The organism is Cyclobacterium xiamenense (assembly GCF_042140265.1).
In the GTDB taxonomy this organism is placed as follows: Bacteria; Bacteroidota; Bacteroidia; order Cytophagales; family Cyclobacteriaceae; genus Cyclobacterium; species Cyclobacterium xiamenense_A.
Genome location: NZ_CP159481.1, coordinates 3208941 through 3266611, shown reverse-complemented (window position 1 = coordinate 3266611; position 57671 = coordinate 3208941). Strand labels below are relative to the sequence as shown.

Here is a 57671-nt window from a genome sequence, read left to right as displayed (position 1 = left end):
TTTTTCCCATTGATTTAACTCTGGCGGATGCCGTTGATCGATTGTTTCGATATTGTCAGGAAAAGAAGCTGACCTTCGACCTACTCATCAATAATGCCGGCTTGGGTGCAGGAGGGCTGTTTGAAAACATTCCGATCGAAAAATACCTGCAAATCATGGACCTGAATAACAAAGCCATGGTTTCTTTGTGTCATCGGTTTTTACCGCTTTTGCAAGCGCAAGAGCGGGCCTATCTACTCAACATGAGCAGCATGGAGGCGACGTTGCCCTTGCCCTACAAAGCGGTCTATACCGGTTCCAAGAATTTTGTGTATGCGTTTTCGCTTGCCTTGCGAGAGGAACAAAAAAAGGACCTGTTTCCGTCACCGTCGTCTGCCCCGGGCCGGTCCTGACCAATCCGGAAGCGCTGATGCGGGCAAATGCCCACGGAAGACGGGCAAGGTGGGTCATGTGCAGTCCGGGTGAAGTAGCAAATTTAGCGCTGAAAGGTTTGTTTAGCCGAAAAGCCGTGGTGGTTCCCGGCAGGGTAAACCAGGTACTGGTCCGGCTAATGAAGCTGGTGCCAACCTTCCTCAAGATGCAGCTATTGGAATGCCTTTTTCGCGTGTACCGCAATCATTGATTAAAATAGGAGCCAATGCCACACATTTTCTGGCTTAGTTCCCACAATTGGGAGGCGTCCTGGAGGGATTGCGCGTTTTTACCTGGATTCTTTTGCCGGCAGTTGTCCCAGTAAGCACCAGAGACTCCTTTCACCTCCGCCGAGCTGGCCAGGTAAATCGACGTTTCGGCCCCTTTCTCCGGCGATTTCCCGCCAAGGCGCCGAATTTTCCAGGCAAAGCCGTGCCAACCTAGGGTGTGTTTGAGTCCGATGTCCGTCTTTACCAAGCCGGGCTGCACGGCATAGCTGGAAAGCGTTGGAAGGTTTTTTCTTCGATCAAATTCGCGGGTAAACAATACATTGGCCAATTTGGATTGGGCATAGGCGCGCAAACCGTGGTATTTTTGACTCAAATTTACATCATCAAAATGAATTTTTCCGTGAAAATGCGAATCCGAACTAACCGTTATCACCCGGGGATCCTTTGACTGCGTAAGCAAGGGCAGCAAGCAGTGGGTCAATAGAAACGGCGCCAAATGGTTGATTGCCCATTGACGCTCAAAACCGTCCTCGGTGCGGGAGAACGTTGAGAACCAGGACCCTGCATTGTTGATCAATACATCCAGTTTGGCATACTTTTCTCTCAGACGGGCCGCCATTTCGCGAATCTCCCGCTGGGAACTCAAGTCCGCAAGCGCGTAATCCAGGTCGGCATGGGGAAATTCCCTACGAATGGCTTCAAACGTTTCCTCGGCTTTGTCCTCGGTGCGGCAGGAAACGATGACGCGTGCGCCCTTTTCTCCAAGGGCTTTGGCCGTGGCCAATCCGATTCCTGTATTCGCACCGGTTACCAGACAGACTTTATTCTTCATTCGGCGCTTTCAGTTTCTTCTTTTCTTCCAAAATGTGCGGGTACAGGTCGTAGGTCGGATAAAATTCTGTGGAAAAGGCACCCCATACACTTTTTTCCACGGAAATATTGAGATTTCGCAGTTCGCTGGCGGGTATCTTCACGGTGACTACTTGTCCAATTCCCATCATCACGTACCAGTTTATTACTTTGGCAGAAGCGGGCGGGAAATTTTCCAAAAAGCCATTGTTGTTTCGGATTTCCCGCAATTCCTCAATGTTTTTGTCCTGGTGGTGTTTCATAAAAATGGTGACCATCAGGCTATCGGAGGGTGTTTCGGGGTGCTGTGCAATTGATACGTTGGAAATACCCAGAAAAATGAGGAGTAAAAGAGCTGTTTTCATAGGTCTATTATTTTCTTTTAGCGGTCACATGCCTGCCCGGATGACACCAGCCGGATGGGGCATCGCGCATGAATTATCATCCTACCAGTGTGTGACGTTTTCGTCATGCCTGCCTGGCCCCAGGCAGGCTCGATTTCATTTGTTTATTAGTTGTGTTATGCAGTCAGAACTTACCCCGAAGGATCGAGGTGGAATCGCTGCCTACCGGCAGGTCGCATGCTTTCTAATCCTTCGTTCGTTAATTGGATCGTGCTGGGTTTCCTAATACCCGATTTAGTACTGGTTTGTCAATTTATTTCCACCTCGATAAAAAGGAAAGTAGTGAATGCTTTTGATGTCCTTTTTTTAACCAAACCTGTGTTGGATGAAGGGCTGATCCGTTTCGCTGAAAGGGCAGCCTGCATTACAATTTATTCCCAGCGATAGTGATACTCAGCCGACATCAGTTAAAGGTAACGATTTTTTTTCAGATGCCCCCTGTCAGCAAGCGCAAGCGGTAAGAAATCCATTGATGGGAATAAGCAGCGGGCGATGGAGGAGTGTTTGGACTAACTCGATGACCCTGTTACAAGGGTTTCACTCAAATAAAAACTGATTTTATGTTCGCTCAATACGTTATTTGGATTGCAGGCACTACTTTTGTTTTCTTACCCATCACACCATGTGCTGCCCAGGTTTTGCCGGTATCCGATATGGAACCACCTCAAACAAAGTCTGACGGAAACGAAGTGCTGTTTTTTGTAGCCAGCGAAAGGAAGAGCCTTTACTGCAGTGTTGAACAGACCATCCGGTTCTGTTTGCAGCATTTCCGTCAATGGTGACTGCTTGAATACCTTTGCAGAATTTGTATATAAAAATCGATTGATACATGGATAAGGAAACAGTGAATTACACAAAGAATTACTGCGAGGAGAATTGTTGGTACCTATGTCAGCATTCCGCTTTGGCAGGAAAGAAGACCCGGGTGCTGATCATTTCCAACCAGGCGGGGAATTGCTCTTTTTGGGAACAGCAATCCACGTCCGAATCTGCCCCTGTCTGTTGGGATTACCATGTGGTAGTTTTAGCGAAGGTGAACGGAGAATGGTGCGTCTATGATTTTGATTCCAAACTCGAATTCCCGGTGAGTCTGGGGAGGTACCTCGCATGTACTTTCAAACCGGAGTGGAATGCAACTGTGAATGCACCCGTATTTAAAGTGTTTACGGGCAATGAATTCACCAGGACGTTTTCTTCCGACCGCAGCCACATGAAAGATGCAGCGGGGAATTGGATTTTTCAGCCCCCTGCCTGGGATGCGATTGAAAGCGACCAATCCCAAAGGCTTTCTATGGTCGAAATTCGGGATTTCAGTTCGACGAGTCCCCATCGACTCTTCAGTCTGGAGGAGGTGAGGGACAGATTTCTACACACTTAATTACGCAAAGGCCTGCTCACATCGGGACTGAGCAGTAGGGCCGCCTCCTCAAAATCTATGTATTCACCCAAATCCTGGAGCGAGAGGACCCGATATCCCTCCCGGCTTAGGTAATCCAGGTACTTCTGAAATAGCGCTGCTGAAGTACTCACCCAGGGATGCTCCAGGTCAGGAACTCCATGAATGGTCAAAATTACCACCTTTCCATCGTTGGCTTTTTGCAGGGCATCCATGATTACTTTTTCATTGGAGTCATCTGTGGCCCAGCTAGGCAGGAGGTAAGGGTGGTCCGTAAGCGGGTCGTACACTCGGGCACCCCCTGCCCGGGCAATGCGGTATCCTTTTTCATGCAACACTTCCAATACCGTCTCGCTCAGGCTGTAACCCGGATAAGCGAAACTACTCGGTTTTTTCATCCCAAGAGAATCCATTTTACGCTCGATGTAAGCCAATTCCTTTCGAATGGCCTCTTTTGACAGCTTTCCTACCGGGGCGTGCGTATGGGTGTGGTTAGCGACCTCAAAGCCCATGCGATCCAATTCCTGCATTTGCCGCCAGTTCATGTACTTGCTGCTATCCGCATGATTCGGTGGAAATTCGCAGACAAAAAAGGTAGCGCCAAATCCTTTTTCCTTCAGTAAAGGCGCCACTTCGGAATAGTGGCTGGCTGGAGCATCGTCGAAAGTCAGCACTACGGTCTTATCTGGCAGGGGTTTCCGAAGAACCTGGGAATACAATTGTCCCTGAGCTACGATCAGGCAGGCCGCCACCAATAACGTACGAGCCTGTACCTGGCTTTTGCTGGCTTTGGGCAAAGGGATTGCACCGAACCATCCTTCTGACTGGCCTTTCACGGGGTTACCGTGCATAAAGTGTTAGATTTTTCATCGCCCATACCTGATTTCGGGGTTCTTTTAGCATCAGGCGCAAGTGGCTGACGGCCGTTGGCAGCTCCCAACGAAGAACATTGCTCCCTGCTTCGCCGGTACCGTGAGCCACTTCCGTCCAATCGGTACCGTTGGTCGAAACTTCTATGGAATAGGCACCCGGATACTGTTCCTTGCCCGCATCAAACTGGATTTCTGCCAGTTTCTTGGGTTGGGGAAGCACCAATTGAAACCACATTCCTTCCTTTTGTTCTTCTTCGGTTTTCCAGCCCTTGAAACCAAAGGCGTAGCTGGGGTCTCGTGTAGAACCTACTCCCTGCAAGGCCGTACTGCTAGCAGAAACCTGCCAGTTGTCCTTTGGAAACAGCTGCTTGGGTACTTCCGCCACCAGTGCCTCGTGGGAATAATTGCCTTCCCGCTCACGGGTAGCATCCCTGATTTGGGCCACGTAATCCGGGCTGACAAAGCTGGCCTGGTTTCCAAAGTCATTTCGGATATAGGAGACCACCGAAGCGATCCACTCGTTGGTATTTTCTCCCATGGCGATCATTACTCCTTCGTATTCTTTGCCTTCAATGGATCCCGTAAGGCCATGGAGCAGGGTCTTAACGGCATATTCGGGGTGGCCTTGTATGCGAGGCGATCCCGAAAAACCCGGCGCAATAAGTTCGCCTCCATCCGCTCCGGTGGGTGTTCCCAGTCCCTTTACACCATGGCAGGTGGCACAATAACTATCAAAGATGGATTTTCCCTGATCAAAAAGGATGCGCTCGGAAGCTGTATATTTGCTGGCTGCACGCTCCCGTGCGTCCGCTCGTCTGTCCAAAATCTGTTGGGCGACGGTTTGGATGCCTTTTGCAGGATTGGTGGACAGTGCCTGTTGCAGCAATGGCTCTACCTCCTCAAAATCCAGGACATGCGCACTGAGCAACGCTTGAACGGCGACCTGAGGATCGGGGTCGTTCAGGCTTTTTCTGTAGTCTGCTTCCAACGTTTTGTCCCCGTATTTGTATAAGGTTTCTCCGGCGCGCATGCCGTGAATCCGCAACCTGGGATTGCTATCGGCCAGCCATTCGCGCACCAGGCTGGCCTTCAGTGCACTTAGTCCTTCCAGGGTCCACAAGGCATGCAGCCGCGCCAACTCGCTTTCATGGTTGCGGGCCATTTCCTCTAATTTGGGAACGATGGAACGATCCTGTCGCAAAATCAGCAATTGCTGGGCTTTGTCCCGCCACCAGCCATTGGGATGGGACAGGTGTAGCAATAGTTCTTCGCTAGATTCCTCAAACATGCGGGGTTTTTCCGTACTTCGGGGATGCTCCTCGTGACTTACCCGCCAGATTCGCCCATTTCCGACGATGTCGTCCATTTGGTATTGTTGAATTTTTGTTCGCAGGTAGCTGCCTTCCTGTGTCCAGTTACCTTCCTGAATAATGCCCCGGTACATATCCACGATGTACATGGTACCATCGGGGGCGGTAGCCATATCGACCGGCCGAAATAGGGGATCGGTAGACTGAATAAATTCGGTTTCCTGGTCGCGATAGGCATTTTGAATATAGGTCAACCCTTCGGTCTTATCGGAGCGTACCTGACGGACGATTCTCCCGACCGGCTCCCCATAAAAATACTGGTTCACCAACTCAGGGGGAAGACGATCACCTCGAAATACATCGTTTCCAGCGGCTCCGGTAACGTTGTTCAACGAACCATCCGGTTTGGTTTCCCGCATGCCCGGCTCAAAATCCGCGAGCTTTACCAGACTGAATGGCTCGCGAAACCCGTCCTGAAACTGGCCTGGAATCCTGAAATTACCATATACGATCGGGAAGTTGAAGTTTTGAGGGACACCACCTGCGCCATCTTGAAACCAAACCTGTCCGTAATTGTCCTGGGTTACTCCCCACTGTCCGTAGGGATTTCCGGTGGGCTCCTGAAGGACGCCTTCTGGGGTCCAACGGATACGCCGGGAATTATAGGTGCTGTACATCCAGTTGTCCATGGTCCAGGTAAGGAAGCTGGTTTGGTGTTCTACGTTACCGGAGCGCCCCAAGCCTGTTGCAAAGAGCTCTTTTGTATCCGCCTTGCCATCCCCATCCGTATCTGAGTATTTGTACACATGATCCTCGTTGGATTCCATGGAGAGGATGGTATTTGGCCCAAAGGGAACCACAAAGCGGGGAAATACCAGACTATCCAAAAACACTACGCCGGTCTCGTAAATGCCGTCCTCGTCCTTGTCCTCCCAGCGGGAAATCCGTCCTGCGGGCATCAGTTCACCGGTGGCGTCGATGTCCTGCATGTAGGTCCGCAGTTCCAACACGTACATGCGTCCATTGCCATCAAATTGAATGGCAGCAGGTTCCTGAATATGGGGTTCGGCCAAAACGGGATCCATCCGGTAGCCTTCCCGCAGCCGAAAGGTCTTTTGTTCTTCCAAAGGCGACAGGGGGATTACCGGAGCCGTGGGAGTCAGGTCGATGCCCTTCCATCGGGCCGATTCCATATCTACTCCCTCGGGTATTTCGATTTGTGGATAGGGCGCTTCTTTTCTTCGGGGATCCAACCGGTCTTCCGGTGAACGGTCAAAAACAGGTTGTTGCAATTCTTGTTGCTGGCAGGCAGCTGCCAAAAAAAGCAGGCAGAAATAATTCAGGTACGTTCGAATCATGAATAAGTAATTGATTACTGGTTTTGGCTAGCACATTTTCTTGGCTAAACGCTTTTTCGGGAAAAGCACGTACCAAAGTAGGGCATTTTTACAGAAAAGTGGTAACCGAAAAAATAATTTTTTCTGGTTTTTCTATCATCCTCGCGGATTATGTGCTAATTTGATAGGCTAACATAAAACGAATACGATGAAAAATTTGCTCCAAACAAGAATCCTGTTTCCTGTTTGTTTCCTGATTGCTGCTGCAGGTTGCAGGACCGAGGGTGATTTTTACACATTGGAAGACTATACTACCGTTCCAAAGGCTGACGTGCACGTGCACCTGGAAACGGATCGCCATTTATTCGCTGAAAAGGCAAAGGCGGACGGTTTTCGGCTGATTAACGTGGCACTGGAGTATACGGATGGCTGGAACGATGTATACCGGAAATTTGCGTACGGCAAGCTGCAAGAAAAGGAGTACCCGGATAGATTGGCAAATGTAACTGCCTTTGCCGTTTCCGACTGGGACAGCCCGGATTGGGAGGAAAAGGTGATTTCCTGGCTTGAAAGCTGCTTCGAGCAAGGGGCACTGGGAGTGAAAGTCTGGAAAAATATCGGCATGGTCTCGCGAGACAGCGCAGGCAATCTGATTCAAATTGACGACGCACGCTTTTATCCAATCTTTGAGTACCTTCAAAAGCGGGGGAAGACGCTGATGGGGCATTTGGCCGAGCCCAAAAACTGCTGGCTACCACTGGAAGAAATGAGCACCAACAATGACAGAAACTATTACGGAAGGCATCCGGAATACCACATGTACCTGCAGCCGGAGATGCCCAGCCATGAAGAATTGATCCGACGACGGGACAATATGCTGGAAAAACACCCAAACCTGAGATTTGTAGGTGCGCATATGGGTAGTTTGGAATACGATGTGGACGGATTGGCCCGTACGCTGGATCGCTTTCCCAACATGGCGGTAGATTTGGCTGCACGGATGGGGCAGGTGTTTTACCAAACCGCTGCCGATCGCGACAAGGTGCGAAATTTCTTTATCCAATACCAGGACCGCTTGCTGTATGCCACCGACCTGTCGGACAATGGTAGCCGAACGAAAGAAGCATTGCATGCGGCGATGGACGCGGCATGGAAGCGGGATTGGGAGTTTTTTGTAACAGACAATAGAATGGAAAGCGATCTGATCAACGAACCCTTTCAAGGCTTGCACCTACCTAAAGAGGTGGTGGATAAGGTGTTTTACCACAACGCAGTGAAGTGGTTCGGGATGGAAGACTAAGTGGTTTTTTTGCTACCATTTCGCTTCCTGTGCCATTTTGCCGGCTTCACTTCTTTCAAATTTGCGAAAGCCGATACACCTGTAGATCGTGCCAAAGAATCCCCGTATCAAGGGGCGTCCGGGTATAAATGGATGGAAATCAAGTTACAAGAGCACATCGAATAGAACGGGTGCAGATGGATTCTTTGCCTGTAAAGGATATAAATTGGAAAAAACGAGTCCCATCAATCGAATTCCCTCAACGTTTTAGCTTGTCATGCCCGATATTATTATCAATGCGCGAAAAGCGGCCATCGGTCCAGGACTGATGGTCAACCGGATTTTGCCCTTTCGGATGCGCCGCATGGTGGGACCGTTTGTGTTCATGGACCATGCCGGCCCGGTTCGGCTCAGTACCGAAAAGGGTCCCGCCATGGACGTGCTTCCCCATCCGCATATCGGCTTATCCACCGTTAGCTATTTGTTTAAAGGAAACGTAACGCACCGGGACAGTTTGGGCATAAAGCAGGTTATCGAACCCGGTGAAGTCAATTGGATGACCGCTGGAAAAGGCATCGCCCATAGCGAACGCTTTGAGGATCCGGCGGTATTGGCGGGGGGGCAACTGGAAATGATTCAGACTTGGGTGGCTTTGCCCGAAAAAGACGAAGAAACCGATCCATCATTTTTCAATTACCAAAAAGATCGCTTGCCTGTATTTCGGGAAAATGGGCTTTGGATGCGGCAGATAGCTGGCACGGCCTATGGGTTGAAGAGCAATGTGCCTACGCACTCTCCCTTATTCTATTTGCATGTAGAACTAAAGGCAGGGCGCCGGATAAATCTGCCGGATGGATACGAAGAACGCGGCCTGTACATAGCCAAGGGAAGCCTGGAATTGGGCAGTCAGGTGTTCGAAACGGGGCAATTGCTGGTCTTTCGGAAGAATGAAGAACCCGTTCCAAAAGCCGTATCGGATTGCACGCTTATGTTGTTGGGGGGTGAGCCAGTAGGCGAACGCTTTATCTGGTGGAATTTCGTCAGCAGCCGAAAAGAGCGCATCGAGCAGGCCAAAGAAGATTGGAAGCAGGGGAGAATTGTGCTGCCCCCCGATGACAAAGATTCGTTTGTTCCACTTCCCGAAGAAAAATTCCGGTGGAAGGATCCGCCACCGGACGCGCTATCGTAGTAGCGGGACAAGTCCAAGCGATCCCATCCATTTCCTCGTTCAAGCAAATTGGCCCGCGTTGCCGGGGAAGCAAAGGAAGAAGTGGTTGAGGCCAACCAATTGTAGGCGAAAACCAAACAGGTTCTCCCCATAGGCCCTATCGGGGTTTCCAATAAGACAAGTGATCCACCCCCACCAAACCCGAACGCTGCATTGGAATGGCTACTGCAGTCTCTACACCCGTCAACATCAGCTGCTTCGCTCCACTTTTCAAGTGAGACGTAGAGGTGGAAACGCCTTACTTTTCAACGGGACTGATAAGCCCCGTTCGCTATCCGGAATGGGCTGTCACGAACCCTAATGCACAGGCCCTGACAAATCCCTTTGTAAGGGCCGCAAAAAAGACTTTGATGCGTTTGACTAGTCCTGCATCAACTCGAGCATGCCCAACACCAGGCTGGCTGAGTTAGCCGCGGCTGGTCCGACAAACTCAGCAAAATCGATCGATGCATCGGTGTTGGCGTTATCGCTACAGCTTCGGATCACTACAAAAGGCAGCTCCAGTAGCCGGCAGATATGGGCAACGGCAGCTCCTTCCATTTCCGTGGCGAGGCTGTTGAACTCCGTGTACAGCCAGTTCGCTTTTACCGGATCGCTCACAAACAAGTCGGAGGTGCTGATTACTCCCTGAAGTACCCGCGGTGGCCTGGTTGAGACGGGTTGGAAGTCGACCAACTCCGATGCCTGCAGGCTGAGCTGTACCAGCGAGGAGTCGGCGTATACGAAGAGTTCCGGATGGGTTTCACCGGATAGGTTTCGAAAATTCCATGGTGTAAAGCCCTCCGAATCCAATAAACCAAAATCCGCTTGCACCAAGGCTGATCCGATGACAATGTCTCCCGGCATTGCGTCCGGGTGCAAGCCCCCCGCTACGCCAGTGAAAATTAATCCATCCAACTTAAAATTTTGCGTCAGAACCGCCGTGCTGTAGGCGGCATTTACCTTGCCTATTCCGGCCTTAACCAGCACTACCTTTTTTCTATTTAGCTTTCCTGTGTAAAAATCAATGCCACCAATGGTGGTTACCTTAGGCTTTTCAAGGGCATCCATCAGGATGGAAATCTCTGGATCCATCGCTCCCATAATGGCTAGACGCTGGGCCGCTGCCGGAACCCATAAAAAAATTAGCAACAATCCGGTGAACAGTTTTTTTAAATCCATAGAAAGAAGAGGGAACATGCTGTAATAATGACTAGAATTGGATGAATCTCTTCCCGCTTCCCACTTAGTACCTTTACCAGGGTCCAACTGATAAAGCCAAAAGAGATGCCGGTAGATAGGCTGTAGGTAAAGGGGATTAAAACCAGCGTGAGAAAGCAGGGAATGGCTTCATCGGCCTCGCGCCAGCGAATTTGCACCAGAGGAATCATCATGAACGAACCCACCAGTACCAGAGCGACGGAACTTGCCATGGGAGGGATGAGCGAAAGTAGCGGCGAGAAAAACATAAATGGGAGAAACAGCAAACCAGCAGTAATGGCAGTGGTACCGGTCCGTCCGCCTGCCTCGATTCCCACAGCCGATTCGATAAAGGCTGTTCCGGAGCTGCTACCAACCAATCCGGCAAAAACCGTCGCACAGGCGTCGGTAAGCAGGGATTTGCGCATGTTTTGAGGCGTGCCATCCGCGTCTTTCAGGCCGGAAGCCTCGGCCAGTCCTACAAAGGTGGAGATACCGTCGAAAAGAATGGTAAAGGTGAAGACGAAGATGACAGGAATATAGGCATATTCCAGGGATCCCAAAATGGCAGCCTGTCCCAGTAAACTAAAATCCGGCATGGAAAATAGCCCGGTGTAGTTGACCAGGGTCGGTGAGCCAAAATTGATCAGTGAGGCATCTCCCCACCATCTTCCTATGGGCCAGGCCAGCACGGTAGTAAAAATAATCCCAATAACAATGGCACCAGTGACCTTTCTGGCGATCAATCCTCCCGTGAGTAGCAAGCCGGCCAGAAAGGTCCAGGGTAGGGGGTCCTTGAAAGTGGTCATAGCTACCAAGGTAGCGGGATTGGCAACAATAAAATGTGCATTCTGAAATCCAATAAAGCAAATAAACAAGCCTATTCCGGCAGAAACGGCGTGTCTCAACGCTTCGGGGATGGATTGAATGATCTTTTCGCGGGTTTTGAAAAAAGACAAAAGAAGGAAAATCACACCCGACCAGAACACCGTTCCCAGAGCCTCCTGATAGCTAAGGCCGTATTGGATGACCGCCGAATAGGTGAAAAAAGCATTAATACCCATTCCCGGTGCGACCACAATGGGATTTCTGGCATACAGTCCCATCATCAAGCTCCCAAAACCGGCAACCAGTACCGTGGCCGTTACCACTGCCCCAAAGGGCATCCCGGCATCTGATAGAATAGCAGGATTAACAATGACGATGTAAAATGCGGCCAGAAAGGTACTTAGACCGGCCAATAGTTCCGTACGTAGCTTGGTTGGTGTAGTGGTCATGAGTTCCAATAAAACGCCGACAAGATACCCATCGCCCGCCAATAATCAAATCCAAACGCGCGATCATAGGCAAAGAATTGGAAATGGAAAACAGGTTCGGATAAGGTGGTTCGTTTGGACACGTGTCTTTCTAAGAGATTCTTTAGTTGATCGCACCAAAATCTACTGCTGAATGACTGAGTTGAGGAAAAATTTGCTAAATTGCCTAAGTACTTTATATCCAACATCTAATCCTATACTCACCTGATAAATTAAGGGTTAAACCTGTCAGGTTTTCGGGTTTTGGGAAGAAACCAATATCCTATGCGCGTACTGGTACTTATAGTAGCTATGGTCACATGCCTGGTTTCTTGCAATAAACACCGAGAAGCGGAAGGCATCTATTCCGCTACCCTTACTTTTTCCCTGGATACGGTTTATGTAGATCCAGGGGCTGAAATTCTTTTTTTACGGGATAATTTGTCCGCCTCGAACCTTTCCCCGGACAAAAGTTACCTGATTAATTTCAATCGATCGGAGCTCGTTGCCGAACGTATCAATCTGGATCAGTTAACGCTAGAAAAAAAGATCCAATTTGAGAAGGAAGGTCCAGAGCGCATGCCGGCTTATTTTCGGGCTTTCTGATCAATTCGGAGGAGCAATTTCTGGTATGGTCCAGTCAAACGTATGCCATTTATGATCAAAACGCTAAAAAAGTAAAAGACCTGGAATTAGAAAAAATTGCTGAAGATGTCCTCGGAACTGGGCAAACCATCCCCTTGGGATTGTTCGAGGATAGGGATCGGCCCAATCGCCTACTAGCTGTTATCATGCAGTGGAAAGAAGAGGATTATTTTGTCCTGGACGTTGATTTGGCTAACCGCAGTTTTATAAAAATAGCCCTGCCTGATTTAGCAAGGCTAAAAGACTACAGCATGGAAATCCTATACAACGGTCAGTTTATGGGCAGTTTTGGGGTAGGCGTGTTCCCCATCGCTGTGGATGATAAAATTATCGTAGCTACCAACTCCATCAACGAAGCGCTAATTTTTGACACTCAGGCAGGCACCACGAGCGTACGTCGCTGGAATACACCACTTTTGGGTGAGCGCAGAAACTACCTGCCACCGGAGCAGGTGGAAGAGGGTTCCGCAGAGAAGGAGGAAATCATAAAGCGGTCCCGAGAAGATAGTTTCTACGGTAGATTGATTTGGGATGATTCGAAAAGACGGTTTTTTCGGTTTTCCGTAAAAGAACAATTCGGGCAGGAAAAAAACGAGTACGGCGGGTACAGGCCTACGGGAGCCGAAGTATATCTCAGTATTTTTGATGAAAACCTGGGTTTAGAAGCGGAGGCTCTTGTACCTGATCTAAAAGCTCCTCCTAAAAAGCATTTTGTAAAAGATGGGAAAATCTGGATTTTCGAAAATATCGCTGACGAGATGGCATTTATTCGATTGGCGGTAGAGTAGGTGCACCTGTTTTTTCGTGAAATTTTTTAAAAATAATTACCAAAATATTTTTTGAACTAATAAAAATGTATTTTATTTCATAATAATTGTTTTTCAAATATTTTACTTGAAAGTGGTGAACATTTTTAGCTCGCCAGGTTGGGATGCAGTAGTAGGTCAAGAAAAGGGAGTGTACCCGGTTCAAACAGGGGTATGGCGCTCGTTTTTTCTTGTAATTTTTAATTCAATTCATTTTATCATCTATTTTCTTACGGATTAGATTATGAAAAAGACAACACTTTTCTTTTGTCTAATGATCACCCAGTCAGATTTATTCGGTCAACATCTTCCGGACAATGCCCGGGTAAAATGGGGGAACGAAATGCATTTTACGAAAAAAATGACTCCATCGGAGGTAGTAGCTTCTGACCAAAGTGGCTATTACTTGATGAAAGAAGGGTACGCTCAGGAGTCCCGTCATTCGCAGACACTTCTCTATTTGGAAAAATTCGATCGGAATCTGCAATATGTTAAAAGTGTAGATTTGTCGCATCAGAATCTTCCAGGTAACCCCAGGTTTGTACAGTTGGTGTCATGGGGACAGCAGCTATGGCTTTTTTATACAGCAGACCCAAAAAACAATGGAGCGGTAGGGCTGTACCGGGTGGCGGTGGATTCCGAAAGTCTGCTTCCAGCAGGAATTAGTCATTTGGTAATGGAAATAAAATCACAGGCTGCGAACATCGGTTGGGGAATCACCGGAACCGCCACGCTGCCGCTTTTTCAGTTTTACCCGGTGCCAGAGAAGAATAAGCTCTTGATCATTCAAGCCGATGGCGGTCTAAAAACGAGGGAAAAACAGGTTGATCTTCTTGTAGTGGATCAGCAATTTTGCACGATTTGGAAAAGAGAAGCAACAATAAAAAGCAGTTCAGATGCGCTGGAAATAGTGCACGCGCTACTAGACAGCGAAGGAAATGCACACCTATTGAGCAAAAGCATGCCTAACCGCATCGGTTTAGCGGCGCTTTTTAAACGTGAAAAGTATTATTATAGCTTACACAGCATTACCGACAATGGAATCCATCTGCTGCATAAAGAGATAAATCTGAAAGAAGCTCAAATCAATGCGGCTGCCATACAAGTAGATCAGGAGGGCCATCTCTATTTTGGAGGATTTTACACGACCGATGCGACGGCGACCAAAGGAAGCGGAGGTACCTATTTCTTGAAATTGGTTGGAACGACCCAAGCCGTAATTCAGCAGAAAATGGAGTCCTTCGATGCGACTTTTCTGACCCGAGGCCTTTCTGAGGGAAGAGCCAAAAGGAAATCCAGAAAACTGGATCAAGGCAAGAAGGTGGAAGATTCCTATTTCTTCCTGGATCGAATTTTTGTAAGAAATGATGGCTCCGTTACTTTTGTGGGTGAAGACAGGCAAGGAATCGGCACAAGCAGCCGGAGCAAGTCAGCGAATTCGCGCGTCCGATCTGAAGTCAATTTTCATTGCTACTACGGCAGCATTGTCCTGGTAGACTTTTCGCCCAATGGCGAGCGAAAATGGGCAGAAAAAATCGCGAAACACCAGCAATCCAGTAACGATTTTGGAGGCTATTTTTCTTATTCCGTATCAATGATCAATGATAACCTGTATTTCGTATTCAACGACAATGTTAACAATTCAGGGTACAACGGTGGCAAAGTGGAACGTTTTTCTCCGAGAGGCTTCAAAGAGCACATGATGACCTTTGCAAGGGTCAATAGGGCGGGCACCATTGAGCGGAGTTCGTTTGCCACGAAACATAACCGAAATATGATGACCATTACTTCGGTAAATATCCAGACCGATGATTACGAAATGGTGGTATACGGGCAACATAAAAAGAAATATCGGCTGGCCAGGCTGGAGTTTGACCCCAAGGTTTTGGCTGCAGAATAACCTCCCCTTGTATCATCGCTGGCTATTTACTAATCGGTCGGCCATAAGCGAGCCTGTTCAAATTGGGCCGCGTTCACGCTGTACACGAAACCAAAAAGGGTAGGTCCGGGGCACTTGGATTCCAGCTGCGTCGCAAGCCGAAATAATCGCCGAGGCTTCTTTCGGTTCGGAGAACAGGAGGTCGGCTATTTACTCGGTTTCGATGGCGGTGGAAACCATCGCAGCGAGTTTCCATTGTCCCTTTACTTTTCGTAGGCTGCGAATTTCATAGGATTTGTAGTCCTGAACATCGGACTTCATTGGTTGGAAGCAGACGACAAAGGCTTGTTTTCCAGTGACGGAAATATCAAAATCTGAGGTTTCAAGGATCGCCTTCATGGGAGTGGAATTGGATTCCATGTCGTCCTTCATGGTGGTACTTACGCATTCACAGCTATTGCTATGCAAGCCCATGTTCGTTACCAAAAAAGATATCTCCCTACTCTTGCCCCAATGAGCAGCCCAAACTTCACAGTCACGGTTCCTATAGGCAGTTGTTTCGGAAACAAGCACCTGTTTTATTGCAGCGTCTTCACTTGACTGAGCATAAAGAACGGTTGCAAACAAAAAGAGGACGAACGTAAATAACGTTTTTATTGGTGTATGGGTTTGGAGGTGGAAATTCGGTTGTTCTGATCGTCGCTCATCGAGTAATGCAGCCCTTTTCCTCAAGGCTACCTACGCCTGATAGGCGCTACTAAAGACGGAAAGTCAGGTGGGAATAAGCGAACCCTGGAGGATGAAAAGGTATTGACAATTTATAGTGCTGATCATCCTACTTACATTTACATAGTTTGAAATGTATATATTTAGCAAAATAATTGGTAGTAAAATGGCTGACTAATCAAATTTTGTTGCCCAACAGCAAAAATTTCTTTTCCGGAGAATCGGTAGCGGGCCCTGCAGAAATCATAAAACCAAGCAACAGGCGCAACGGGATCGAAACGTTATTCCTCTATTTTTTCCTGGGGCTCAATTTTTTCGTACAAGTTATGGATAAACAACATCAGCACACCAAACGAAATGGCCGAAACGATGAGTAGATTATTTAGGATTCCCTCGGTAGAAAAAGATACTTTGATGAGAATGGTGGAAATCACAAAACCCGAATTACGAATCACGGACCGGAAGCTGGAGGTATGGGTATAGGAGATCAGGAGCAACAGCACATCACATAAAATCAGAATGGTAAAAAACTCGTCAAAAAAGATATTGTTGATATCTTTGATGGAATCCACCGAATGCGAGACATCAAAAAAAAGCTGGCTGAAGTAATTTCCAAAACTGTAGGCTGCAAGAAAAACCAAGACAATTATTAAGAGAATGGCCAGCTTCTTTTTCGTTTCTATAAAGCGAAGGGTTTGTTCCTGTTGTTGAAGTTTGCCTTTTTTTACCGCATCACGTTTGCCATTCAAGTAATAAAAGCCAAAGATCAGCGCGAAGATAACAAGGGTAGCACCGATATCGTAGGTGAATTGCAGGTCGTCTTCGCTACTGAACCAGCTTTTTTCCAGATCGAGTTGGGCCAGGTCCTTGAACAGTCGACGGATCAATACCAGCAAAATGATTTCGTATTGTTTACCGATGTAATACGTTATGGATTTAGGCAGAAAATAGACCAATAAGTAGACCTCATAGACGAGTATAAAGGAAAAGGGGGTGTAAATCGACGCGATGGGATTGTCGAGCAAACCTGATCCAAAAGTCGTTTCAACGATCCCAAGATTGGAAAGGATAATCAACGAAAGGTGAACAACAAACCCGAGCACCGCGATGCCGATAATGGTGTTTTCGCTTCTTTCCTTCGTTTTTTCGGATAATAAGGCCCCGTAAGCCTTGTTCCAGAAAATGGTAGTTTTCCCTGACATGGTGCGTATTTACAGAAACAACTACCTGGAACGCATAACGTTTGAAATTTGGGAAATCAAAAAAGCCTCTCCCGGATGGGGAGAGGCTCAGCTTATTTCTATTTTTTACCGACTAGTTATTTCCGATACAAGGCTTCGGAATTAACTTGCTCATCGATGGGAAGGTACCAGTCGTTATGCCTTTGTCCACCGGAATTTGCCCAATCTGCAAATCGACGGTACGCTTTCGTAAAGTCCACTTTTTCCCGGGTGTAGGCAATGCTTACCGGAACGTGTAAGGCCCAATTAAAGCCTTTTTTGCTGACAAAATACCGGTCTTGTTCCGTCGAACTGTCATCGTCTCCGGTACCCAGCCAGTTTTTATTCATCAGGTCTGTCGGCCGCTTGTTCATCAGATGCACTTCCCTGTCCCTATCTTGGTCAATAATCAGGAAGGGATTATAGGGGGCCGTACCCAAATCGCCTTTACGCACCGTTTCCTTGAAAACAATTCTTACCCGGATTGTATCTTCCGCCTGATGTGGATTATCCTGAGAAACATTGGCCATAAACGGCAGCTTTTGATTGACGTTATCGGTAATGATCACCGTTGCCAGGTCCTGACCTTGCTCCACGCCGGAGGGTAAATTTTTGATTTCACCCGTTGACAAGCTATTTCCCTCTACCATTAGCACTTGATCGGATGCCACTGGTAATTGAATCCCGAATCCATTTTGAAATCCTGCGCCGGTGGCGCGAATGACCGTAGTGAATTGGATTTCTTTGATCCGGTTGGTGGCATCGGAAACTTCTTTGACGGTATAATCGACTACCAAATCGTTCATGTCGTAGTCGCCAAAGCTTGGCCATAGATCTTCAAACAACAGCGTACCGTAGGTACCTTCTCCAGGTGAGTAGTTATTAAATGCTCGTTCGGAATCCTCCGGATATTCATCCTGATCGTCACTAACACCGTCGCCATCCCCATCTTTTTCTTCTGTTTCTACCGGAGCATATTCGGATGCATCCACGCTGGTTAGCGGGTTCCAGGACGCATAAAACACTACGTCGTTAAAGTCATGGTCACAGCCCCTCAAATCCCTTCGAATATCTTCCCAGCCCATCAGCAGCACTTGTTGGGAGGCATCGTGCAGAAATACCATTTGTTCCCGGTCTTCCTCTTCGCTGTTTTCCGTATTCAAATTTTTGTCCGCATAAAAAACACCGTTACCATTTGTAAGCTCGTCTCTTTGCCAACCGTTAGAGATCAAAAACCAACCGATATAGGTCCCTTTGCCAAATGCACCATCCAAAGGTCCGCGCAACTTCACTTTGTCTCCTGATTTTAAGACACCCGCCTGTACGTTTGGAAAAATAATGGTTCTATTCTTGATCTCCGAGGCCGTTTTGGGGGCCTCTCCCTCTTTGTACCAATAATAGCCGATTGCATTTCTATAGCTGCCACCAACGTGCACGTAGGTTACCCATACTTCTGCATCTTCATTTACATACAATTCTTGCTTGAATTTGTTGTCCAAAAGCTTGGGGTTGTGATCCCTTACGTCTTTTTGTTCCGGTAGACTTGCATTGAGGTTTTTGAGTAATCCAACGGGAATCCTATCCGGTTCCAACAGGTATTCGGGTGTTCCTTTTTCATTCCAGGAACCCAATGTCATGAATTCTTCATTCGAAGCAGCCATCCGTTCATTACTGCCCGTTTCATTACTTATGAACGAATCGTAATAGGTATCCGGCATTAGCTGCGGTTGGGAAGCATTGAAGCTGTACGTGATTTGGCTGCCTGTAACGGGTACAATGGCCACCGGTGTGACGCCGATAAACGTCGAAGTTACCCAAACTTCCTCCAAGAAGGTAGGAAGATCGATTGTGCTACGAGCGGTACCTGTCTCATCCAGACGAACCGTTTGCAACAGTTTTCCGTCCTCAGCAGGGTTGTTGTCAAAAATCCGATACACCACGTTTGGTATCGGGCTATTGTCCCGACCAACGGCGGAGAAATTTACTGCTACGGATTTTGTCGTACTAAAATCAAATCCAGCAGGAATGGATAGTGCCTGTATGCCTTCCTGAGCAGAAGGCGTTGGCATTTCGTTGTCAGGATCACAGGCGACCAATGTTGCCGCAATTCCAAAGAGTAGAAATAAGCTGTTACTTTTCATTTTTATAGCGTTTAAAAGTGGTATTCTATTTGGATGTTTCAAAGGTAAAATCAAACGCACTTCTTTTGTAAAATAATCGTTAGGTAGGTTCGGTCGGAAGGTTAACTCCCATTTTTCGGCGGTAAATCGATTCTGGATTCCCGCCAAAATGGAAGAGGGATGTTATTTTTTGCCAATGCCTTCGTTTTTTGTAAAGGATCGACAAATGCCAAATTGCCGATCAGGTAACCATCGCTTGCGTTTGTACATCTTCTGTATCTGTATCGAAAATAAGAATCGCTTCTTCTCCTGCGGGCAACTTACCTGCAAGTTTCCCGGATTTGGTCCATACTGCACTCTCACCGGCACTTTCAAAACCGGCGCAACTACCCACGCTATTTGCCATGATCACCGGCATGGAGTAGGTACGGGCAACCCAGGAATAGTGATTCGTTGCAGTTGCTACTCCCGCTTCCCTTTTTGCCACACTCGCCAGATACAAATTAGCACCTTTCCTGTATGCTTGCTTTGCATGGTTTGGAAGGAGGCTTTCGTAGCAAATAGCCGGGCAAATCCGCAGACCACCCGTATGTAAAAGCACCTGACGGGTACCGGCTTCGAAATAGGGGAATTCATCCGGGTGAAGCACTTGCTTGGTGTAAAAACGTTGTGGTGCCCGTGGTTGGTAAAAAAACATGCTGATACCTACACCGCCGGTAGCTTTCTTTTCGGAAACACCGATACCCAGCGTAATTTTTTGTCGGTTGCTGAGCTCTTGAAACCGTTCCAACGCTTTATCGCCCCGTTTCAAAGCAAATTTCGTTGATTGTACCGGATCGTAGCCCATCAGCGATAACTCTGGAAAAACCAGCAAGTCGGTATTCAGCTTACAAGCCGTGTAAATAAACCGCTCGTGATGCACGAGTGAGACGGGAAAATTACCAGCAATCGTTTTGATTTGCGCAATGCCTATCCTCATAATCGAAAAAAAATCCGTAAAATACTATCCGTACCCTTCTTTTATAAAATTGCGGAACCTCCTGGTAAAAAGTGGATTCCAATGCAATAATAACAAAAAGTGGGATAAAATAAAAAACAGTTGCCCAACAAAAAATCCCCTCTTCCGCATGGGTCCGGAAGAGGGTAGGTTAAAAAAGTATCATTCCTAAAAAATGAATGCAATCGGGGTATGCCCATGCCGATCGCCCAGGAACTATTGACTCCTATATTCTGTAGCCGCTAGAAGCTAAGCCAGGATACGATTCTCACTCGTGCCTGTAATAACCTCGATTAAACTTTCCGGTGGCGAAAAAACGAATCCACTTATTCCTCTCCTTTCTTCGAACCATAACCGACGTCCTTACAGCGCCAGGCCAAAAACTGAAGTATTTCTAAGCGTATCGTTTAGCCCGTTGGTCCAGCTGCTGATAATTCGGCAGCCCCGGGTAACTGATTTCCTACACCGCAGGTGATCAATCGTACTGTTGGTATCAATTTGGTCGGTTCTTTCACCGGTCATTTTGGGAATAGTAAGACAAGTACCGCTCTAAATCCCCAACTTGCTGTATTGCCAGCTCCATAGTGTAAGCGGGGTCCAAGAGCAAGCTGAGTAGCCTGTTTGCCCAGGGTAAAGACCTGTGAAGCTACAAAGTTTACCGTTCCGGAAGTGGAACGCGCACTCCAGTTTCGCGTCATTTCGGTGTTGAGCGTCAACGCTTTTCCCCCAGGGAAATTTTGCGCTACAAACGGCTGAAAGAACGTCGCGTTGATATCCGATCGATTCTCGTTTCCCGCAACGGACCAAAGGTGATTTACCAAAGCACCAAAGCTGGTCATTCCGGATTGCTTCAAAGCAACTGCCGTAGGGCCCAGGCCAAATTTATCGGTGCCCAAAAGCGAGTGGGTCGCCGTAGGTACCAGGAATGCGGGTCCTACTCCCCAAATCAGCCCTCCACTTGTCGGATCTTTGGGAGAAAAGAATCCACTTAGGAGTACATCACCGAGTCCAGTCTGGCTACCACTCTCTCCCAAGACATTTTTCTGGGCGACGATAGGTACGATTGCCCGCGCAATCAAATTCCAATCCTCACCAATGCTCATCGGAATAACCGGTTGAAAATTCATGGTATAGCGTGAACCATCGGCGGGACCAATCCCAAAATCGAAATTATTTTGAAAGGGAACGCTGACGAGACTCGCTACCGGGTTTTGAAGTTGCTTGGCGAGATCATCTGCAGCACTTTTTTCTTTTTCCTGGGCCTTTGAGATCGTATAGATAAACACAAGGCCGAGAATTAGCAATAGTCGATGCATCTCTAGTGTTTTAAGTTATCACCAAAATACGAGATCCGAACCGGGACCGTTATCCCGTTACTTGCTGATTACCGGTTTCTGTCAGCAACGAAGCCTTTGACTCCGATTCTTTTTCGGCCGGGGTGTGTCCTGCAATGAGTGGATAGAGGACGCCAGCGAACACCGCCCCGATGATCGGTGCCAGCCAGAACAGCCAAAGCTGCGAAAGATAGGCACCACCCGCAAACAAAGCAGGGGCGGTGCTACGCGCCGGATTAACGGAAAGATTGGTCACGGGGATACCGATGAGGTGAATTAGCGTAAGACCCAAACCAATGGCGATGGGTGCGAACCCTGCAGGTGCCCGTTTGTCCGTTGCTCCCAGAATGATGAATAGAAAAAAGAAGGTTAGCACAACTTCAGCAACAAGGGCCGACATCATCGAATAGCCGCCCGGCGATAGTGCACCGAAGCCGTTCGACGCAAAGCCGTCCGAGGCAGCAAAGCCATCTTTGCCGCTGGCAATTAGGTAAAGTGCCCCGGCGCCTGCAATTCCACCAATTACCTGTGCGATCACATAGGGAATCAGTTCGGATTTTGGGCTTCTTCCAGCAACCACGAGGCCGACCGTGACTGCTGGGTTTAAATGACAGCCGGATACATGTCCGATGGCATAGGCCATGGTCATCACCGTGAGACCAAAGGCAAGCGACACACCCACGAAACCGATACCGAGATTAATTGGGGACGGGTCACCCGATAGAAATAAGGCTGCCAGAACTGCGCTGCCGCAGCCACCGAATACGAGCCAAAAGGTTCCGAAGAACTCGGCGGTAAGTTTGTTTTGAAGTTTCATAGTTTTGGTTGATGTTGATTATTTTTTAACATAGGATATCCCTTTTCTGATAGGTTCGAAGACCAATCCGAAGCTGTTTTTTTTTTCGGAAGAGTGTTATTCATTTTTTTGCATAGACAATTTTTCCCTCTTTGATTGTTTGCAATACCTGAATGTCTTTGATGGCGTCCGGTGCCACTTTCAAGGGATTTGCGTCCAAGACGACCAGATCCGCAAGTTTTCCCGCAACCAAACTCCCTTTTCTGTTTTTCTTCGAAATGTTGGTAGGCCGACCAGATCGTAATGGCCTGCAAGGCCTCGTAGGGCGTAAGGCGCTCGGATTCGCCGATGACCTTGCCGGATCGAGAGGTCCGGTTGACAGCAGTCCAAACGACTCGCATCAGATTGGGTAGTGCTACGGGAGCATCGGTATGGATGGTGATTTTCACCCCTTTATTGAGGGCTGTTCTTACGGGACTGATCGTATTTCCCAACTCTTCGCCAATAATTTGTTTGTGCCAGTCTCCCCAATAGAAGGTATGCAGCGGGAAAAGAGAAGCGATAACATCTAATTCCTTTAGGGAATCCAATTGATCTTTTCGTATGTATTGACCGTGAATCAGCGTATTTCGACGATCCCCCAGGCCGTATTTTTCTACATTTGGACGTAGACAACGAATTAGTTGATCGATGGCTGCGTCTCCATTGGCATGAACGAGTGTCTGCCAATTGTTTTCGAAGCCTTTGGCTAAGATGGACTGTACGGTAGAATCGGTTGGAATAGCCGGGTACCCGGCATAGTCCTTTTCCTGTCCATCTGGAGGAATCAAATAGGGCAGCGTTCGCCAGGCAGTCCTTCCCTGAGGAGAGCCATCCAGCGTCAGCTTCATCCCTCCAATGCGGTAGTGGTTCGTATAACCAGGGCTATACCATTTGGAAGCCATGTATTGGTCGGCAAAGGCGTAGTCGATGTAGCTGACCACATCAATTTTCAAAGCACCGGCTTCCGCACTGCCTGCCATCAATTCGTGATTTTGCATAGCCCTTCCCTCTTGTGCGGTGGTATACCCATACGACAGGGCCATGTCCTGACCGGCTTGAAAAAAGCGTGCAGCGCTTGCCTCATCCCGGGGAGCTAGTGCTTGCAGCATGTATGGAATTGCTGCCAGTTCTTCCAAAACGCCGTTGGGAGTTTTGCCGTCCGCTTCCCGCCGAATAATGCCGCCCTCCGGATCGGGCGTGTTTTCATCAAATCCCAATACCTCGAGTCCTTTTGAATTAACCACGGCGAAATGTCCGGATATGTGGGTAATCATGATGGGGACTTCCGTACTCACCTGATCCAGGTCCTGCCTGGTAGGAAAACGTTTTTCCTCCAATACGGAGTCGTCAAAACCGGTTCCAAACACCCAGCCAGTCAAGGCAAGGTTTTCCGGAGTATTCCATTCCTTTAAAAGTTCAATTAGCGTTGGAATGTCCTTGCAAGTAGCATCGGGTGGAGCTAGCAGGAGTGCGCCAATGGCCTGCAACCCGAAATTACTAAAATGGGCGTGTCCGTCGATAAATCCGGGAAGCAGGGTTTTTCCGTTCAGGTCCACTGTCGTCGCACCTTTACCGGCGCGCTTCAATGCTTCACTTTTCTCTCCTACAAATCGGATCTTATCTCCCTGTACGAGAACTGCCTCCACATAGGATGGCGAATCGCCCTTCATGGTTAGTATATCTCCTCCAAAGTATACGGTAGTGGGAATATCCGCTCCTTTTTCTGCTCCACAGGAATAAAGAAGTACAATAACCAGGAAATAACGGGAGAATGGTTTCATGGGCAAATTCATTGTAGTAGGTGTGTGAAACACAAAATATTGATTGGCAAACATAGGTGTTTTGAGGAGCGTGGGATAGAAGGCTCCCTGCTATTCTGTTCAAAAATGAAATTCTGAACAAAAAAAGTTTAGGTATTTTCTATCTTTCTCCTGAATTGAGAGGGTGTGAGACCGGTTTGTTCCTGGAAAGCTTTATTAAAGGTAGTGCGTGATCTAAAACCAACTTCCTGCGCAATCGCTTCGATGGTATAATGCTTCCAGGTTTTGCTTTGCAAATTCCGAATGGCTACTTCAATACGCTTTTCGTTAATTAGTTGGTTATAGTTCTTTCCAAAAGCTTGTTGGATTACCTGGGAAAGCCGGTTTTTTGTAATTCCCAAATACTCGGACAAATCCTGCTGCCGAAAGTCATCCATTAAAAAATCGGTATGGGTTAGAAAGTAAGTGTCAATGCGGGAACGGAAATCGGTAGCTTCTTCTTCGTTCAGAGCGAAAGAGGCTGAAAACGTCGGCTTTGGAGACTGCGTTGGTTCGGGGATGCCATACAAGACATCTGGCCTGAAAAAAAGAAAAAACAACTGGAAAAGTAGCATCAGTCCAAATAGCAAAGAGGCGATCAGGTGAATGGGAATCTCGTTTGCATCAGAAAGTAGCAATACCAGGCCGAGGGTGTAAAATGCCAGAAAGGTAGCCGTTAATACGATCATCCAGGAAGATGTCCTATCCTTATTCCCACTAGTCTTGCTTCGTTGAAACGCTTTTAAGAAAAAGAACAACGAAACGAAACATCCGATCAGTATCTGAAATAGATAATGAAAAAAAGTTGGTATCCATCCTTCAAAAGCATATATAATCTGGTTTCTGTCGGCTACTAATTCCAACAGGTACGCTTTTTTTTCTTCTGTGGGCATCCTGTAAAAGGGAAGCAATTCGATGAAATGTAATACCGGGAGTAACAGCAGGACATAATCCCAGCTACCCAAACGCCGCTTCTCGTATAGGTGGGCCTGGCCCAACCACAAAATAGAAATAGCCAAAAGGTAAAAAACCGGACTTCCGGTTTTAAAAAAATGCGGGTAAGAAACTACCAATTGACTATCGACAATAAAAACAATCGAGCAATAATAGGTCAGGCAGGCCAACATTAACAAAAAAGAAAATTTTTTGAAAACGTATCCCTTCTGCTTGAATAAAGCAATTAGGATGGCCAGTATACCTATTGCCGTTGCTACAAGACTAAATACAGAGGTTAAACTCATCGGATACCTGACTAACGGTACCAAAGATAGTAAAGTCAGTTGATATTCGCACGGGGCAGACGATCTACCCTTGCACATACCTTACCTGATTCCGAATCAACTTAGATGTAGAAATCAAAAAAATAAACGGCCGTGCCGATTGGTATTCTGTTAGCTGAAATTATCGTAAAAGGTGCGGAAACCCCAAATCTGCGCCAAAGCACAGACTTGAGGTCAAATCCATCATTTAAAAATCAAGCGATCCATTTGGTTGAAGCAAAAACCGAAAGGTGTAGTAAGGGCTGGGAGTGGTTCTGGGATCCACTTCTGCCAGTGGAGGATTATCCTGGTAATAGGAAAGAATTTCCAATTTGGCATAGTTACCCTTTGTAGTACGGACGAGTACTATGCGACCGGGGATCGGACTGATGACATGAGTGGTGAAATTGTAGTTGTACCAGCCGCTGCCGGACCCGGTGGGAATGGCCATGCCGTCTTCCCCGTCACTTTTGAAGTCGGCAGCCGATGGTACACTGGTAATCTCGTCAAAAGTGCCTGTGACCACTGCTGCCTGCGCCCCACCTGGTCCACTGCTGCCACTGTTGACAATGATGGTCGTTCCTTTGAATCCGATGTCCCAATCTCCTTGTTCGCTATCCACGATCCGGTTGTCTTCCAGACTGAAGTATCGAAACGGACGAGTTTCAATAATATCTCCGGTATTTCGATCCACCAGGTCACCCGGTGCATGGAGATTTTCAACCGTAACGGCTTGAAGCGCAATTTCCGGCTCTTCTACTTCGCTCTCTCCGCAACTTGAACTCAAGGCAAGCAAAAGGGTGCCTACGAGCATTGTATTCCATTTGTTCATTATAATAGGTATTTATTTTGTTGGTACTAGTTGATGAAAAGGTACTTTTGCTCCCACAAATAGGGTTCTCCCGGGATTGCTGGGATCGTATCGGTTGAGTTGATTCAATAGATTAAAACCGCCCGCCTCCAGCAGTATTCCATTGAACAGGGTTTTGCTTAGACTGAGGTTCCAGCTCGTTATCGCCCGTGCATATTCCGTGGGATCGTCTAGAATTAAGTTGCCATTTACGTCGCCAAAGCCGAACTTTCCCCGGTAGATGGCTCGAAGGGCCAGGTTGATACCGGTAAGTGGTTCCTGATAGCTGATCTTTACGTTCCCACTATGCCGACTTCGATTAAACAAGCCTCCGTAGTCGCTCCGGCTCACCCGTAGGGTACGGTTCGTAGCGTCCCTGCGAAATAACTCTCCGGAATCGATCTGCTCCAAAACATCCAAATCCTCGGTATCCAAATACATATATCCTGCGGATACCTGGAGATTTGACGTCAGACGCCAGGTCCAATCCAGTTCTACTCCCCGGGTTCGTACGCGGGAAACGTTGAAGTAGGAGAACGCATTTTGACCCGAAGTCAGCCTGGCAAAAGGCGCCGTCTCAATCAGGTTGGAAATGTTATTTTGAAAGATGTTTCCCTGAAAGAGCAGGTCATTGGAAAGTTTCCAGCGAAAGCCGGTATTGATTGCCAGGGAACTTTCTGCCCGCAGGGCGCCAAATTGGGAGGGATCCAGCAGCACCTGCTGGATGAGGCCTTGTGATTGAAGCCGTTCAACGCCTTCACGCACCAGATTCGCTCCAAAAACATAATATCCCGCGGAGGCATTATTGAAATTGAGCAATAACTGCCGGAAATCGGGGGCTTTGAATCCTGCCCCAATCGATGCCTGCCAGCTGAATTGCTCACTTAGTTTGTACATACCCGATACTTTCGGACTGATTCGTTCCCCGTATTGACTGTGCAAGTCTCCCCGAACGCCGGTGACGATGTTCCATCGGTCGGTGGGATCCCATTGGTGCTGGAGAAATAAATAACCTGCATCAAAACGGTTTAGGTCTTCGTAGCGCGTCGCGTCAACCGTCTCTAGCAGGTGTCCCATCCCCAGCGTTAGTAATTGATCGTTTCCCAATTGACGGTCCAGTTGAAACTCCGTGCGGTGGTACTGCTGCCGAAAATCCTGCCCATCCACGACCCATCCATCTTCCTGCATCTCCGTCACCGAACGGGTCTCGAACAAAGACGTCATGCTTCGAAGCGTCATCTGCCAGTGCTCGTTGGGGCGATAGACTACCGTTGGGTTGAGGTTTAAATCCCGGCGTTCGGAGGTCAAATCGGCCAGCCGGCCGGTTCCATTCTCACTAATTTGCAGCACATCCTCCGAATCTTCCCGATACACTCGGGAATAGAGTCTGAACTCCCATTTACCGGACTTCTTGCCCAACTTGACCTGTCCGGTGCTGGCCTGAAAAGGCGCCTGGGTATTTCCGGGAACATCGGGGGTAAGATCAAAGCCATCCGTGCGAAAGTGGTTGAGGTAGGCCTGAACCGACCAGTTATTTTGGTTAAAACCCGCTTCTCCGCTCAGGTCCAGGGTAGAAAAGGAGCGAAACCGGGACTCCAGGGAGGCTGCAAATCGCTCCCGACTACTTTTCGTGATGATATTGATCACCCCGGCCATGGCTTCGCTTCCGTAGATGGCACTGGAGGGGCCCCGGAGAACCTCGATCCGCTCAATGTTCGTAACCGAAATTCGATCCAAATCAAAGGTTCCGGCGGTTCGGCCGATCAGGGGTTCACCGTCCAGTAGTATCAGGATGTAGTCGGAAGATAGGCCCTGCATTTGTAGCCCGGCACCATGGTCGCTTACCACCTGAAGGCCCGTTTGCTCGCGCAGCACCTCCGAAAGCCGCATGCCCCCGGTTTCCTGAATTTGTTCGCGGGAAATGACCGTTACTGGCATGGGTAAATCTTCCACACTTCGGTCGGTACGCGTAGCAGCAACGACCACTTCACCCATTTGTCCTATCTTTTCTGTGAGGCGCAAACTACTCAATTCACTAATTTCCTTGACCCGGATCAGCCTGGCGTCAAATCCCATGGCAAAGACTTCAATCACCTGATCGGCTGCCAGATTCTCCGGAAGTTCAAAAGAGCCCGTGCTATCCACTGGAACGACCTTATCCGGTCCGATTTTTACATAGGCGTGGGGGATGGGGTTGCCTGCCTGATCCCGGACGCAAATTGGATCGGAAGCGAATGCTACGAGGGGAACGAATAGGTATCCCAAGAGCCAGCAACTGAAATTGTTTTTATTTAGATTGATTCTACACATAAACAAGAAATAATTCCCGATGGCCCTGAGACCACCGGGAAAGCATTAAAGTTGGTCGATCAACTGTTTCCACTGATCTTTCTGGGGCAGACCTGGCTTTCGGAGCCCAAAAAACTGGGCAATCATTTCTCCCTCTGCATCAAATAGCTCCAGAGAAGAAACCAAACCGTCGTCCGTGTTCTTATGTACCACCCAGGCCGAATCGATGCAAGACTCGTCGAGGTGCATGTTGAAGTCCGGATCCATCACATTCAGCCAATCTCCCATTTGCCGGATCGTGCGTACTTTTCCCTGATGAATTTGGATGTTTCCTTTGTTCCCCACGAAAATCATGATCGGTAATTTATCCGCCGCTGCCACGTCCAGTATTTTTCTAACCGAGAGGCGATCCACCGGGTAAGCCCATTTTTTGCCAATCCATTTGATGGCGTCTAGCCGATGGATATTGTACTTGCGCAGCATGCCGAAGAAGTCGTGGGTATCTTTCATGTTTTCCCAATCCTGGACAAATGCATCTTGGTCCACAGAGGTAGCGTGTATTTCTTTCTCGAAGGGTTTTACCTGAATGTCTTGTAGCGGCTCATTGCTACGATACGTACGAATGAGTTGGTCGTAGGCATCCTGGTTACTTCTTTCCTGTAGGTAGATTTTCATTACAGCTACTCCGGCCTGATCAAAGAACTGAAGACTTCGCATCACTCCGCGGGGTGTATCGGTGGCTACGGCAAAGCCGTATTTCCATTTGCCAAAAAACACGCGCTGTTCGATAGGACCGATCACCGTAGCGATTTGGTGGGGAGCGGTGCCGTGGATGGTGATTTTTTGGAAATTTCCTTTATGCTCCAGGACACAGCCATCGTTCCTGGTCAATGCCATCAATTTTCCCAATTCCCGACAGGAAAGGAGAATGTCGGCCCAATCGGCTTTTAACCGGATAGGGGCCGGCTGATCGTTTGTAAGCAATAGATCCAGTTCGGACACCTGAAGTTGGCGGGCCGCATCCCGTATTCTGGTTTTTGGTTGGGTTGCGCGTAGCTCTTCCCAGGCTTTCTTTAAGGCGGTGCCGGAAGGATATTTCAGAGTAGTTTCCATAATTAAGCGAGTTTGTATGTATAATTCGGTGTGGAAGTAGCGTTCGGGGGAAGGCTACTGATATATATTGGATCGTTCGGTCCGTTGGTCTGAACCGACAGGGGATAATCAAATACCTGTTTCAGGTTTTCCGGAGTCATTACGGTACGTATTGACCCTTGGTTGAGGACCGTGCCTTGCTTCAGTAGCAGGGCTTTGTCTGCATAATTTGCGGCTAGATTCAAGTCGTGAAGTATGGCCAGAATGCCAATGTTTCGCTGCTTGAGTTGCCCAATAATCTGCATGATGTGGTGTTGCTGGGCAATGTCCATACTGGAGGTTGGCTCATCCAGCAGCAGGTACCTCGGTATGGGTTTGATCTCCCATATTTGCGCAAGTACCCGGGCTAGCTGTACCCGCTGTTTTTCACCTCCCGATAAGCTGCCATAGGTTTGATCTTTCAGGTGCCAGGTTTGGGTGGCCGACATCACCTCTTTCAGGATTGTTTTTGGGTATTTTGGCCGACAATGCATAAGGCCCAGCGCTACGACTTCCTTCGCCTGGAAGGGAAAGGTAAGGGTACTGTGCTGCGGCATGACCGCACGCAAGGAGGCCAGTTGCCGGCTTTTCATTCCCTGTATCGACTGTCCATTATAGGTAATCTTCCCTTGTTTGCAGGGCATCTCTCCCGATAGTAAGCGGAAAAGTGTCGATTTCCCTGCGCCATTCGGGCCGATGATGGCCGTCAATTCCCCGGGAAGCACCTGCATACTTGCCCGATTCACAATGGAACGGTTACCTATGTAATAATGAATGTGATGCGCGTCTAACATATCAACTGTTGAGTTTTTTTACATGTAGGATTAGCCAGATAAAGAATGGAGAGCCAAGAATCGCCGTTATGATCCCAATTGGCAATTCGGCGGGCATGACCACCGTTCGTGCAAGCAAATCTGCACCATTGAGTAGGAAAGCGCCCAATAGGAAAGCTCCGGGAAGGACCAGGCGGTGGTCCGCACCAAAGGATAGCCGCAACAGATGTGGGACGATTAAGCCGACAAATCCTATGGTGCCCGTCATCGAAACCCCCACACTCACCACCAGAGCACTCATAAACAACACGATGTATTTCACACGTTGTACATCTACCCCCATGTGAAAAGCCTCGGTTTCTCCGATGGCCAGGGCATTCAGATTTCGAAACTGGTAGATAACCAGCAAGGAGGGAAACAAAATAAGGAGAAAGGCTATCTTTACCTTGTCCCAATTCGCTCCACCCACATCTCCCAGGCTCCAGAAGGTGAAATTTCGCAACGCGGCCTCGTCTGCATAAAAGATGGCCAGGCCAATCAGTGCACCCGATAAAGCGGTCAAGGCAACGCCGGCCAATATGAGGAGGGAAATATCCGTCTTACCTCCCTGGTTGGCCATGTTGTACACCAGCATCACGTTGATCAACCCGCCAATAAAGGCGGATAAGGGCAAACTAAAACTTCCAAATAGTTGGCCCAGCCAGGGGAAGTAGGAGCCAAAAACAATAAAAACTACCGCGAATAAAGCACCACCGCTGCTTACGCCTATGAGCCCGGGCTCTACCAGGGGATTTCTGAATAGACCTTGCAAAGCGGCTCCGGCCAGTCCTAACCCACCGCCAACCAGAATGGCCAGCAAAATCCTGGGGAGACGTATCTGCCAAAGTACGTTGGCCTCCTGTTCGGTGAAGGTTCCCGAATCAATGCCTATCTGGTGCAATAGAATGGAAACTGCGTGGCTAAAGGGAATGGGAAACGCGCCAATGGTCACCGAAAACAGCCCGAGGAGTACAACGCCTGCTGCGAGACCAGCCAAAACCAGGGTCTGCTGTGTGGTTTTTGAATTACTCAGGGTTTGAATCATGCTTACTTGCGCGTTACACTTTTAGCGAGTTCCAGTGCGGCTTTGGCTACCCGGGGACCAAAACCCGAAAGATACAGCCCATCGAAGGCCAGTATTCCATCTTGATTGTAGGCAATGGTTTGTTCCACGCCACGAATGTTTTTTACGGCTTCCTTTCCTCCAATTGATTGAAGACTGGATTCAAAAAACAACAGGTATTCCGGATTCATGGCCACCAGGGCTTCCGGGGTAAGGGGGATGAAATCGGTAAATCCCTTTCCGACCGATTCGATAGCCGCCATTTGGAGAAGCGATTCGGCAAAGGTATCTTCTCCGGCTACAAAGACGTTTTCCAGACCTCGGGCCATAACAAAGGCCATTTTTGGCTTTTTTGAGAGCTCAGCAGTATAAGCGTCCAATGCTTGTATGTCTTCATCAAGCTGGTTTGTCAGCGCCTTTCCTTTTTCCGGAACTCCCAGAAAATCGGCCAAATCGCGAATGATGCGATAGGTACCAGAAAGGTCGGTGGGTTTATCAAACTGATGAATTTTTAATCCCGCGGATCTGAGCTGAGCCACCACATCGGCGTTTAAGTAACCGGTCTCCATCAAGAGTAAATCCGGCCCTAGTGCCAATATGCCCTCTGCTTTGATTTGATTGCGGTAGCCGATGGACGGAAGCTGTTGCATGGAAGCAGGGTAGGTGGACGTGATGTCCGTAGCAACGATAGCCGATCCAAAACCTAGTTCGTACACGATTTCTGTGATGGTGCCTCCGGCCGTAATGATGGAGGTTTCTTTGGATTGAAATGCCTGCGCATGGGCCGAAAGAACCAAGGCAATTACCAGAATGGGTAGCAACAGCGATTTCTTCATTTATTTAGATCAATTTTAAATACGAGTACAAATATTAGTCTATTTGGATTAAATCCAAATTAATTTTAATTGATTATTCCTATCGTTGGAGAGATTTGATTGACAATCAATTAACGGTAAATCCGATAGATTTTAACTATTACCTGCTGCAACCCAAGGGAGAGGGAAGGCCTGGACTTTCGGTAACAGCTTCTGGCGCTGACAGGCCATGGGAGGGAGGATTCTCAACACAAATGGAGAAACTGGTCTACAGGCATGGCCCCATTACGTATCGGCTGTGAGGATGCCACCGGGTCGTAAACGTATTTCGAGTTAAATTAAGGCTTACCGCCGATCTGGAGAAATTTTTGGAGAGAAAGTAACGAACCGGTTCACCGTCCCAAAACCCTTTTTACTGGCGTCCCAAACAATATTCTGGATCTGTTCAAAAAAGTCACCGTAGCCCGAGCGCAGGACGGGGCGAACTTTACGGTGACGGTTTCCCATCAAACAAAGGTTTTTGGGAGTCAGGAACAGTAGGTAGTTCTGCCTGTACGGCACCAACATAGAGCGGGCATGGCATCCATCAAAAGCAGAGGTTCCGGAAAAGGCAAGATCCTTCCAAGAGGGGGATGGTGATCATTGCTATCCGCTATGGAAAAGAGTAGGGACAATAAAAAGATCCGGTGGATCACCCACCCGATCTTTTCGCTTTGTAGCCTTCTTGCTTCAGGTACTCGAGGATTTTGTCCCGATGATCTCCTTGAATCAGGATTTCACCCGCTTTGGTGTTGCCACCGACGCCACATTTGGATTTCAAGGCCTTTCCAAGCGCATTTAAATCTTCTTCCTGCCCCACAAATCCAGTTACCAAAGTCACCTGTTTCCCGCCTCTTGACTTTTTATCCAGTTGGACGCGCAGGTTTTGTTGTTGGGGCGGCAGGGTTTCCTCGGAGGACCGATCCCCTTCCTCGTAAGCAAATGAATCCAAGGTAGAATACACCACCCCGTCTCTTTTTTTCCAATCGTTCTCTTTTTTTCTGCCCATAGGTGCGGTTTACTTTTTGAATCGCATGGTCCAGACAGGACGTTTGGCACTGTTAACCACATCTTCTGCGATGCTACCGCTTAACAGGTGCATGAATCCGGTCCGACCATGGGTGGCCATGGCGATGATGTCCGCATCCACCTCATCGGCAAATTCAATAATTCCTTCTTCTTCGGTATCTCCATTATAGATGTCAATCTGCACATTTTGCAGGTCATTTGCCTTAATGAATGCTTTGATTTTTTCCAGGGACACTTTCGATTTTTCGAAAGAATTGGGCGTATTCACTTTGACCAGTCTTATTTTTGCGCCCAGAAGTTCCTGCAGGTCTTTCAATTCCTTAACCACTTTTTTGCTGTCCTCGCCAAAATCACTGGCAAAGACGATGGTTTTCAATTGATCTGCTTTTACCGGAGCTTTTACGGTGATTACCGGACACCTCGAAAGACGCACTACTTTTTCTGTATTGGAGCCGATCAGTAACTCTTCCAAACCACTGGAGCCTTTGGAACCCATGATGACGAGGTCTGCTTTGATTTCTGTAATTTCACTGGATATCCCTGCGTAAGGGTTACCAAAGGAAAGAGTCGTGCTAAAATCATAAGATTTTACGGAATGAGCTTCTTCCATTTCTTTAAATTGCTTCTTTCGCTTTTCGACCAGGTCTACCATGTAGATTTTGTCGATAAAATTTTCTTCCATATTTACCTCACCCATGGTATTAAAATGCTGGGTCGTCGGTATTTCGATCACATGAACCAATTTCAGTTTGCAGGAGGCTTTGGCAGCAATTTCTTGTGCTAACTGGAAGGCATTTTCTGCTTCTTCAGAAAAATCGAAAGGTACTAGGATGCTTTTCATAGGTGTTTCGCCGAATTAATTGTTTACATGCAGTTAAGCTACAAAAATCTACAGAAATTAAATAAGGAATTGACCATTTGTTTAAAAAATCACCCAGCCGAGACCGAAAAGCAGGACGCAAAGAAAGGTGCCCAAGGCCATTACTCGTAGGTAGGGATCCAGTTTTTCCGGAGTATCCACCTTCACTACTGCCCACCCGGTGCGCAGTAGGACCGGCGCCGCCAAAATGTATAGCAAAGCACCGTACGCTTGCTCCAAAACAACGAAGGCCAGAAGTAGGCTCAATGCAAGCAGCAATAACAGCCAATGATACCGGGCCGCATCTTCCTTACCGATCCGTACGGGAATTGACTTTTTTCCTGCTTTCTTATCGGATTCAATATCCCTTATATTGTTGATATTGAGCACGCCAGTGCTCAAAAGACCCACGGCAGAAGCGGGCAGCCAGATGGAGGAGTCAAACGAAAGCGTATGCAGGTAATAAGTGCCCATGACTCCCACCCATCCAAAGAAAAGGAATACAGCCAGGTCTCCCAGGCCGGCATAGCCATAGGGCTTGCTTCCAGAGGTATAAGTAATGGCAGCGAAGATCGCCAATAAGCCCAGCGCAAGGAATAGAAAAAACAAATAGACAGTTTCCAATGCAACGATAAGTAGCGCCAGTCCACTCATCAGCGAAAGCAAGGAAAACAGGATGATACCTTTTTTCATTGAAGAGGCGCTGATGGCTCCCGATTGTACGGCTCGCCGAGGACCTTTTCGTTCTTCATGGTCCGCTCCATGTACACTGTCTCCGTAATCGTTTGCCAGGTTGGAAAGTACCTGCAGGAGTGTCGTCGTGAGTGCTGCCAGAACAAATATTATCCACCGAAATGCCCCATCCTGAAACGCGATAACGGTACCCATTACGATACTTGAAAGCGCCAGGGGTAGGGTTCTGAGGCGAAATGCGTGGATCCAGGCTTTCCTGGTAGAAGCTAGTGACAAGGTAAAAAATAAGGTTTAATGAAATACCGGTTTTAAGCAAATGCCTTTCGCAGCAGCGAAAGGCAGGATAGTTTGCACTTATTTTTTTATCTAAACGTGCTTAAGATTTGATTAATTTAATGATTTCTTCGTCCATTGGCTTGACCGAAGAAGGGAAAAACTTAACCAATTCCCCCTTTTCATTGACGAAGTACTTGCAGAAATTCCAGGAAGGCTCGGAGTTATTCCAGCCGTTCAGCTCCTTATCGGACAACCAGCGGTACAAGGGGTGTTTGTCCACACCCTTGACAGAAATTTTTTCGAATATGGGAAAAGACACCCCGTAATTTTCGGTGCAAAATGTTTTTATATCTTCGTTCGTACCTGGCTCCTGGCCTCCAAAATTATTCGCTGGAAAAGCCAGAATTGTCAATTTGTCCTTGTAGGCCTCGTACAGCTCCTGCAGTTCTGCATATTGCGGTGTATACCCGCATTTAGAGGCCACGTTTACAATCAGCAGTTTTTTTCCTTTAAAACTGGAAAAATCCACCGGGTTTCCATCAATGTCATTCATCGTAAATTCATAAAAATCGGCGGGTGCTTCCATCGTTTTTTGCGTTTGAGTGACTGCTAGCGGTTTTTCCTCTGTAAAATTGCTTGTTTGGCTTAGGTGCGGTACTTGAAAGGCAAGTAGCCCGAGTAGGAGAGAGTAAGTAATAATTTTCATAGTTACATTTTTTGGGGTACATCTATTCCTAATAACTTCATGCCGGAGGCAATTGTTTTTGCAACCTCGGAAGATAAGGCCACACGGAATGCCTGCTCTTCAGCTTTGGTTTCGCTAAATATAGGAAGTTCTGCATAAAAGCGGTTGTATTCCTTCGCCAAATCAAACAAATATTGTGCAATAACAGCCGGAGAAAGTTCCTCCGCGGCCGTGGCCACTTTTTTTCGGTAATCGGCCAGCTGGAAAATCAATAGCCGTTCCGTGGGCTCCAATGCAGCATACGATTGGAACCGATCGCTGGAAAAGTCCAGTTCAATTTGGGCGGCTTTGCGAAGAATTGCAGCAATCCGTGCGTGGGTGTACTGAATAAAGGGTCCGGTATTTCCCTGAAATTCGATGGATTCCTGGGGATTAAAAAGCATTCGTTTTTTAGGATCCACTTTCAGCAGGAAGTATTTCAATGCACCCATGCCCAACATTCGGTACAGGGCTTCCGCTTCCTCCTCACTAAAACCTTCAATCTTTCCCAGTTCCTGTGTGTGTACCCGTGCTGTACCTACCATTTCCTGAATCAGGTCGTCTGCATCCACCACGGTACCTTCCCTGGATTTCATTTTTCCAGAGGGTAGGTCTACCATACCGTAGGAGAGGTGATAGAGGCCCGCTCCGTAGGGTCGACCCAATTTCCGCAAAATGGAAAACAAGACCTCAAAATGGTAATCTTGTTCGTTGCCCACCACATAGACGGATTTTTCAATCCCGTGATCCTTGAACTTTAGGTCTGCCGTGCCCATGTCCTGGGTCATGTAGACTGAGGTGCCATCTGCCCGGAGGACCAGCTTTTCGTCCAATCCCTCGCTGCGCAAATCGGCCCATACGGAGCCATCGTCCTTTTGAAAAAACACCCCCTTTTCGAGTCCCTCACGCACGATATCCTTACCAAGCAGATAGGTATCCGACTCGTAATAGTACTGGTCGAAAGTGACGCCAAGGCTGCGATAGGTCTGCTCGAATCCCTGGTACACCCAACGGTTGAGCTTTTTCCACAATTCCACGGTGGGGGGATCGTTTGCTTCCCACTTCACCAGCATGTCCTGGGCTTCCCGCATCCATGCAGCTTCCTTTTTGGCCCGGTCCTCCGGCATTCCGCTGGCCAGCAATTCCTGAACCTGCTTTTTGTATTCTTTGTCAAAAAGTACATAATAATATCCCACCAAATGGTCTCCTTTCATGCCCGAACTTTCCGGACTGGCTCCGTTTCCCAGTTTTTCGTAGGCCACCATGGACTTGCAAATATGAATTCCCCGGTCATTCACCAAATTTGCCTTTACCACCTCGTACCCGTAGGCTTCTAAAATAGCCGCTACAGAAAATCCGAGAAAATTATTTCGCAAATGCCCCAGATGCAACGGTTTGTTGGTGTTCGGAGAACTGAACTCCACCATGACTTTTTTACCGTTTGGGGGATAATGGCCAGGCTTTGGTTGATGGGAAAGCTCCCGGAAACGGTCCAGCCAGTAGGCAGGAGAGAGGCTCAGGTTCAAAAACCCTTTCACCACATTAAAATCGGCCAACTCTGGCAGATTTTCGAGCAGGAACCTGCCGATCATTTCCCCGCTCGCTTCCGGTGACACTTTGGTGATCTTTAAGTACGGAAACAACACAAAGGTGTATTCTCCACGAAACTCCTTTCGGGTAGCCTGCAAGGCAAGGGTGTCCGCTTCTACCGGGTGATCAAACAGCTCCTGAAAAGCTTTAGCAATGGTTTCTGTGAGATGTTGCTGTATATCCATAGTTTAGGTACGCCTCCAATTTCTTGAGGCGCAAATATAAGGGTTTCCGCCCAAACTGAGTAAAACCGCTCGGGTTTATCTTTTTGGTACGGCCTGGCCCTGGGAGGCAAAAACTAGCAAACGATTTTGTTCCACAATGAGTTACTTTTAGAAATTATTACTATCGATGCAAGGAAATTTATTGCCCCATGATGGAGAAATGTATTTGTTTGATCGCTTTTTTGAGGCGGAATCGGCCGATCGGTACCTGTTGCGGCTGAAGGAAATGCCCGGATGGAAACAGGAACCCATCCGCATGTTTGGCAAGCAAGTATTGCAGCCACGGTTGACTGCTTTCTGCGGCATTAACGATACTTCCTATGCCTATTCTGGCATTCGGATGCATCCTCAACCCATGACCGACGAATTGCTGAGCATCCTTCAAAAAATAGAACAGTTTTCCCAACTTTCCTTCACGCATGTATTGCTCAATTGGTACAGAAACGGGGCAGACAGCATGGGTTGGCACCGGGACAACGAGGCCTCACTGGGTACGGACCCGGCGATCGCTTCGGTTAGCTTTGGAGAACCCCGGACATTTCAGGTACGGTGCAAGAAAAATCCCAGCGAAAGGCTTTCGCTGATCCTCCCCCACGGTAGCCTGTTGCTGATGAAGGGAGCCATGCAGACCCATTGGGAACACTGCCTTCCAAAAACCAGGCGCTCGACCGGGGACCGTATCAATTTGACCTTTCGAAAGGTTTTTTGATTTGCAACGTTTTACTGTCGGTTTCAGGAAATACCGGTTGATTCCACGCAAACCGGAAATCGTTGTTGGATGGGTAGTTATTGATTTCTGAAAATCCGGTACTGATCGACGATCTCCTGTCGTCCCATTCCCTGGTGTACCAGTAATTGATTCCGGAAGGACATCGGGTTTTTTGTATCGAGCAACAAGGGTTCTTTACCGGGGAAGGCCAGGTTTTGCATGCTATTTTTGGATCGCAGAATCCATCCCTGATACGAAGGAAGTTTCTCGGGTTCACCCATAATTACGGTACCCGGATCTTCGGGTCCTCCGGCAGTGAGGTTGATCCAGGGTCCTGCCCGAACGGGCAGTTCCTGAGGAAGCACTTTCCCGTTTTCGTCATAAAAACCGGCATTATTTCCAAGGCGTATCCGCGGAGAAAAGCCTCCATAACCCTTTGCGTCTTCCGAACCACCCAGGCGTATGTTTTTTAGTAAGGGTTTTAATTCGATATCAAACGTGAGCTTATAGGCAGCGGAAGAAACCCGTTGGAAGGTAACGATTAAGGTTTCCTGCACCAGATTTTTCTGAATTTTACCGGTACCCTTCCATAAAATAGTCGCCTCCAGGCTAGCTGATCCATTGGGGTTAATGGCGGTTTTTACTTTTTTGACCTCCCAGACAATGTCTTCACATATCCAGGGATCCGCCGCGCGTTGATCGTTGACCCAGAGCTGGTGCCAGGTCCAGAATACTCCCCGGTGATGGGGATGATCTGCCGGGAAATCTTCGGTAATCACTTCTCCCTCCGTATCGTAAAGAGGATGGATATAGTTGGCACGGGGGTACAATCCATCCAGGCTTTTCGTCGCGGTCTGGTAAAAATATCGGGGTTGGCCTTCCTCTAGCAGCATCCAGCCCTCTGCTTGTTTTTCGAACATTAGTTGTTGTCCGGTCGATTCGAATGCAAGTAGCAGCGAAAAAAGAAACAGGTAAGCGTAGGCAACGGGGCGCAGTAGGGGAGTGAACATAGGCAGGGAATTCTTTGCTTAACGCCTAAAAATACGGGATTGCCGGGAATTAACCTAGTAGCTGATAAACCACAAAAGCGGAAAAAGTACACTTTTCCCGCTTTTGTGGTAGGTATTGCCAGGGCTATTTCCTTGAAATGGCCTTTTTAGCGGCTTTTACGATGTTCTCGGCATTCAATCCGTATTTCTCTAACAGGTCCACCGGTTTTCCGGATTCGCCAAAGGAATCGTCGACACCAATGAATTCCTGGGGAACGGGGTTGTTTCGTACCAGCGTCTGGGCGATGCTGTCGCCCAATCCACCGTTCAACTGGTGTTCTTCGGCCGTCACCACGCAGCCGGTTTTAGCTACCGATGCAAGTACGGCAGCAGTATCCAGCGGCTTGATGGTGTGGATATTGATAAGTTCAACGGAGATACCCTCCGCGCGGAGCATGGCTTCTGCTACCACCGCTTCCCAAACAAGGTGTCCGGTAGCAAAGATACTCACATCGGAGCCTTCGACCATTTTCCAGGCTTTTCCTATTTCGAAGGGCTGATTTGCAGGGGTAAAGATAGGCCAGCTAGGTCTACCAAAACGCAGATAAACCGGTCCCTCGTGCTCCGCAATGGCGATGGTCGCTGCTTTGGTTTGGTTGTAATCGCAAGGATTGATGACCGTCATGTTGGGCAACATTTTCATCATACCCAGGTCTTCCAGGATTTGGTGCGTGGCTCCGTCTTCTCCCAGGGTAAGGCCGGCATGAGAGGCGCATATCTTCACGTTTTTTTCCGAATACGCGATGGATTGGCGGATTTGATCGTAGACCCTGCCGGTGGAGAAGTTAGCAAACGTTCCCGTGTAAGGGATTTTACCACCGATGGTCAATCCAGCCGCCATGCCCATCATGTTGGCCTCAGAGATGCCCACCTGAAAAAACCGATCGGGAAACTCTTTTTGAAAGGCCCCCATCTTTAGCGAACCGATCAGGTCGGCACAAAGGCCAACCACATTTTTGTTTTTCTTGCCCACTTCTAGTAATCCGTCTCCGAAACCGGAGCGCGTGTCTTTTTTTTCCGTGTAGGTATATTTGGTATCGAGTGTCTTTTCCATTCTTTTACTGCATTTAATCTAAGCTTTCCGGGATCAATAATCGCCCAGTGTTTCTTCCAATTGTCCCAGGGCTTTTTCAAGTTGCTCGTCGTTGGGGGCGACGCCGTGCCATTTGTGGGTTCCTACCATAAAATCCACTCCATAGCCCATGTCGGTGTGCAACAGGTTGAGTACCGGTTTTCCACGACCCAGAAGGCCTTTTGCTTTTTCCAGGGAGGCGATGACCTCGGCAATATCATTGCCATTTTTTGTCACGATCACCTCCCAGCCAAAAGCTTCCCATTTGGCTTTCAGATCGAGCAGGTTCATGACTTCCCGGGTAGGGCCGTCAATTTGCTGTCCATTTACATCGATGGATGCGATGAGGTTATCCACGCCGTGGTGGGGAGCACACATGGCCGCTTCCCATATCTGTCCCTCTTGCTGCTCACCATCACCCATTAATGCATAGACCAGTCGGTCGTCGCCATTTAGCTTTTTGGCCAGGGCCGCGCCAATGGCAACGGACAATCCCTGTCCCAAGGAACCGGAGGCTACCCGGATGCCTGGCAAGCCCTCCTCCGTGGCAGGATGTCCTTGCAGGCGGCTATTGATTTTCCGAAAGGTTTTTAACTCCGCCGTATCAAAATACCCACTTCTGGAAAGCACACTGTACCATACCGGAGAGATATGCCCGTTAGAGAGGAAAAATAAATCTTCGCCAATTCCATCCGGGTCAAAGGAATTGGAATGCTTCATTTGGTCAAAATACAAGGCGACAAAAAATTCGGTGCAACCCAGAGAAGCACCCGGGTGCCCCGATTGACAGGCATGCACCATGCGCAAAATGTCTCGTCGTACCTGAGAGCAGATGGCTTGCAATTGTTCGGTTGAGTGTTTTTCCATTGATTTGGAATTAGTTAAGTATTTGATTGGTATGTTCTTTGGTTTTTACTTTTTCAATCACCTCTTCGATGATGCCCTCTTCATTGATGACAAAGGTGGTTCGAGCCGTGCCCATGTACTTTCTACCGTACATACTTTTTTCTACCCAGGTGCCGTATTTTTCATGAACACTTTTGTCTTCATCGGCAATCAATGAAAAGGGTAAGGCATGTTTTTCGATAAATTTTAAATGTGATTTTGCCGAGTCCGAACTGATACCCAGTACCACGTAGCCCGCTTGTTGAAGTGCCTCGTAATTGTCCCGCAAATTACAGGCTTGCGTCGTGCAGCCGGGCGTATTGTCTTTGGGATAAAAATACAAGACCACCTTTTTGCCTTTAAAATCGGAAAGCTTAATGGGGTTTCCATGCTGGTCTACGGATTCAAAATCCGGCGCTTTTTGGCCTTTTTCTAGTGACATGATGCCTGTTTTTTTCGGTTGGTTAATTGATTTGATGCCCTAAATATCGGAATAAATTAAATTTTTCCCCTATAAATGGCTTCGTTATTTGCCCGGTCTCGAACTTTTAAAAGCACTTCCCCTTTCAATACTTTGCCTGCTGGAGGGTCGGATCGTATCAGGGATTGCTTGTGTTCGTACCGCAACTGTATCCACTGCCCATCTACCCAGGCATTGAAGTCTTCGATTCCTGACAGCTCGTCCCGGATGCCAAAACGCAATTCCCGGTTGTTTACCCGGATGGGTCGAATACTGGGAGGCAGGGAGTCCCTGGCCAGCACAAACTTGCCACCATTTCGTGTAGAAAACCGAACCCGGTCACCCTCCCAATCGCCACCCAGGAAACTCTTGTAGCCGTTTTCGTGCAGCAGGTATACCTGCGTTTGTGCTTTGTTTCCCTTGAATTCCGGAAAAGACAGTTGCACATGCATGGAATTCCACAGGTAGGTATAGGGATCGTTGATCGCAAGGCCGGGAAAGCCGTCCTCCCAAAACGGTTGAAGCCTTAGGTAAAGGTCGTCGAAGAGCGTTTCTTTCTCAAACTGAATGTGTACCTGTCCGTCATCGAAATGGATTTCTTTACCTGCGGGAATGCGGCCATTTATTTCCGGAACGATGGTTTCCGAACAAAGGTCTACGGAATCGGGAATTCCCAGTTGCATGTCCCATAGGTAGGTGCGCTTGTTGGTACCCTCGTACGCATAGGGTATTTCCACGCTGTACCCGTGCACATAAAATCTGGCCAGGCTTCCCTGACCCTGTACCGGAGCATGGACGATCAACTGGTTTTCACGGTATTCCACAGATTGCCTTCCAGAGGTACCATTGTACCTTCCCAGCTGCCGGGGGGCTTCCTCTCCCAGAAAATTGAGTTCCAATCGGGATTCATTCTGGTAGGCATCCTCCAGGCGCACAGAAATGGATTTTGCTTCTCCAGGAAGGGCAGAAACGGCTCCGCTAAATGCGGTATCAGGTTCGTAAAACGCAAATTGATTGGCCGGCAACTTGTACAGGCGGGTGTACCGGTTGCGGTAGGTATGCAACAGGATGTGGCGTCCCAGACGAAAATCCACTTGGTTGACCTCGGAACGAAAAATCCGCTGCGTTCCGTCAAAAAGTTCGTAAATGGGAAATCCGTTTCGGTTGTACATTTCATCGAGTTGGTCGTAGGCCCAGAGCTCGATGCCTACTTTGCCAGAAATGCGGATGGTTTCCGCCACCTGGAAGGCTCCATTGCGGTAGGTCAGGTAGAATTCCTGCCGCTCAAACAAGCCATTCACCCGGCTATCTGCATCCAGGGGGCTGATGGCTACCCTGCGAACAATGGGGGAGGTGCTGTCTTTTATTTCGGAAAAGCCAGCGTGCAGGGGATCAATGGCCCGATCCAGGGAATCCCGAATCTCAAAATGCAGGTGGGGACCACCCGAACTTCCCGTATTGCCGGAATAGGCAATAACATCTCCCTGCCTGACGGAGAGCTCCCCGGGTTCCGGAAAATACTCCCACTCGTTTTGTTTGACCTCGTACAATTTCGCTTTCATGGCACTGGCCAGCGGTTCTTCCAGTTCGCGCAGATGGGCGTATACAGTCGAAGTTCCATTGGGATGCTTGAGGTAGACCACGTTGCCGTAGCCAAAAGAGGAAATTTTCATGCGGGATACGTAGCCATCTGCAGCCGCATATACGGGAAGGCCCTGTCTTCCTTCGGTTTTGATATCCAATCCGGTATGGAAATGATTGGAGCGAATTTCACTCATGTTTCCCGCCAGGAAATTCCGTTGCCCCGGTTTAATGGGAAAGAGGTAGTAATTCCTTTCCGTCTGCGAAAAGAAGGCAAATGCCGTAACGAATAAAAAGAGTAGCGTGCGGGATTTATTTAATTTCAACTTCGAGTAATTTTTCTTGCTCCACATAGGCCTCCAACCGATCTCCAATGGTTACTTTTCCTACACCGGCCGGCGTACCGGTGAAAATGAGGTCTCCCGTCTTCAGGGTAAAAAACCGCGACACGTAGGACAAAATCACATCAAAGGGAAAAATCAACAGGGAGGTATTTCCTGTTTGCCGGCGTTCTCCATTTATGTTCAGGTGAAAATTGATGTTGCTGACGTCGGGGAAATCGCTTACCGGTCGAAATGCGCCCACGGGGGCAGACCCATTGAAAGCCTTGGCGATTTCCCAGGGTAGACCTTTTTCCTTGCATTTTTGCTGCAGGTCGCGGGCAGTAAAATCGATGCCAACACCGATTTCGTCGTAGTAGGTATGAGCAAATTTTCGGTCGATGTACTTGCCCTCTTTTTTTATTTTCAGGACCAATTCGACTTCGTGGTGGATATCCTGGGAAAAGTCCGGATGGTAGAAGGGGGCGTTGTCTTTAAGCAAAGCAGTATCCGGTTTCATAAAAACCACCGGTTCCGACGGTTTTTCGTTTTTCAACTCTTCGATATGCGCGGCATAATTGCGGCCGATGGCGATTATTTTCATAGGTAACAGCGTGAACGAGCTACAAATAAACGCATATTCGTAGGATTTCAAAAGCCGAAATACGTGATTGGTGGCGCTGCCCGGAAAAGCCGATGAGGATAGGCTGCTGGCTCAAAATCGGTTAGCCTGGGAAGCCGAAAAAAATGCGGATTTTTCGAGAATTGATTTTGTTAAATTGGGGAATATTGGTTTATATTTGCGTCACTGTTCGCCGAAAGGTGGCGGAATTTAGTTGAGCTTCAAACCATTTAGAGAGTTGGGTGAGTGGCTTAAACCAGCAGTTTGCTAAACTGTCGTACGTCTAACAGCGTACCGGGGGTTCGAATCCCCCACTCTCTACGGAAGACCCTTTACAAAGCAAAAACAATGCATTGTACAGGGTTTTTTTCTTAGTGAAAGGGTCCGTTTTTGATTAATTCGATCAACTGTAATCACCTTTCCCAACTCATTTTAATGGATCAAGCGAAGGCTGAGTGGCTGAAACCATCCGCCGCGGCGGATAAACTGTCGTACGTCTAACAGCGTACCGGGGGTTCGAATCCCCCACTCTCTACGGAAGACCCTTTACAAAGCAAAAACAATGCATTGTACAGGGTTTTTTTCTTAGTGAAAGGGTCCGTTTTTGATTAATTCGATCAACTGTAATCACCTTTCCCAACTCATTTTAATGGATCAAGCGAAGGCTGAGTGGCTTAAACCATCCGCCGCGGCGGATAAACTGTCGTACGTCTAACAGCGTACCGGGGGTTCGAATCCCCCACTCTCTACGGAAGGCCCTGTACAAAGCAAAAACAATGCATTGTACAGGGTTTTTTTCTTAGTGAAAGGGTCCGTTTTTGATTAATTCGATCAACTGTAATCACCTTTCCCAACTCATTTTAATGGATCAAGCGAAGGCTGAGTGGCTGAAACCATCCGCCGCGGCGGATAAACTGTCGTACGTCTAACAGCGTACCGGGGGTTCGAATCCCCCACTCTCTACGGAAGGCCCTGTACAAAGCAAAAACAATGCATTGTACAGGTTTTTTTTCTTAGTGAAAGGGTCCGTTTTTGATTAATTCGATCAACTGTAATCACCTTTCCCAACTCATTTTAATGGATCAAGCGAAGGCTGAGTGGCTTAAACCATCCGCCGCGGCGGATAAACTGTCGTACGTCTAACAGCGTACCGGGGGTTCGAATCCCCCACTCTCTACGGAAGGCCCTGTACAAAGCAAAAACAATGCATTGTACAGGGTTTTTTTCTTAGTGAAAGGGTCCGTTTTTGATTAATTCGATCAACTGTAATCACCTTTCCCAACTCATTTTAATGGATCAAGCGAAGGCTGAGTGGCTTAAACCATCCGCCGCGGCGGATAAACTGTCGTACGTCTAACAGCGTACCGGGGGTTCGAATCCCCCACTCTCTACGGAAGGCCCTGTACAAAGCAAAAACAATGCATTGTACAGGGTTTTTTTCTTAGTGAAAGGGTCCGTTTTTGATTAATTCGATCAACTGTAATCACCTTTCCCAACTCATTTTAATGGATCAAGCGAAGGCTGAGTGGCTGAAACCATCCGCCGCGGCGGATAAACTGTCGTACGTCTAACAGCGTACCGGGGGTTCGAATCCCCCACTCTCTACGGAAGGCCCTGTACAAAGCAAAAACAATGCATTGTACAGGGTTTTTTTCTTAGTGAAAGGGTCCGTTTTTGATTAATTCGATCAACTGTAATCACCTTTCCCAACTCATTTTAATGGATCAAGCGAAGGCTGAGTGGCTGAAACCATCCGCCGCGGCGGATAAACTGTCGTACGTCTAACAGCGTACCGGGGGGTTCGAATCCCCCACTCTCTACGGAAGACCCTGTACAAAGCAGAAAGAATGCGTTGTACAGGGTTTTTTTCTTACTGAATGGGGCCGTTTCGATGAATTCGATGAGCTGTGATCACCTTTTAATGCGATACCTAGTGAAGGATGAGTGGCTGAAACCATTTATTTGACCCACCGAAACATGATCCTGTCGGAGAAACTGCTAACAACCTAATTTTGACTTTTTTTTGCGTACCTGGAATATGCCGTTCAACATACATCCCATAAACGGGTCGGTTAGTTTTCGACAAACGGTCGTAGCCTACACCGGTAATACGGATGGATGTTCTCCAATACCGATGGACGCTGCCAGAAAGATGTGGACGATTATGGGACTGCACGCAAGCTAATTTCCGGAACTTTCTGTTCGGTCAACGGCGCAATTCCGGAGTATTTGGTTTAAATTTACAATCTTTCTGATATCCCGCCCCATGATAAAATTTATTCAAACAACTGCTTTACTACTTGTTTTGGCCCTGACTTCCTACGCAGAGGCCCAAACCTTTCGTATTTTCGAGAAACCAATCCTTTTTAACGAGAAACGACAACAACTATCTTTGGAATACCTGGAGAAAAGGCACGGTATCCGTCAGGAAACCGCGACGATCGAGCCCAAAATGGTGGTTGTGCATTGGACAGCCGTCTATTCTTTGGAGGCAACCTTTGATGTTTTTAATCCGGTGCAACTGGCTGGCAGGCCCGAACTTACCTCCGCAAGCCGGCTGAATATTTCTGCGCATTTCCTGGTAGATCGGGACGGGACAATTTTTAGACTTCTTCCGGATACTACCTTTGCCAGGCATACCATTGGACTTAATTACATGGCCATTGGTATCGAAAACATCGGCGGTCCGGCTGCACCTTTGACGAGGGCCCAGCTCAAGGCAAACGCTGAATTAATCCGTTACCTGCGTAAAAAACACGAGATCGAATACCTTATCGGCCATCATGAGTACGATGTTTTCCAAGGAAGCCCTCTTTGGAAAGAATCTGACCCAAACTACATCACCCAAAAACAAGATCCCGGAGACAGGTTCATGAAACGCCTACGGAAAGAACTGTCCGATCTTTCCTTTAAGAGCAGGCCTGAACGGTAACTTTCCCATTGATGCACAAAAACGTGGATAGTAGAAGAGTCACTTTTTTATACATTCTGCTTGGAAATGGCTTTTCGTTTCGTAAATTCAATAGCTGATTTACCATTCATTCGCTGGTCCTTAGGTTTACACCACAGGTTCTTATGAAACAGAATCGATTATTTCACCCAACGAGTGGCCTTGCTTCATTCAGGGGGCTGATTTCAAAGAAGTTTCGATCCGCATTCGTTCAAAACCAAGTTCTAAAAACCTGGGTGACGGGTTTTTTCCGACTAAATATCTTCAACACCGGCATCTTTTTTTTCCTTCTTGCGCTGATGTTTGCTTGCCAACCAACGGAAGCGCCTGACCCTGACGTAGACGAGGAGGAACCTATTGAGGAAGAGGTTCCGGCAAGTAATCTCTCGACCGGTTTTTTGGTCACCGGTGACATGAGGGATAACAAACTTCCGATCAATGGGGTAGCCACTTTCCGGCTCAATGTAGTGGGTCATGAAGGCGACCTGGACGAGCTGCAATACCGATGGACATTGACCGAGGAACGGGCACAGATGCAGGATGCCGGTATAGCCCTAACCAACCCTACGGTAGCGGGAAGGGTAATGAACTGTGTAGGTGTGAGGGAAGGCGAAGAAACGATCACGGTAGAAATACTGGACGCCGAGGGCAAAGTGCTTGCAGAAAGGTCTGCTGATTTTGATATCGCTGGTTTCATCGATCCTGATTTGGCAAGAGGTTGCTTCGACCAGCCCAAAATCATTTACCATTACGAGATAGATACCTACGTGATGAACTTTGATGGCAGCGGCCGGGAGAGCATCTTCAACAGTGGCAATCTGCCTGCTTTAGACATTTCACCAAATGGAGAGTGGATCGCCTATCAGAAAAACTTTAGTTGGATTAATGGAGACTCTGTAAATTATACGGGCATGGTCCTTAGACGCTGTAGCTCAACCGAAGAGATCCTGATCCCATCCGATGGTACGCGGTGGCCCGGGCACACCTGGCAAACCCTTTATGACACCGGTAGGCCTCGTTTTTCCAAGGACAGCAAGACCGTTTACTTCATGCGGTACAACCCTGCGCAGGGTTATGATTCTAGCAAACCCGGTGTCGTTGGCGTTGGAAATGAGTACAAATACCGAGACCTGGCCGCCTACGACATCGAATCCGGAACCTGGCGCTACCTTACGGAGCACTGGAAGGAAGAATCACAGGTCATTGACTTTGTGGTGTCCCCGGCAACAGGTGAGATCATTTACTCTCATGCTAAAACCGGTGAGTTTGAGAGGCTTCGATTCCTAAACCCAGAGACGGGCGCTGCTCGTGATTTCATCGACATAAGCGCTCGGGGTATCTGGGTCGATCAGCCGGCCATTTCACCGGATGGCAAGGACCTTATTTTCATAAGTGGAACCCAGGGGACAGCAGGTATCTACCGGCTCGAACTTACCGACGGCGCCCAACCGATCGAGCTTTACCGCTTTGATCCTCGCTATACCGGGTTCGGGTATCCTCACTACTATGCAGGTGGTACCCGCATTATCATGAATGGCTATCACGACCAGGATAACAGTAACCTCTGGAGTATCGATGCCAACGGCAACGACCTACAGATGGTCACCGATACGCCGGGAGACGAACTTATGATTGGGGTATTGCACTAGGCCAGTGGGCTACTTGCATGCTTGGCAATTTTTGACAGAAGGTGCGTGTGAAACTTGAGAGTAATAGCTATCAAAATACTTAGCGGGATATTTTTCTGTACTAGGCTGGTGTAACAACAAAACAAAGATGGTCCGGGCTGTCTGTAAAAAGTTGTACGAATGGAAACCAATCGAAAATCGTTTTTCCGGAGGAATGGATGCAATCCAATGTCGGTGCATGTAGCTTTTTACCATTGATTCCTTATCTTTAATTCGTACCTTAAAAAAAAATCCCGGTTCCAGCTCCGGCTGTCAGCTTGGTGGCCCAAGACGGCTATTCGTTGCTCCATCGATGAAAAACCGTGCTCACGAATTCGCATGTGCTGGCATAGGTTTGAGTCTGAGACGCCCGGGCTTCTCCGAAATCCGTCACCCGTCACGGGGGTTTTATGTAAACAACCCTGCTGGTTGAAAATAGCGAAACAGGGAAGGTTAACCGGGAAACCGATACTAGTTCAAAAAAAATCAGGCGGCTGTCACAAGCTACGATCCACCATAAAACGAAACATCTCCTATGGATATCCTTAACAATCTCCCCTCGCAAAAGGGACGCGTCATTATAGTCACAGGGGCCAACGCGGGTCTGGGCTACGAGACCACATTGGCATTGGCTCTAAAAGGGGCACGGGTCATTATGGCTTGCCGTAACATTTCCAAAGCTCGCAAGGCCCGGGAAGCCCTTCGTAAGGAAGTGCCCGAAGCCGAGCTGGACATCATGGAGCTGGACCTGAGTAGCCTGCAGTCGGTCCGAAACATGGCTGCCGAATTTCAGACAGCCTACGAGCGGTTGGACGTGCTGATCAACAATGCCGGGGTAATGATGCCGCCTTATACCCGAACGGAAGAGGGTTTCGAACTACAGTTTGTGTCCAATTACCTGGGGCACTTTTTGTTGACCGGCCTTCTGCTTCCAAACCTGCTAAAAACACCGGCATCGAGAATCGTTTCCTTAAGTTCCATTATCCACAAACGCGGGCAAATCAATTTTGAGGACCTCCAAAGCGAAAAAAGCTATTCGGCACAAAACGCGTACGCCCAATCAAAATTGGCCTGTTTGCTGTATGCGTACGAATTACAGCGGAGACTGGAAAAGGCCGGACATACCGACACGCTTTCCACCGCAGCCCATCCTGGGGTGGCTACAACGGAGTTGGGCAGACATTTGCCCCGCTTGCTATTTACGATACTGTCCAATACCATCGGTCCATTCTTCACCCACAGCTCTCGTGAAGGCGCCAAGCCCAGTCTTCTGGCCGCAATAGGCGAGACAACCGGGGGAGACTATTTTGGGCCGACGGGCTTTAGGGAACTCAAAGGGAAACCGGGTAGAGCCAGCAGCTCGGATTTGTCAAAAGACGAGACCTTGGGCAAGCGTTTATGGGAAGTATCCGAGAAGTTGGTTGGCCTTTCCTACCTGTAAACAGCGCCCTAGGGCAGATCCGAACCGGACACAACGAGAGGGCAATCGACGCCATGGCATGAACGACAGGTAAATACTACCCGAGAAACCGAAAATCGTTCTGTGGCACCAAATCCTTGCTACCCATACCGATGAAATCCTACACCTACTCCCATCAATTTGTTGCCGTAAGCCGGGGATCAGGTGGCCGCATTTCTTCTGTATTTGCTTTCATACGGGTATTTCATTTTCCTGCGCCTCTTGGAATCATTTCTCCTTGAAATGCATGAGGCAGCAGGATGCCACTTCAAGGGGTACAGCTAATCGGGAACCCGATAGAGCAGGCAAATGCGCGGATCCAGCCTTCTCTGCCTGCGCAGTCGAACGAATCCTTGCATTTCCTTCAAGCCAATTTCCCGGTGTTGGGGGCAGATTTCGTGGACTTTCGGTAAATTGTACTTATAAACGACGTTCAACTGAACACGGCCTCGATTCGCCTGAGTCAAAAAAAGCATACAATGGAAAAACGATTCGATCTGATAGTCGTAGGGGCAGGCATCATGGGTACCTTCCATGCCTATCATGCCCTTGAAATGGGCTTGCGTGTCGCCCTTCTTGAAAAAGACAGTTCCCCTCGGGGAGCATCGGTCCGAAATTTCGGACAAGTGATTCCCTCCGGCCTGGCCGGTAGGTGGTTTGACTTCGGGTGTAGCAGTCTGGACATTTATCGTACACTCAAACATACCGCGGGAATCCAGGTACGCGAACAGGGTTCGGTATACCTGGCCTCCGATGCAGACGAAGTACAGCTTCTGCATGAGCTACAGGCACACTACGATACCAAAGGATATCCCTGTACGCTTTTGTCCGGTAATAATCTGCTAAAAAATTACCCGTTCATTAGAAGCAGCTACGCCAGGGAGGCCTTGTATTTTCCGCAAGAGCTCAGCTTGGAGCCGGAACGCCTGCTTACTCAAGTTCACAGCTACCTGAAAAGTCGCTTTCCAGACTTCTGCTTGCAGTTCCGATCCCCTGTTACCCGCTGTTTCGACTCCAACAGTGGGGCAACAGTAACGGTGCATGGCGCGGAGTGGGTAGCAGATAAAGTGATCATCTGCAATGGAGCAGAGGTTGATCTCCTTTTTCCGGAACGTTTTTTCGCTCCGGGGCGGCAGGTATGCAAGCTACAAATGATGCGCACCCATCCGAACCATAAGGTAGCGTTATCAGGAAATATTCTTACCGGTCTTTCCATACGGAGGTACGAAAGTTTCGCACATCATTGCCCGTCTTTTCCAAAGCTTCGACCGGTACAAAGGTACCGAACCTTGCAGCAGCACGGCATTCATCTCCTTTTCAAACAAGCGTTGGATGGCAGCTTGCTGATTGGAGACTCTCATCGGTATGCCCATCCAAGCCAAATCGCTACGCTGGGTTATTCAATTGATCTGGAGGTAAATGAACTTATCCTGCAAGAGGCAAACCGCATCGTCGAAATTGATCTACGACGCATTGCGTCCACCTGGATTGGATACTACTACCTGAGTACGCAGACAGGCATCGTGGAAGACGCAGTATCGAAAAACATATACATCCGTACAGGGATGGGTGGCAAAGGCATGACCACCGGGATTGGCTACACCCTTGCAAGTCTGCAGGAAATTATGAATTGACCCGAAATACGCAAAAGACCTTCTATTACTTAGAGAAACCCCCTTCAAAACCAGTCAGGTCGTTGCTATTTTCGACTTCACCATAGCGCTGTGGTGACTCATTCTTCAAACAGGCTGAATTTCTACTGGTGGTTACATCCCACAGGACGAACCCCATTGCCTATTTCGGGTTGAAAAGAGGGGGTGGTATCAAGTTGGCAGTAAAACGCTGCTTACCAAGGTCGGTCCCGATAACTAACAGATTTTTTACGTTCCAATCGCTTCGGTTCTTTTCGGATACCCCAGGCAAACCGTACCTCGTTATCCTGGATATCCGATTTTTCCAAAAGTCTTGGTTCAATGGGTCGGCATTTGCTGTAGTACAGCCACCGATCTGCGTTCGCGCCAAAACAACGAAACGTTCTACTTGCCGGCAATAACCATATTTACCAGGAAGCTGTCAAAGGCGATACCTACCCATTAAAAAATCCCACGCCAGACCATCTGACGTGGGCGTGTTTTTTATTTTACGTGTAACCTGCCTCGTGTTATTTTTTCGCCAACAATACTTCCGCATGTACGGCTACTTCGCTCCAGGTTTTGCTAATGCCATCGGCACCGGTGTGCAAGGCTTCACAGGCTTTATTGATGGAAGCCACGGCTCCCAATGCATCCCAATTGGCTAGCTCCATGACTCCGTCAAAAACGTACTTGCTGTCGTTTACTACCGTATAGGTCAGGGGGATGGATTCTGTTTTCCCGTTCAAACTCACGTCAATGGCACACTGCTTGTCAGGACCTACCTTAAATACTCCGGAGATCAATTCTGTATTTTCCATGAATCCAAAGAAAAACTCCAGAATCTTTGGGTCTCGGGTGCCGGTAGGATCGTTTGTAAACAAGCTACTCACCGGAATACTGAATTCTGTTCCGTCCATGGCTTCCAGGGCGGTACTTCCTGAACCCAAATCACCAATAGAAATGCTGGTAAACTGACCGCCCACCGGTACTTTGTCGGTGGTCTTGTAGGCAACAAAGCTTACTTTTGTGGAATCCTGCACCAGGGTAAAGCTGGCATCGCTGGTCGAAGTCTCTTGTTCTGCTACTTTCGTAGCATTGTTGCAACTAAAAGCAGCAAGCAATGCTAGGCTGCCAGCAACGAGGGATAGTTTTTTCATGGTATTTCGTATGTAATGAATGTATAAATGGATGATCAAATAAGAACCCACTGAAGTACTCAACTGATTTGCGCAGGAAGGGCCTGCCCAACCGATAAAGAACCGCGTAATTGGCACGTTTTTGGACCCCAGGGCATAGAAGCCACCCCCGGATCTACTGCTGCTACTTCCTGCGTCGTTTTTTTCCAGCGTAAAGGAATTCCAGTAAGTGGATTAGCTGATTTGCCTCTGTCTTGGTAATCCCCATGTCTTTCAAGTCTTCCATGGCGGTCTCCCGGAGATTGATAAGCTCGATGGTTTTTCCCGATTTCTTGGCCGCATAGGCTGCCTCAATAGAGGAATAAATGTTTCCTTCGGTATCGCAATGTACAATAACCTCGTCGGATTTCAACAAATCAGCGTAGGTAGCGACGAACTCTTGTATTTCAGTCATGACAAATTTTTATAATAAAATCCTAAAATACGCTTTGTGCGAGTTATATTCAAACAAACAATGGAAAATCGACCTCCGGAGCATGAAATAGCTGGCCTTCGTGGCCGGGTAGCCCGATGGGTTTCCGGGGAATAAGCTTTTGGCAAAAAATGAAATCACTACCTACCCGCTTTGTATACGCGTTGCTGCTATCTTTTAGCCATCATACCTTGCCGGCGCAGTCTGCAGCGCCAATTTCGGGGAGTATTTTGGCAAAGAGTCATTGCGGGACTTGCCATGCGTATCCGTCCCCATCCCTTTTGCCCAAAGAGGTATGGAAAAAACAGGTCTTGCCCCAGATGGCTGCGTTAATGGGGGACAGGGCCGCCCAGCAGCGTCTGGGGGTATGGAAGGACCGGCCGGCCGAAGAGATCGCCATTCGTAAAAAACTGGGCGTATACCCCGCAAGTAGCTTGCTTTCGCCAAAGGATTTCCAGGCGATCGAGGATTTTTACCTGACCGAAGCCCCCACGACTTTGCCCAGGCAGTCTCCTAAAGTGAGACCGGAACCACTGGTTGGCTTTACTACAAAAAAGCTATTTATTGAGGGTATTCAAGGTCCGAAAACCAGTCTGGTAGCCATCAACGAAGAACGAGGGGAACTGCTGCTCTCGGATGCAGGTACCGGCCAGCTGTACGCGGTAGCACCAAACAACGAGTTATTCACCCTACCGTCCATTGGCAGCCCGGCCGTACATTTCCTACGAAAAGCGCCAAATGTCTACCAGTTCATTACCATTGGGTCCATTGCACCAAGTGATCTGTCCCAGGGGGCACTGTACGAAATGGATATTCCCGGCAACGCATGGAGCGGTGTTCTGGACCAATTGCCGCGACCGGTCTACGGGGATTGGGCGGATCTCAACGAAGACGGTCGACCTGATTTTTTACTTTGTAATTTTGGGCACAACGGGGGAAATCTCTCCCTCTATTGGGGCGGTGATTTTTCAGCAAAGCCGATTCAACTGGGAGGGTCCGGCGCACGAAAAGTCGAAATCTGCGACCTCAATCGAGATGGGAAACCGGATATTGTCGCGCTGTTTTGCCAGGGAAACGAACGGCTATCCGTTTTTTACAATCGGGGAAAGGGTCAGTTTGAACACGAAAAAATATTGCTGCAATTTTCTCCCGTGATGGGTAGCAGCTATTTTGAACTGCAGGACCTCAATGGGGACGGGGAGTTGGACCTGCTCATCAGCAATGGTGACAATTGGGACTATTCCTCGGTATCAAAACCCTACCACGGATTTCGGGTCTATGAAAATACGGGTAACGGGGAATTTAAGGAATCTTGGTTTTTTCCACAATATGGCGCAGCGAAAATCATGTCGATTGACTTCGATGGAGACGGAGATAAGGACCTGGCTACGATCGCATTTTACGACGAGTTGGAACAGCCGGAACATCAATTTCTTCTATTTGAAAATCAAGGCAACCTACAGTTTGCCCCTCACTATCTCCAAGAAGCGGCCCTAGGAAAATGGTTGACCATGGATGTAGGGGATGTAGACGGAGATGGAGACAAAGACATTGTGTTAGGCGCCTACACGCATAACCTGCTGGAGTATTCAAACCTTTTGCTTCGGGGAATCGACGAAATTCCGACCGCTTTAATTCTGGAAAACGGCCGGAAGTGAAGAAATCGCCTGTAATTTTCAACCGAGGGTCCGAAGTATCTCCCGTTTCTTCTCCCGGCTCGTATAGTTTAGGATCAAACGGTGTGTCCCGGTGTTGATACCGAAGAAAGTGAGAAAATTACCCGTTTTTTACAACTACCCAACCGCTACTTCCATCGAATGTTGGTTTACGCAGCGCTGAGGTTTGTAAGCCTTTCGGATAAACCGCCCCCGAACCAACCGTTTCAATCCAGTACCCAGGTAATTTCGACGTTCTGTCGGCCCCATTCTTTTGCCCGCTGAACGTTCTCACCCATATAGATGTCGATCTTCTTTTTCCAACGTTTGTTCATTTTATCCAGTACCCGATAGGTTCCGGGAAGGCCCGAAATTCGCAACTCGGAGCCGTGTTCGATACCTTCTTCCTTCAAAAGATCCCTGGATACCGCGACCGCCTTCATTCCTGGTCTGAGTTTGTCTCCCCAGGCGGCGGTCTCTGCGTCTCCTTTCTTGGTCTGACTTTCCACGGAATTGTAGGCGGTAGCCGTCACTTCGAGCGTCTTCGTTTCGGTACAAGCCACCAGTGTGAATAAAAGAAAGGAAAGGATGTAATGAGCCAATTTCATGTCGGTTGGGTTGATTGGAGCGCAATTAGAATGGATCTCGCAGGCTTGATATCCCAGCATTCGGATAAGATTCTCGTGCTGCTCGGTTTTGGCGCAGGTTTGATCATTCGGAAGGATTTCTGCAAACGGGAGATCCGGAATAGTTACGAGAGCTAACAAAAAACACCCGCAGGGAACCCGTTTCCAAGCCGCCTTTCGATGATCCCTCTAGGGATTAGTAACAGAAAAATCGGAAAAATCGTTTCCAGGCCTCTTCGCAGGCTTGCGACCATTCCCATAGGGCGGATCGATGACATTTTTGTTTTTGTACGATATAAGTGTGTTAAAGTACGGCTTGTTTTGGCTTTTTACTGAAATTCCGAGATTCCCATGGAGGCTATTTGGATCAATGGAAGTTTTTATGGTATATTCCTGCAATTTTCTGAATCATGCAGTCGTATACTTTTAGAAACCTTAGCCAGGCATTGCAGGAGGCCAAGTTGCGGTACCTGGAGACCACGACCGGGAGGGCCCTGCGCCCTGACTATTGGGCAGGCTTGGTTCTTCTTGGAGATCCCGTGGCCATCGCTGGTCTCCGTCACCACAGTAGCTGGAAAGGGTGGCAATGGGGAATCGCCGGCTTGTTGCTTGTCGCTCTTATCACGGGCAGGAAAATGTGGCTTTATCGGTACTTGAAAATAGCTAACAAAACAACCCGTTGTGGCACAAAAAACGGAAATTAAAAACTAGAAACTCGTTCCCGACTTCTTCGTTCGTTTTCCTTATAGTCGTAATGCCGCTCATAACAACCGAGAAGTACTGTATGAATACGGTATCGATGCAGGAGAATTAGAAATTTTTGGACCTGAAGAAATCCCTGAGAACACCGATAGACCGTTCGGCAACGCGCTCATTCCAGGTCATAACGCCCGTATTCGTTGAATTTGTAAAACCAAATCGGGCATTTTTGGTTTTCTTTTAGGTAATCCAAGCTTGCAAGAAACTGAATTTTGAACAGTGCGTTTGGAAAGTTGCCACTAAAACCCGGTGATTCAAGAAGAATGTCCACGAAAACTAACAACTCATGAAGAAATCGACAGCAGCATTGTCCAGGCGGTCCTTTTTGGCTAGAAGCGGCCGAGCTAGCCTCGCTCTTGGTATCGGAAGTAGTCTGATCGGAACGGCCTTTTTGCACGCGTGTAGCAGCGAACGAAACACTGAGGAGGCCGTTGGAAGTCTGAGTACTGGATACGAGCAGACCCCACTTAGCTATGCGTTTGACGCCCTCGAACCCCACATCGATGCGGAAACGATGGAAATTCACTACAGCAAGCACGCAGCCGGGTATGCAAAAAACCTCCAGGATGCTATGGCGGAAGAAAACCTGGATACCAACCAACCGCTTGAGCAGGTTCTGATGAATGTTTCAAACTATTCAACAAAAATGCGCAACAACGGGGGCGGCCATTATAACCACGAATTGTTTTGGAAACTCATGCGCCCCGATGCGCCAGGCAGCCCTGCAGGAAAACTTGCGGAGGCAATTGACGCTACTTTCGGCGATTTCAATGCCTTCAAAACTCAGTTCGAAACTGCCGCAGGCACC

The 57671-nt window shown here is 48.2% G+C and carries 50 protein-coding genes, 1 tRNA gene and 1 pseudogene (2 of these 52 cut by a window edge); 17 read left to right on the top strand and 35 right to left on the bottom strand.

Annotation, left to right across the window (positions count from 1 at the left end):
- Together ABWH99_RS13445 and ABWH99_RS13440 are read left to right on the top strand one after the other, a co-directional pair.
- Positions 1 to 392, top strand: the 3' portion of a protein-coding gene (locus ABWH99_RS13445) for an SDR family NAD(P)-dependent oxidoreductase (protein ID WP_375582369.1). It extends 256 nt beyond the left edge of the window; 392 of the gene's 648 nt are visible here — the last part of the coding sequence; its start codon lies off the left edge, out of view; it ends in the stop codon at positions 390 to 392.
- Positions 393 to 409: 17 nt separating this feature from the next.
- The gene (locus ABWH99_RS13440; RefSeq protein ID WP_375582368.1) at positions 410 to 622 is read left to right on the top strand and encodes a hypothetical protein; all 213 of its coding nucleotides are present in this window, start codon (positions 410 to 412) and stop codon (positions 620 to 622) included.
- On the opposite strand, the gene ABWH99_RS13435 is transcribed toward ABWH99_RS13440, so the two are convergent.
- Entirely contained in the window at positions 616 to 1473 is an 858-nt protein-coding gene (locus ABWH99_RS13435) for an SDR family oxidoreductase (RefSeq protein WP_375582367.1), read from the bottom strand. The genes ABWH99_RS13440 and ABWH99_RS13435 overlap by 7 nt on opposite strands.
- A complete protein-coding gene (locus ABWH99_RS13430) occupies positions 1463 to 1855 on the bottom strand; it encodes a hypothetical protein (protein WP_375582366.1) in 393 nt (130 codons plus the stop codon). The genes ABWH99_RS13435 and ABWH99_RS13430 overlap by 11 nt, the downstream gene beginning before the upstream one ends.
- 868 nt (positions 1856 to 2723) lie before the next feature.
- Here ABWH99_RS13430 and ABWH99_RS13425 point away from each other — a divergent pair.
- Positions 2724 to 3272, top strand: a complete 549-nt coding sequence (locus ABWH99_RS13425; protein WP_375582365.1) for a hypothetical protein — start codon at positions 2724 to 2726, stop codon at positions 3270 to 3272.
- Here ABWH99_RS13425 and ABWH99_RS13420 read toward each other — a convergent pair.
- Positions 3269 to 4141: a polysaccharide deacetylase family protein gene (locus ABWH99_RS13420; RefSeq protein WP_375582364.1), complete on the bottom strand. Its 873-nt coding sequence runs from the start codon at positions 4139 to 4141 to the stop codon at positions 3269 to 3271. The two genes, ABWH99_RS13425 and ABWH99_RS13420, sit on opposite strands and share 4 nt — an antisense overlap.
- The gene (locus tag ABWH99_RS13415; RefSeq protein ID WP_375582363.1) at positions 4131 to 6830 is read right to left on the bottom strand and encodes a discoidin domain-containing protein; all 2700 of its coding nucleotides are present in this window, start codon (positions 6828 to 6830) and stop codon (positions 4131 to 4133) included. Before ABWH99_RS13415 ends, ABWH99_RS13420 begins: the two co-directional genes overlap by 11 nt.
- A gap of 187 nt (positions 6831 to 7017) precedes the next feature.
- Here ABWH99_RS13415 and ABWH99_RS13410 point away from each other — a divergent pair, with 187 nt between their 5' ends.
- The gene (locus ABWH99_RS13410) at positions 7018 to 8109 is read left to right on the top strand and encodes an amidohydrolase family protein (RefSeq protein ID WP_375582362.1); all 1092 of its coding nucleotides are present in this window, start codon (positions 7018 to 7020) and stop codon (positions 8107 to 8109) included.
- A gap of 256 nt (positions 8110 to 8365) precedes the next feature.
- Complete coding sequence (locus tag ABWH99_RS13405) at positions 8366 to 9277, top strand: pirin family protein (RefSeq protein WP_375582361.1); 912 nt, start codon at positions 8366 to 8368, stop codon at positions 9275 to 9277.
- Positions 9278 to 9676: 399 nt separating this feature from the next.
- On the opposite strand, the gene ABWH99_RS13400 is transcribed toward ABWH99_RS13405, so the two are convergent.
- Together ABWH99_RS13400 and ABWH99_RS13395 are read right to left on the bottom strand one after the other, a co-directional pair.
- Positions 9677 to 10477: a 5'-methylthioadenosine/adenosylhomocysteine nucleosidase gene (locus tag ABWH99_RS13400; RefSeq protein ID WP_375582360.1), complete on the bottom strand. Its 801-nt coding sequence runs from the start codon at positions 10475 to 10477 to the stop codon at positions 9677 to 9679.
- Entirely contained in the window at positions 10468 to 11772 is a 1305-nt protein-coding gene (locus tag ABWH99_RS13395) for an NCS2 family permease (RefSeq protein ID WP_375582359.1), read from the bottom strand. Before ABWH99_RS13395 ends, ABWH99_RS13400 begins: the two co-directional genes overlap by 10 nt.
- 303 nt (positions 11773 to 12075) lie before the next feature.
- Between ABWH99_RS13395 and ABWH99_RS13390 the strand changes: the two genes are divergently transcribed.
- The 3 genes from ABWH99_RS13390 (at position 12076) to ABWH99_RS13380 (ending at position 15141) form a co-directional block, all read left to right on the top strand.
- Complete coding sequence (locus tag ABWH99_RS13390) at positions 12076 to 12396, top strand: DUF4221 family protein (RefSeq protein WP_375582358.1); 321 nt, start codon at positions 12076 to 12078, stop codon at positions 12394 to 12396.
- Between the two features lie 185 nt (positions 12397 to 12581).
- Positions 12582 to 13223 carry a DUF4221 family protein gene (locus ABWH99_RS13385; protein WP_375582357.1) on the top strand — a complete coding sequence of 214 codons (642 nt, stop codon included), beginning with the start codon at positions 12582 to 12584 and terminating at the stop codon, positions 13221 to 13223.
- 262 nt (positions 13224 to 13485) lie between these two features.
- On the top strand, positions 13486 to 15141 hold the full coding sequence (locus ABWH99_RS13380; protein ID WP_375582356.1) for a hypothetical protein: 1656 nt from the start codon (positions 13486 to 13488) through the stop codon (positions 15139 to 15141).
- A gap of 189 nt (positions 15142 to 15330) precedes the next feature.
- On the opposite strand, the gene ABWH99_RS13375 is transcribed toward ABWH99_RS13380, so the two are convergent.
- From ABWH99_RS13375 to argS, 20 genes and pseudogenes are all read right to left on the bottom strand, one after another.
- A complete protein-coding gene (locus ABWH99_RS13375) occupies positions 15331 to 15588 on the bottom strand; it encodes a hypothetical protein (RefSeq protein WP_375582355.1) in 258 nt (85 codons plus the stop codon).
- A 539-nt stretch (positions 15589 to 16127) separates the two neighbouring features.
- Positions 16128 to 17048 carry a hypothetical protein gene (locus tag ABWH99_RS13370; protein ID WP_375582354.1) on the bottom strand — a complete coding sequence of 307 codons (921 nt, stop codon included), beginning with the start codon at positions 17046 to 17048 and terminating at the stop codon, positions 16128 to 16130.
- 116 nt (positions 17049 to 17164) lie between these two features.
- Positions 17165 to 19207 carry an LruC domain-containing protein gene (locus ABWH99_RS13365; protein ID WP_375582353.1) on the bottom strand — a complete coding sequence of 681 codons (2043 nt, stop codon included), beginning with the start codon at positions 19205 to 19207 and terminating at the stop codon, positions 17165 to 17167.
- A 220-nt stretch (positions 19208 to 19427) separates the two neighbouring features.
- Positions 19428 to 20165: a carbon-nitrogen hydrolase family protein gene (locus ABWH99_RS13360; RefSeq protein ID WP_375582352.1), complete on the bottom strand. Its 738-nt coding sequence runs from the start codon at positions 20163 to 20165 to the stop codon at positions 19428 to 19430.
- A 536-nt stretch (positions 20166 to 20701) separates the two neighbouring features.
- Positions 20702 to 21499 carry a hypothetical protein gene (locus ABWH99_RS13355; RefSeq protein WP_375582351.1) on the bottom strand — a complete coding sequence of 266 codons (798 nt, stop codon included), beginning with the start codon at positions 21497 to 21499 and terminating at the stop codon, positions 20702 to 20704.
- Positions 21500 to 21548: 49 nt separating this feature from the next.
- Positions 21549 to 22334, bottom strand: a complete 786-nt coding sequence (aqpZ, locus tag ABWH99_RS13350) for an aquaporin Z (protein ID WP_375582350.1) — start codon at positions 22332 to 22334, stop codon at positions 21549 to 21551.
- Positions 22335 to 22434: 100 nt separating this feature from the next.
- Positions 22435 to 22533, bottom strand: a complete 99-nt coding sequence (locus ABWH99_RS13345) for a hypothetical protein (RefSeq protein WP_375586576.1) — start codon at positions 22531 to 22533, stop codon at positions 22435 to 22437.
- 118 nt (positions 22534 to 22651) lie between these two features.
- A pseudogene (locus ABWH99_RS13340) lies at positions 22652 to 24025 on the bottom strand (amidohydrolase); the annotation flags it as partial.
- A 239-nt stretch (positions 24026 to 24264) separates the two neighbouring features.
- A complete protein-coding gene (locus ABWH99_RS13335) occupies positions 24265 to 25395 on the bottom strand; it encodes a helix-turn-helix domain-containing protein (protein ID WP_375582349.1) in 1131 nt (376 codons plus the stop codon).
- Positions 25396 to 25621: 226 nt separating this feature from the next.
- The gene (locus ABWH99_RS13330) at positions 25622 to 26245 is read right to left on the bottom strand and encodes an HmuY family protein (protein ID WP_375582348.1); all 624 of its coding nucleotides are present in this window, start codon (positions 26243 to 26245) and stop codon (positions 25622 to 25624) included.
- A gap of 12 nt (positions 26246 to 26257) precedes the next feature.
- On the bottom strand, positions 26258 to 28573 hold the full coding sequence (locus tag ABWH99_RS13325; protein ID WP_375582347.1) for a TonB-dependent receptor plug domain-containing protein: 2316 nt from the start codon (positions 28571 to 28573) through the stop codon (positions 26258 to 26260).
- A gap of 45 nt (positions 28574 to 28618) precedes the next feature.
- Positions 28619 to 29665, bottom strand: coding sequence for a hemin-degrading factor (locus ABWH99_RS13320; RefSeq protein WP_375582346.1), 1047 nt, complete (start codon positions 29663 to 29665; stop codon positions 28619 to 28621).
- Between the two features lie 2 nt (positions 29666 to 29667).
- Entirely contained in the window at positions 29668 to 30477 is an 810-nt protein-coding gene (locus ABWH99_RS13315; protein ID WP_375582345.1) for a heme ABC transporter ATP-binding protein, read from the bottom strand.
- Between the two features lies 1 nt (position 30478).
- On the bottom strand, positions 30479 to 31540 hold the full coding sequence (locus ABWH99_RS13310; RefSeq protein ID WP_375582344.1) for a FecCD family ABC transporter permease: 1062 nt from the start codon (positions 31538 to 31540) through the stop codon (positions 30479 to 30481).
- A 2-nt stretch (positions 31541 to 31542) separates the two neighbouring features.
- Positions 31543 to 32394 carry a hemin ABC transporter substrate-binding protein gene (locus tag ABWH99_RS13305; RefSeq protein ID WP_375582343.1) on the bottom strand — a complete coding sequence of 284 codons (852 nt, stop codon included), beginning with the start codon at positions 32392 to 32394 and terminating at the stop codon, positions 31543 to 31545.
- 670 nt (positions 32395 to 33064) lie between these two features.
- Positions 33065 to 33421: a translation initiation factor gene (locus ABWH99_RS13300; RefSeq protein WP_375582342.1), complete on the bottom strand. Its 357-nt coding sequence runs from the start codon at positions 33419 to 33421 to the stop codon at positions 33065 to 33067.
- 9 nt (positions 33422 to 33430) lie between these two features.
- Positions 33431 to 34282, bottom strand: coding sequence for a universal stress protein (locus ABWH99_RS13295; RefSeq protein ID WP_375582341.1), 852 nt, complete (start codon positions 34280 to 34282; stop codon positions 33431 to 33433).
- Positions 34283 to 34363: 81 nt separating this feature from the next.
- Entirely contained in the window at positions 34364 to 35269 is a 906-nt protein-coding gene (locus ABWH99_RS13290) for a 1,4-dihydroxy-2-naphthoate polyprenyltransferase (RefSeq protein ID WP_375582340.1), read from the bottom strand.
- Between the two features lie 100 nt (positions 35270 to 35369).
- Positions 35370 to 35975, bottom strand: coding sequence for a glutathione peroxidase (locus tag ABWH99_RS13285; protein WP_375582339.1), 606 nt, complete (start codon positions 35973 to 35975; stop codon positions 35370 to 35372).
- A gap of 2 nt (positions 35976 to 35977) precedes the next feature.
- A complete protein-coding gene (gene argS, locus ABWH99_RS13280; RefSeq protein ID WP_375582338.1) occupies positions 35978 to 37768 on the bottom strand; it encodes an arginine--tRNA ligase in 1791 nt (596 codons plus the stop codon).
- Positions 37769 to 37934: 166 nt separating this feature from the next.
- Between argS and ABWH99_RS13275 the strand changes: the two genes are divergently transcribed.
- The gene (locus ABWH99_RS13275; protein WP_375582337.1) at positions 37935 to 38516 is read left to right on the top strand and encodes an alpha-ketoglutarate-dependent dioxygenase AlkB; all 582 of its coding nucleotides are present in this window, start codon (positions 37935 to 37937) and stop codon (positions 38514 to 38516) included.
- Positions 38517 to 38593: 77 nt separating this feature from the next.
- Here ABWH99_RS13275 and ABWH99_RS13270 read toward each other — a convergent pair whose 3' ends face one another.
- The 6 genes from ABWH99_RS13270 to ABWH99_RS13245 all read right to left on the bottom strand — a co-directional run bounded on the left by ABWH99_RS13270 (position 38594) and on the right by ABWH99_RS13245 (position 44487).
- Positions 38594 to 39526 carry a DUF6807 family protein gene (locus ABWH99_RS13270; RefSeq protein WP_375582336.1) on the bottom strand — a complete coding sequence of 311 codons (933 nt, stop codon included), beginning with the start codon at positions 39524 to 39526 and terminating at the stop codon, positions 38594 to 38596.
- 124 nt (positions 39527 to 39650) lie between these two features.
- A complete protein-coding gene (locus tag ABWH99_RS13265; RefSeq protein WP_375582335.1) occupies positions 39651 to 40619 on the bottom strand; it encodes a transketolase family protein in 969 nt (322 codons plus the stop codon).
- Between the two features lie 33 nt (positions 40620 to 40652).
- Positions 40653 to 41504 carry a transketolase gene (locus tag ABWH99_RS13260; RefSeq protein ID WP_375582334.1) on the bottom strand — a complete coding sequence of 284 codons (852 nt, stop codon included), beginning with the start codon at positions 41502 to 41504 and terminating at the stop codon, positions 40653 to 40655.
- A 10-nt stretch (positions 41505 to 41514) separates the two neighbouring features.
- A complete protein-coding gene (gene bcp, locus ABWH99_RS13255; protein ID WP_375582333.1) occupies positions 41515 to 41964 on the bottom strand; it encodes a thioredoxin-dependent thiol peroxidase in 450 nt (149 codons plus the stop codon).
- A gap of 56 nt (positions 41965 to 42020) precedes the next feature.
- On the bottom strand, positions 42021 to 43889 hold the full coding sequence (locus ABWH99_RS13250; RefSeq protein ID WP_375582332.1) for a M23 family metallopeptidase: 1869 nt from the start codon (positions 43887 to 43889) through the stop codon (positions 42021 to 42023).
- Positions 43876 to 44487 carry a fumarylacetoacetate hydrolase family protein gene (locus ABWH99_RS13245; protein ID WP_375582331.1) on the bottom strand — a complete coding sequence of 204 codons (612 nt, stop codon included), beginning with the start codon at positions 44485 to 44487 and terminating at the stop codon, positions 43876 to 43878. The genes ABWH99_RS13250 and ABWH99_RS13245 overlap by 14 nt, the downstream gene beginning before the upstream one ends.
- Positions 44488 to 44737: 250 nt before the next feature.
- Between ABWH99_RS13245 and ABWH99_RS13240 the strand changes: the two genes are divergently transcribed.
- The 5 genes from ABWH99_RS13240 (at position 44738) to ABWH99_RS13220 (ending at position 52215) form a co-directional block, all read left to right on the top strand.
- Positions 44738 to 44826, top strand: a tRNA-Ser gene (locus ABWH99_RS13240).
- Positions 44827 to 46771: 1945 nt separating this feature from the next.
- On the top strand, positions 46772 to 47437 hold the full coding sequence (locus ABWH99_RS13235; protein ID WP_375582330.1) for a peptidoglycan recognition family protein: 666 nt from the start codon (positions 46772 to 46774) through the stop codon (positions 47435 to 47437).
- A 143-nt stretch (positions 47438 to 47580) separates the two neighbouring features.
- The gene (locus tag ABWH99_RS13230; protein ID WP_375582329.1) at positions 47581 to 49104 is read left to right on the top strand and encodes a TolB family protein; all 1524 of its coding nucleotides are present in this window, start codon (positions 47581 to 47583) and stop codon (positions 49102 to 49104) included.
- A gap of 553 nt (positions 49105 to 49657) precedes the next feature.
- Entirely contained in the window at positions 49658 to 50563 is a 906-nt protein-coding gene (locus ABWH99_RS13225; protein ID WP_375582328.1) for an oxidoreductase, read from the top strand.
- A 497-nt stretch (positions 50564 to 51060) separates the two neighbouring features.
- Entirely contained in the window at positions 51061 to 52215 is a 1155-nt protein-coding gene (locus ABWH99_RS13220) for a TIGR03364 family FAD-dependent oxidoreductase (RefSeq protein WP_375582327.1), read from the top strand.
- Between the two features lie 527 nt (positions 52216 to 52742).
- Here the strand turns inward: ABWH99_RS13220 and ABWH99_RS13215 are convergent.
- Positions 52743 to 53372 carry a hypothetical protein gene (locus ABWH99_RS13215; protein ID WP_375582326.1) on the bottom strand — a complete coding sequence of 210 codons (630 nt, stop codon included), beginning with the start codon at positions 53370 to 53372 and terminating at the stop codon, positions 52743 to 52745.
- A 163-nt stretch (positions 53373 to 53535) separates the two neighbouring features.
- The gene (locus ABWH99_RS13210; RefSeq protein WP_375582325.1) at positions 53536 to 53805 is read right to left on the bottom strand and encodes a hypothetical protein; all 270 of its coding nucleotides are present in this window, start codon (positions 53803 to 53805) and stop codon (positions 53536 to 53538) included.
- A 149-nt stretch (positions 53806 to 53954) separates the two neighbouring features.
- Here ABWH99_RS13210 and ABWH99_RS13205 point away from each other — a divergent pair, with 149 nt between their 5' ends.
- Positions 53955 to 55481: an FG-GAP repeat domain-containing protein gene (locus ABWH99_RS13205; protein ID WP_375582324.1), complete on the top strand. Its 1527-nt coding sequence runs from the start codon at positions 53955 to 53957 to the stop codon at positions 55479 to 55481.
- A 224-nt stretch (positions 55482 to 55705) separates the two neighbouring features.
- Here ABWH99_RS13205 and ABWH99_RS13200 read toward each other — a convergent pair whose 3' ends face one another.
- Positions 55706 to 56086, bottom strand: a complete 381-nt coding sequence (locus ABWH99_RS13200) for a 3D domain-containing protein (RefSeq protein ID WP_375582323.1) — start codon at positions 56084 to 56086, stop codon at positions 55706 to 55708.
- Between the two features lie 428 nt (positions 56087 to 56514).
- Between ABWH99_RS13200 and ABWH99_RS13195 the strand changes: the two genes are divergently transcribed.
- Positions 56515 to 56808, top strand: coding sequence for a hypothetical protein (locus ABWH99_RS13195; protein ID WP_375582322.1), 294 nt, complete (start codon positions 56515 to 56517; stop codon positions 56806 to 56808).
- 341 nt (positions 56809 to 57149) lie between these two features.
- Positions 57150 to 57671 carry the 5' portion of a superoxide dismutase gene (locus ABWH99_RS13190; protein WP_375582321.1) on the top strand. 249 nt of this gene lie beyond the right edge of the window, so the window shows 522 of its 771 coding nt (coding positions 1–522); its start codon is at positions 57150 to 57152; the stop codon falls past the right edge of the window.

Bases quoted from the DNA above. Each gene is read 5' to 3' on its own strand.
- ABWH99_RS13440 (WP_375582368.1), top strand. From the start codon at position 410: ATGCGGGCAAATGCCCACGGAAGACGGGCAAGGTGGGTCATGTGCAGT.
- ABWH99_RS13435 (WP_375582367.1), bottom strand. From the start codon at position 1,473: ATGAAGAATAAAGTCTGTCTGGTAACCGGTGCGAATACAGGAATCGGA.
- ABWH99_RS13430 (WP_375582366.1), bottom strand. From the start codon at position 1,855: ATGAAAACAGCTCTTTTACTCCTCATTTTTCTGGGTATTTCCAACGTA.
- ABWH99_RS13425 (WP_375582365.1), top strand. From the start codon at position 2,724: ATGGATAAGGAAACAGTGAATTACACAAAGAATTACTGCGAGGAGAAT.
- ABWH99_RS13420 (WP_375582364.1), bottom strand. From the start codon at position 4,141: ATGCACGGTAACCCCGTGAAAGGCCAGTCAGAAGGATGGTTCGGTGCA.
- ABWH99_RS13415 (WP_375582363.1), bottom strand. From the start codon at position 6,830: ATGATTCGAACGTACCTGAATTATTTCTGCCTGCTTTTTTTGGCAGCT.
- ABWH99_RS13410 (WP_375582362.1), top strand. From the start codon at position 7,018: ATGAAAAATTTGCTCCAAACAAGAATCCTGTTTCCTGTTTGTTTCCTG.
- ABWH99_RS13405 (WP_375582361.1), top strand. From the start codon at position 8,366: ATGCCCGATATTATTATCAATGCGCGAAAAGCGGCCATCGGTCCAGGA.
- ABWH99_RS13400 (WP_375582360.1), bottom strand. From the start codon at position 10,477: ATGGATTTAAAAAAACTGTTCACCGGATTGTTGCTAATTTTTTTATGG.
- ABWH99_RS13395 (WP_375582359.1), bottom strand. From the start codon at position 11,772: ATGACCACTACACCAACCAAGCTACGTACGGAACTATTGGCCGGTCTA.
- ABWH99_RS13390 (WP_375582358.1), top strand. From the start codon at position 12,076: ATGCGCGTACTGGTACTTATAGTAGCTATGGTCACATGCCTGGTTTCT.
- ABWH99_RS13385 (WP_375582357.1), top strand. From the start codon at position 12,582: ATGCAGTGGAAAGAAGAGGATTATTTTGTCCTGGACGTTGATTTGGCT.
- ABWH99_RS13380 (WP_375582356.1), top strand. From the start codon at position 13,486: ATGAAAAAGACAACACTTTTCTTTTGTCTAATGATCACCCAGTCAGAT.
- ABWH99_RS13370 (WP_375582354.1), bottom strand. From the start codon at position 17,048: ATGTCAGGGAAAACTACCATTTTCTGGAACAAGGCTTACGGGGCCTTA.
- ABWH99_RS13365 (WP_375582353.1), bottom strand. From the start codon at position 19,207: ATGAAAAGTAACAGCTTATTTCTACTCTTTGGAATTGCGGCAACATTG.
- ABWH99_RS13360 (WP_375582352.1), bottom strand. From the start codon at position 20,165: ATGAGGATAGGCATTGCGCAAATCAAAACGATTGCTGGTAATTTTCCC.
- ABWH99_RS13355 (WP_375582351.1), bottom strand. From the start codon at position 21,499: ATGCATCGACTATTGCTAATTCTCGGCCTTGTGTTTATCTATACGATC.
- aqpZ (WP_375582350.1), bottom strand. From the start codon at position 22,334: ATGAAACTTCAAAACAAACTTACCGCCGAGTTCTTCGGAACCTTTTGG.
- ABWH99_RS13335 (WP_375582349.1), bottom strand. From the start codon at position 25,395: ATGAGTTTAACCTCTGTATTTAGTCTTGTAGCAACGGCAATAGGTATA.
- ABWH99_RS13330 (WP_375582348.1), bottom strand. From the start codon at position 26,245: ATGAACAAATGGAATACAATGCTCGTAGGCACCCTTTTGCTTGCCTTG.
- ABWH99_RS13325 (WP_375582347.1), bottom strand. From the start codon at position 28,573: ATGTGTAGAATCAATCTAAATAAAAACAATTTCAGTTGCTGGCTCTTG.
- ABWH99_RS13320 (WP_375582346.1), bottom strand. From the start codon at position 29,665: ATGGAAACTACTCTGAAATATCCTTCCGGCACCGCCTTAAAGAAAGCC.
- ABWH99_RS13315 (WP_375582345.1), bottom strand. From the start codon at position 30,477: ATGTTAGACGCGCATCACATTCATTATTACATAGGTAACCGTTCCATT.
- ABWH99_RS13310 (WP_375582344.1), bottom strand. From the start codon at position 31,540: ATGATTCAAACCCTGAGTAATTCAAAAACCACACAGCAGACCCTGGTT.
- ABWH99_RS13305 (WP_375582343.1), bottom strand. From the start codon at position 32,394: ATGAAGAAATCGCTGTTGCTACCCATTCTGGTAATTGCCTTGGTTCTT.
- ABWH99_RS13300 (WP_375582342.1), bottom strand. From the start codon at position 33,421: ATGGGCAGAAAAAAAGAGAACGATTGGAAAAAAAGAGACGGGGTGGTG.
- ABWH99_RS13295 (WP_375582341.1), bottom strand. From the start codon at position 34,282: ATGAAAAGCATCCTAGTACCTTTCGATTTTTCTGAAGAAGCAGAAAAT.
- ABWH99_RS13285 (WP_375582339.1), bottom strand. From the start codon at position 35,975: ATGAAAATTATTACTTACTCTCTCCTACTCGGGCTACTTGCCTTTCAA.
- argS (WP_375582338.1), bottom strand. From the start codon at position 37,768: ATGGATATACAGCAACATCTCACAGAAACCATTGCTAAAGCTTTTCAG.
- ABWH99_RS13275 (WP_375582337.1), top strand. From the start codon at position 37,935: ATGCAAGGAAATTTATTGCCCCATGATGGAGAAATGTATTTGTTTGAT.
- ABWH99_RS13270 (WP_375582336.1), bottom strand. From the start codon at position 39,526: ATGTTCACTCCCCTACTGCGCCCCGTTGCCTACGCTTACCTGTTTCTT.
- ABWH99_RS13265 (WP_375582335.1), bottom strand. From the start codon at position 40,619: ATGGAAAAGACACTCGATACCAAATATACCTACACGGAAAAAAAAGAC.
- ABWH99_RS13260 (WP_375582334.1), bottom strand. From the start codon at position 41,504: ATGGAAAAACACTCAACCGAACAATTGCAAGCCATCTGCTCTCAGGTA.
- bcp (WP_375582333.1), bottom strand. From the start codon at position 41,964: ATGTCACTAGAAAAAGGCCAAAAAGCGCCGGATTTTGAATCCGTAGAC.
- ABWH99_RS13245 (WP_375582331.1), bottom strand. From the start codon at position 44,487: ATGAAAATAATCGCCATCGGCCGCAATTATGCCGCGCATATCGAAGAG.
- ABWH99_RS13235 (WP_375582330.1), top strand. From the start codon at position 46,772: ATGATAAAATTTATTCAAACAACTGCTTTACTACTTGTTTTGGCCCTG.
- ABWH99_RS13230 (WP_375582329.1), top strand. From the start codon at position 47,581: ATGAAACAGAATCGATTATTTCACCCAACGAGTGGCCTTGCTTCATTC.
- ABWH99_RS13225 (WP_375582328.1), top strand. From the start codon at position 49,658: ATGGATATCCTTAACAATCTCCCCTCGCAAAAGGGACGCGTCATTATA.
- ABWH99_RS13220 (WP_375582327.1), top strand. From the start codon at position 51,061: ATGGAAAAACGATTCGATCTGATAGTCGTAGGGGCAGGCATCATGGGT.
- ABWH99_RS13215 (WP_375582326.1), bottom strand. From the start codon at position 53,372: ATGAAAAAACTATCCCTCGTTGCTGGCAGCCTAGCATTGCTTGCTGCT.
- ABWH99_RS13210 (WP_375582325.1), bottom strand. From the start codon at position 53,805: ATGACTGAAATACAAGAGTTCGTCGCTACCTACGCTGATTTGTTGAAA.
- ABWH99_RS13205 (WP_375582324.1), top strand. From the start codon at position 53,955: ATGAAATCACTACCTACCCGCTTTGTATACGCGTTGCTGCTATCTTTT.
- ABWH99_RS13200 (WP_375582323.1), bottom strand. From the start codon at position 56,086: ATGAAATTGGCTCATTACATCCTTTCCTTTCTTTTATTCACACTGGTG.
- ABWH99_RS13195 (WP_375582322.1), top strand. From the start codon at position 56,515: ATGCAGTCGTATACTTTTAGAAACCTTAGCCAGGCATTGCAGGAGGCC.